The following is a 57,671-nucleotide window of genomic DNA, read 5'->3' as shown; positions in this document are numbered from 1 at the left end:
CCTGGTCGTACGGCCGCTGCTGATCGACCGCCTGGTCGGGCTCGTCCCCGAAGGGCACCGGCTGGCCGAGAGCGGCACGGTCGACATCCGCGACCTCGCCGACGAGCCGTGGATCGCGGGCTGCCCGCGCTGCCGGCGCCAGCTGGTCGACGTCTGTGAGGAGTCCGGCTTCACCCCGCGCATCGACTTCGCCACGGACGACTACCCGGCGGTGATCGGCCTGGTCGGAGCGGGGCTCGGGGTCGCGGTGCTGCCGGAGCTGGCGATCGCCTCGGTACGCCCGAAGGGCGCCCGTACGGTCACGGTGGAGCCCGCCGTGGAGCGCGAGATCGTCGCGCTCACCCTGCCCGACCTGGCCCGGGTCCCGGCCGTCGCGGCCACCCTGGACCAGCTGGCCGGAGCCGCCGCCCGCAACTGAGCGGCAGCGGGCGGCGACGGGCCGCCGGGCGCACGCCGCCCTCTCCGGTGCCGTGCCGGCTGGCGCAGGAACGTTTCTGCGAATCCGGGCGCTTCCGGCGCTAGCCGTGGCCCCGCTCGCCCACCGCTCCCGCGCTCGCCGCCGTCACCAGCCGGTTGCGCGCCCTGCCCATCAGCTCTTCGCGCTCGTCCTCGGTGAGTCCGCCCCACACGCCGTAGGGCTCGCGCACCGCCAGGGCGTGCGCGGCGCACTGGGCGCGCACCGGGCAGCGCATGCACACCTCTTTCGCCGAGTTCTCGCGCGCACTCCTGGCCGCGCCGCGTTCGCCCTCCGGGTGGAAGAAGAGGGAGCTGTCGACCCCGCGGCATGCGGCGAGGAGCTGCCAGTCCCACAGATCGGCGTTCGGTCCGGGAAGGCGGGAGAAATCTGCCATTGCTCATATCCCCTTGAAGCCGTGCCTGAGGCGGATGGGCCGGGTACCCCGGATCGCTGGGGTGTACCGACGAACGTACATCTACGGTGTAAGTAGATGTAAATATGACTCATTGCGAATCTAGCCACAGACACCAGGAAAAGGGAAGAAAAGCCGCTAAATGGGGCATAGCTCCAAGCGAACGACGGGTGACCCGCGATGCGCGCCCGGCGCACACGGTTCCTCACGTAGAGTGCCGAAGGTGCCCGTCCGACCCGTAACTCTTTCGAGTGACCGTCGTTGAGAGTGCGGAGCGGTTGAGAGAACAAGCGCTCGGGCAGGTGTCCGAGAGCGTCAATCGCACAGGTGACGATACGTAACCAGCCTGGAGGCTCAAGGTGACGCGCATCAGCTGCGGAGGGCGGCCATGACATCCGTCCTCGTCTGCGACGACTCCCCGCTTGCCCGAGAGGCGCTCCGACGTGCGGTGGCGACCGTGCCGGGCGTCGAGCGTGTGACGACGGCGGCCAACGGCGAGGAAGTCCTCCGCCGCTGGGGCGCCGACCGCTCGGACCTCATTCTGATGGACGTACGCATGCCCGGTCTGGGTGGTGTGGAGACCGTCCGGCGGCTGCTGTCCGCCGACCCCGGCGCCCGCATCATCATGCTGACGGTCGCCGAGGACCTCGACGGGGTGGCGCTCGCCGTCGCCGCCGGCGCCCGCGGCTATCTGCACAAGGACGCCTCGCGCGCGGAGCTGCGCGCGACCGTCACCCAGGCGCTCGCCGACCCGACCTGGCGGCTGGCGCCGCGCAGACTGCGTTCGGCCGAGATGGGCGCGGCGCCCACGCTCACCGCGCGCGAGATCCAAGTGCTCGAAGGCATGAGCCACGGCCGGTCCAACGCCGAGATCGGGCGCGAGCTCTTCCTCTCGGAGGACACCGTGAAGACGCACGCCAGGCGGCTGTTCAAGAAACTCGGCGCCTCGGACCGGGCGCACGCGGTGGCACTCGGCTTCCGCTGGGGCCTGGTGCGCTGACCGGCCCGCGGAGCGGTCCGCCGGATCCCCGTCCGTCGTCGGCGGACGGGTCCGTACCCCCGCTCCGTGGAGCGGCGTGTGACGCTTCGCGCGCGATGCCGCATCCTTGAAGGTGTGGAGTTCCTCGGGGACGAGTCGGTCGAGCGGGAGGGGAGGGCGCAGGAGATGACTTCCGGCGCACCTGCTCATAACGCTTCGGTGCACAACTATGGACGCGGTGCCACGGATTCTGCGACGCCGGGGCACCATGGATCGATGCGCGACGACGAGCCAACGGTGATCGGTGCACTCGTTCACCGTGCCGTCGACGGCGACGAACAGGCCACGCACGACCTCCTGGCCCATGTTCACCCGCTCGCGCTGCGCTACTGCCGCACCCGGCTGAACCGTCTGCCGGGTGATGCTCGCCACTTCGTGGAGGACCTCGCGCAGGAGGTCTGCGTCGCCGTGCTCATGGCGCTGCCGCGCTACCGGGACACCGGCAGGCCCTTCGAGGCCTTCGTGTTCGCCATCGCCTCGCACAAGGTCGCCGACCTCCAGCGGGCCGCGATGCGCCACCCGGGTTCCACGGCGGTGCCCTCGGACGAGATGCCCGAGCGGCCCGACGACTCGCTGGGCCCCGAGGAGCGCGCACTGCTCAGCAGCGACGCCGAGTGGGCCAAGAAGCTGCTCGCCAACCTGCCGGAGAACCAGCGCGAACTGCTGGTGCTGCGCGTCGCCGTCGGCCTCACCGCCGAGGAGACCGGCCAGATGCTCGGGATGTCGCCGGGCGCGGTCCGGGTCGCCCAGCACCGGGCGCTCAGCCGTCTGCGGGCGCTCGCCGAGCAGTGACGTTGCGCACCCCGCGAGCCGTGGGGTGCGCCTCGCCGTACCTGGCTGCCCGGCAGGCGTACGGCGACCACGCGCGCGTAGTCGTACGCGTCACGTCCGTGTGAACGTACAAAGAATTCGGTTGATCTTGTTCATGGAATGAGACACCGCGCCAGCCCGTTAGCATGGACATCCGCACCGATCAAGGCCATGGGGAAGGTGTCATGACTGCAAACGTCGACGGAGTGCCCGACAAATTCGCGATGCTCGGGCTGACATACGACGACGTGCTGCTGCTGCCGGGCGCGTCCGACATGGCGCCCGACCAGATCGACACTTCCTCGTACCTCTCGAAGAACGTGAAGGTGAACGTCCCGCTGCTGTCCGCGGCGATGGACAAGGTCACCGAGGCGCGCATGGCCATCGCGATGGCCCGCCAGGGCGGCGCCGGCGTCCTCCACCGCAACCTCTCGATCGAGGACCAGGCCAACCAGGTCGACCTGGTGAAGCGCTCCGAGTCCGGCATGGTGACCGACCCGATCACGGTCCACCCGGACGCGACGCTGCGCGAGGCCGACGAGCTGTGCGCCAAGTTCCGCATCAGCGGCGTCCCGGTCACCGACCCGGCGGGCAAGCTGCTCGGCATCGTCACCAACCGCGACATGGCCTTCGAGTCCGACCGCTCGCGCCAGGTGCGCGAGGTCATGACCCCGATGCCGCTGGTCACCGGCAAGGTCGGCATCTCCGGTGTGGACGCGATGGAGCTGCTGCGCCGCCACAAGATCGAGAAGCTGCCGCTCGTCGACGAGGCCGGCATCCTCAAGGGCCTCATCACGGTCAAGGACTTCGTCAAGGCCGAGCAGTACCCGAACGCGGCCAAGGACAAGGAAGGCCGGCTCGTCGTCGGCGCCGCCGTCGGTGTCGCGGGCGACGCCTACGAGCGCGCCCAGGCGCTGATCGAGGCGGGCGTCGACTTCATCGTCGTCGACACCGCCCACGGCCACTCCCGGCTGGTCGGCGACATGGTCGCCAAGATCAAGTCGAACTCGGCGGGCGTCGACGTCATCGGCGGCAACATCGCCACCCGCGACGGCGCCCAGGCGCTGATCGACGCGGGCGTCGACGGCATCAAGGTCGGCGTCGGCCCCGGCTCCATCTGTACGACCCGTGTCGTCGCCGGCATCGGCGTCCCGCAGGTCACCGCCATCTACGAGGCCTCGCTCGCCGCCAAGGCCGCGGGCGTCCCGGTCATCGGCGACGGCGGCCTGCAGTACTCGGGCGACATCGCCAAGGCCCTGGTCGCGGGCGCCGACACGGTGATGCTCGGCTCGCTCCTGGCGGGCTGCGAGGAGTCCCCGGGCGAGCTGCTCTTCATCAACGGCAAGCAGTTCAAGTCCTACCGGGGCATGGGCTCGCTCGGCGCGATGCAGTCCCGCGGCGACCGCAAGTCCTTCTCCAAGGACCGCTACTTCCAGGAGGGCGTCGCCTCCGACGAGAAGCTGGTCCCCGAGGGCATCGAGGGCCAGGTGCCCTACCGCGGCCCGCTCTCCGCGGTCGTCCACCAGCTGGTCGGCGGCCTGCGCCAGTCGATGTTCTACGTCGGCGGCCGCACGGTCCCGGAGCTTCAGGCGAACGGCCGGTTCGTCCGGATCACCTCGGCGGGCCTCAAGGAGAGCCACCCGCACGACATCCAGATGACGGTCGAGGCGCCGAACTACACCAGGCGCTGACCACGCCCACGCGCGCGTGGACCGAGTGAGGGGCGGCCCCGGTTTCCCGGGGCCGCCCCTCGCCCGTATGTCGGGGACACACATGTCGGGGATACTGGGACCGCAGACGTAGAGGGAAAGGCCCACACAACGTGACTGAGATCGAGATCGGGCGCGGCAAGCGCGGCCGCAGGGCGTACGCGTTCGACGACATCGCCATCGTCCCGAGCCGGCGCACCCGGGACCCGAAGGAGGTCTCGATCGCCTGGCAGATCGACGCCTACCGGTTCGAGCTGCCGTTCCTGGCCGCCCCGATGGACTCCGTCGTGTCGCCGCAGACCGCGATCCGCATCGGTGAGCTCGGCGGTCTGGGCGTGCTGAACCTCGAAGGCCTGTGGACCCGGTACGAGGACCCGCAGCCGCTGCTCGACGAGATCGACCAGCTGGACGAGGCCGCCGCGACCCGCCGCCTCCAGGAGATCTACGCGGCCCCGATCAAGGAAGAGCTGATCGGGCAGCGCATCAAGGAGGTGCGCGACTCCGGTGTGGTCACCGCGGCCGCCCTCTCGCCGCAGCGCACGGCCCAGTTCTCCAAGGCCGTCGTGGACGCGGGCGTCGACATCTTCGTCATCCGCGGCACCACCGTCTCGGCGGAGCACGTCTCCGGCGCGGCCGAGCCGCTCAACCTCAAGCAGTTCATCTACGAGCTGGACGTCCCGGTGATCGTCGGCGGCTGCGCCACGTACACCGCGGCCCTGCACCTGATGCGCACCGGCGCGGCCGGCGTCCTGGTGGGCTTCGGCGGCGGCGCCGCGCACACCACGCGCAACGTGCTCGGCATCCAGGTCCCGATGGCCACCGCCGTCGCCGACGTGGCCGCGGCCCGCCGCGACTACATGGACGAGTCCGGCGGCCGGTACGTGCACGTGATCGCGGACGGCGGCGTCGGCTGGTCCGGCGACCTGCCCAAGGCGATCGCCTGCGGCGCCGACGCCGTGATGATGGGCTCCCCGCTGGCCCGCGCCACGGACGCGCCCGGCAAGGGCCACCACTGGGGCATGGAGGCCGTCCACGAGGACGTGCCGCGCGGCAAGCTGGTCGACCTGGGCATCGTGGGCACCACCGAGGAGATCCTCACCGGCCCGTCGCACATCCCGGACGGCTCGATGAACTTCTTCGGCGCCCTGCGCCGCTCGATGGCCACCACCGGCTACAGCGAGCTCAAGGAGTTCCAGCGCGTCGAGGTGACGGTGGCGGACGCGCAGCACAAGCGCTGACGCCCCCTACGTACTACGTACGTGAAAGGGCCCGGACCGTTTCGACGGTCCGGGCCCTTTCCCGTGTACGGCGGTTACGCGGCGGCCTTCTTGGCGCCGGAGAACGCGGCGGCCGCGGCGATCGCGAAGAACAGGAACGTCATCGGGTCGGCGTCGGACTTCCAGGCCTCGTTCACGACGTCGAGGTGCTGGAACAGCAGTTCCGAGAGGCTGACGGGGAAGTGCTTGGAGATGAGGATGGCCTCGCCGACCAGCTGGCCCGCGTAGACGGAGCCGAGGGCGAGGACCGCGCCGAGCACCGGCAGCGCGGGGTTGCGCCCGCCGACCTTGCCCGAGGCCCAGCCGATCAGGAAGCCGACACCGACGGCCGCGTAGCCGATCTCGTGCTTGGTGGCGCCGACGATCGCGCCGTAGACGCCCGCGCAGACGACGGCGGCCGCGATCGCGGTGAGCAGCCCGCCGGCGAAGTTGTCGCGGACCGGGGCGGGCGGCGGGACCGGGGCGTAGCCCGGGAACTGCGGCTGGGGCTGCTGCGGTGGCGGAAAGGACTGGCTCATCTTCGGATCCCCCCGAGGTAAGTGGACGTACGAGCCCGTGAATGCGCACGGCTGTGCGAGTGGGCGACCCGAAGAGTAGCAACCGGTGAGCGTGCCGGTGACCGGATTTCAGAGTCGGTGGGCGGCGCCCCCGGGCGTGACCCCCCGGGTGTCGAGCAGCAGCTGGGCCTTGACCGAGAGCCCCTGGAGGTCGTACGTGCGGTGGGGCTGGAGCAGCACCGTGAGGTCGGCGTGGGCGGCGGCCTCGTAGAGCGAGTCCGCGCGCGGTACGGGCTGGTCGCGCACGCGCCAGTCCGGGATGTGCGGGTCGTGGTAGCTCACCGCCGCGCCGAGGTCGATGAGCCGCCCCGCGATCTCGGCGGCCGGGGAGCCCTCCAGATCGGCGAGGTCGGGCTTGTAGGTGACGCCGAGCAGCAGTACGCGCGCGCCCCGGGCGGACTTGCCGTGCTCGTTCAGGAGCGTGGTGGAGCGCTGGATGACGTACTGCGGCATGTGCGCGTTGATCTCCCGGGCCAGCCCCACCATCCGCAGGCCCGTGTACGGCAGCGGGGTCGGGTCGAGCGGGACGCCGTGGCCGCCGACGCCCGGGCCCGGGCGGAACGGCTGGAAGCCGAACGGCTTGGTCTCGGCGCACCGGATCACGTCCCACAGGTCCACGCCCATGTCGTGGCAGAGCACGGCCATCTCGTTGACCAGCGCGATGTTGACCTGGCGGTAGTTGGTCTCCAGGAGCTTGGCCATCTCGGCCTCGCGGGTGCCGCGGGCGCGGACCACCTTGTCGGTGATCCGGCCGTAGAACGCGGCGGCGGACTCGGTGCAGGCGGGGGTGAGACCGCCGATGACCTTGGGGGTGGTGGCGAAGCCGTGCGTGCGGTTGCCGGGGTCGAGGCGGCTGGCGGAGTAGGCGAGGTGGAAGTCGCGCCCGGCCCGCAGCCCCGAGCCCGTTTCGAGCAGCGGACGCAGGAAGTCCTCGGTGGTGCCGGGGTACGCGGCGGACTCCAGGATCACGGTGGTGTGCGGGCGCAGCCTGGCCGCGAGCGTCCGGGCCGCGTCGGCGACGGCGGTCAGGTCCAGGGTGCGGTCCGCGCCGAGCGGGGTGGGGGCGCAGATCACGGCGGTGCGGACCCGGCCGAGCTCGGCCGGGTCGGTGGCGGCGCTGAAGCCCCCCGAGAGCATCCGGCGCAGCTCGGCGGCGGTCAGGGAGCCGTCGACCGGCGGGCGGCCGGCGCGGAGTTCGGCCAGGACGCGGGGGTCGGTGTCATGGCCGACGGTCTCGATGCCCGCGGCGGCGGCGGCCTGGGCGAGGGGCAGGCCGAAGTGGCCGAGTCCGATGACGGCGAGGTCTGCGGGCATGCGGGGGACCGTCCTTCCCATAACCGGAGGGGACATGGCGCGCAAGCCCTGTGGACAGAATGAGCACGCGCGATATCACACTAAGAGTAAATATGACCCTTATGTCGCATTGCAGGCCCGGGGTTGTCCGAGTGTTGTCCACAGGCGGTGGCCGATGTCGGTGGTCGCGTCCAGAATCGAGTGTGTGAGCCAGACCACCCCGATCAACGGGAGGCACCCGTGAGGACAGCGACACTGGGACCGGTGCAGCGCGCCGAGGCGCTCGCCGCGATGGCCGAGCGCGAGCTCGACGTGCTGGTCGTCGGCGGCGGGGTGGTCGGCGCGGGCACCGCGCTGGACGCCGTGACCCGAGGGCTCTCGACCGGCCTCGTCGAGGCGCGGGACTGGGCCTCGGGCACGTCCAGCCGGTCGAGCAAGCTGATCCACGGCGGGCTGCGCTATCTGGAGATGCTGGACTTCGCGCTGGTCCGTGAGGCGCTGAAGGAGCGCGGGCTGCTCCTGGGGCGCCTCGCCCCGCACCTGGTGAAACCGGTGCCGTTCCTCTACCCGCTCCAGCACAAGGGCTGGGAGCGGTGGTACGCGGGCTCGGGCGTGGCGCTGTACGACGCGATGTCGGTCTCATCCGGCCACGGCCGGGGCCTGCCGGTCCACCGCCACCTCTCCCGCCGCAGCGCCCTGCGGGTCGCGCCCTGCCTCAAGAAGGAAGCGCTGGTCGGGGCGCTGCAGTACTACGACGCGCAGATGGACGACGCCCGCTTCGTGGCCACGCTGGTGCGGACGGCCGCGAGTTACGGGGCGCACGCCGCCAACCGGGCCCGGGTGACCGGGTTCCTGCGCGAGGGCGAGCGGGTGGTCGGGGCGCGGGTGCGCGACGTGGAGGGCGGCGGGGAGTACGAGATCCGCGCCAAACAGATCGTCAACGCGACGGGGGTGTGGACGGACGACACCCAGGCGATGGTCGGCGAGCGCGGCCAGTTCCACGTCCGGGCCTCCAAGGGCATCCATCTGGTGGTGCCCAAGGACCGGATCCACTCCACGACCGGGCTCATCCTGCGGACCGAGAAGTCGGTGCTCTTCGTGATCCCCTGGGGGCGCCACTGGATCGTGGGCACCACCGACACGGACTGGGACCTGGACAAGGCCCACCCCGCGGCCTCCAGCGCGGACATCGACTACCTCCTCGAACACGTCAACTCGGTGCTCGCGGTGCCCCTGACCCGGGACGACGTCCAGGGGGTGTACGCGGGCCTGCGCCCGCTGCTCGCCGGGGAGTCGGACGCCACCAGCAAGCTCTCCCGCGAGCACACGGTGGCGCACCCCGTGCCGGGGCTCGTGGTCATCGCCGGCGGCAAGTACACGACGTACCGCGTGATGGCGAAGGACGCGGTGGACGAGGCGGTGCACGGCCTGGACCAGCGGGTCGCGGCCTGCGTCACCGAGGACGTGCCCCTGCTCGGCGCGGAGGGCTACCGGGCGCTGTGGAACGCGCGCGCGAGGATCGCCGCGCGCACGGGGATCCATGTGGTCCGCGTGGAGCACCTGTTGAACCGGTACGGATCGATGACCGAGGACCTCATCGAGCTGATCGTGGCCGACCCGTCGCTGGGGGAGCCGCTCGGCGCGGCGGAGGACTATCTGCGGGCCGAGATCGTCTACGCCGCCTCGCACGAGGGCGCCCGCCACCTGGACGACGTCTTGACCCGGCGGACCCGGATCTCCATCGAGACCTTCGACCGGGGCACCCTGTCGGCCCGGGAGTGCGCGGAGCTGATGGCGCCGGTCCTCGGCTGGGACGCGAAGCAGATCGAGAAGGAGGTGGAGCACTACGAGAAGAGGGTGGAGGCGGAGCGCGAGTCGCAGCGCCAGCCGGACGACCTGACGGCGGACGCGGCGCGGCTGGGGGCGCCGGACATCGTGCCGATCTAGGGAGAAGTCGGGGCTAGGGGGTGGCCGGGCAGAACTCGGCGTCGAGCAGCGAGAGTTCGAGGGAGGGGCTGAGGGCGATGTCCGTGTTGATACGGAAAACGGCGGTGTGGCGGCCGTCGGCGGTGGCCGCCGCGCGGACCAGGCTGCCGGATATATGCCCGTTGTGGCCCCAGACGGTGAGGCCGCAGGAGAGCCGCTGCGGATAGACGCCCAGGCCGTAGACACCGTGGGTGGCGACGGTGTCGAGCAGTTCGCGCTGCTGGGGCGCGGGCAGCAGGGCGCCGCCGAGCAGGGCCGCGTAGAAGCGGCTCAGATCGGTGAGCGTCGATATGAGCTCACCGGCGGCCCCGGCCCCGCGCGGGTCGAGGTCGGTGACGTCGTGGCCGTCGGGGGAGTACGCGCGGCTGTGCGGGGTGGGGAGCGTGGTGCGGGCACCCGGGAAGGAGGTGCCGGTGAGACGGAGGGGGGTGATGATGCGGCGTTCGGCCTCGGCGGCATAGGGATGACCGGTGACCTGCTGAACGACCATGCCGAGGACGACGTAGTTGGTGTTGGAGTAGGCGTAGGTGCCGAGCGGGCCGGGGGAGTGGGCGAGCGCGGTGCGGACGGCTTGCGAGGGGGTGAGGGGAACCGGGACGGTGCTGTCGGCCGTGTAGGGGAACAGACCGCTGGTGTGGGAGAGCAAGGAGCGCAGGGTGAGGTGGCGGCCGTCGTTTCCATGGCCGCGTATCAGGCCCGGCAGATGTTGTTCCACCGTGTCGTCGAGGCGCAGCCTGCCCTCGGCGGCGAGCTGGAGCACCACCGTCGCGACGAAGGACTTGGTGACGCTGCCCGCCCGGAAACGGTCGTCGCGGCCGAGCCCGGATCCGGCCGTGCCGAAGCGGGAGCGGTGGCCATCGTCGGTGAGCAGGGCGGCGGCCGGGGCGCCCGCGTCGGTGACCAGCCGTGCCAGCGCTGTGGCCTGCGGGTCTTTCAGACCGGTGCGGTCCGGGCGGCCCGGATCGCCCGGCAGGACGGGTGTGCCCAGGCCGCAGAGCACCACGGCCAGGGGCACGGTGAGCAGCGCCCGGAGTGTCGGCATGGTGGTGGTCCCCCTTCCGGAGCCATCTTGGCGGACGGCGGACCCGGGACAATCATTGGTCCCGACGTGAGAGACAATGGACGCTCTGCCAGGGCGGGTGCCGCTCCCCCGGGGGCCAACCCCCGGACCCCCGGCAGGAGAAGCAGGTCGGAGCGGTGAACCGGGCCGCCTCACGAGGCAAGTTGCGGGAGCCGTCGGCCGGAACGCGGTCGGTGGGGGCGCGGATCAGGGATCGCAGAGGGGACGCATGTCGGAGGCGGAGCAGTCGCGGGAGCCCCAGCGGGACGAGCGGAAGGAGTCCGGCGGGAAAGCCGAGGGACGACTCCTGGCCGAGCGGTACCGGCTCGGGGATGTGCTCGGCCGTGGCGGCATGGGTACGGTCTGGCGTGCCGTCGACGAGACGCTGGGCCGCACCGTCGCCGTCAAGGAGCTGCGCTTTCCCAGCAGCATCGACGACGAGGAGAAGCGCCGGCTGATCACGCGCACCCTGCGCGAGGCCAAGGCGATCGCCCGGATCCGCAACACCAGCGCGGTCACGGTCTACGACGTCGTGGACGAGGACGACCGGCCGTGGATCGTCATGGAGCTCGTCGAGGGCAAGTCGCTCGCCGAAGCGGTGCGCGAGGACGGGGTGCTGACGCCGCGCCGGGCCGCCGAGGTCGGGCTCGCCATCCTCGACGTACTGCGCTCCGCCCACCGCGAGGGCATCCTGCACCGCGATGTGAAGCCGTCCAACGTGCTGATCGCCGAGGACGGCCGGGTCGTGCTCACCGACTTCGGCATCGCCCAGGTCGAGGGCGACCCCTCCATCACCTCGACGGGCATGCTCGTCGGCGCGCCCTCGTACATCTCGCCGGAGCGCGCCCGCGGCCACAAGCCCGGCCCGGCCGCCGACCTGTGGTCGCTCGGCGGCTTGCTCTACGCGTGCGTGGAGGGCGTCCCGCCGTACGACAAGGGCTCCGCGATCGCGACGCTGACCGCGGTGATGACCGAGCCGGTGGACCCGCCGACGAACGCGGGACCGTTCCTGGAGAAGGTCATCTACGGCCTGCTCGCCAAGGACCCCGAGCAGCGGCTCGACAACGAGGCGGCGCGGGCGCTGCTCACCGAGGTGCTCCACGCCCCGGAGCAGCCCGTGCGGGCGCCGGAGCCGGTGTCGTCCGAGGTGACCCGGGTCGTCGCGCTGCCCCCCGTGCCCGGCGAGGCCAAGGGCGACGCGGGCGCCAAGGCGAAGGAGGTGGCCGACGCGGCCGCCGACCGGATGCGCGGCGCGTTCAAGTCCGTGCGGAACGCGGCAGCGGCCGCGCAGACCACGGCCAAGGAGAAGGCGAAGGACAAGGCGGCGGGCAGGACGGCCGCCAAGCCGCTCGCCACCGCCGGGTCGGCGCCCGTCGCGCCGTCGGCGCCGTCCGGGCCGCCCGCGCCGGTGCGGGCCCCGCTCACCGATGTCGTCCCGCGCCGGACGCTGGTGATCATCGCGGTCGTCGCGGCGCTGGCCGTGCTCGGGACGGTGCTCGCGGTCGCGCTCAGCGGCGGCGATGACGACAAGGGCAAGGGCGGCAAGAGCGACAACAAGGCGTCCAGCGGCGCCACCGCGGGCGGCGACGGCAGCGGCAAGGGCAAGACCGGCGGCACCCAGGGCAACGGCCAGCAGCAGGGCCAGGGGCAGACCCAGACCCAGGGCCAGAGCGGCGGCAAGACCTCCACGTCCCCCCAGACCCCCGGGCCGGGGTCCGCGTCGGGGGGCAACGGAGCGGGCGCCGGGCTGCCCAGCGGGTACTCGATGCTCACCGACGCCGACTTCCACTTCTCCATGGCCATGCCCGCCGGGTTCCACCGCACCGGCATAGCCGGGCGCAACTCCGGCGGCATATACAGCGCCAACGGCGGCTTCCCGAGCGTCCAGGTCGACTTCAACTCGAAGCCGACCGACGACGCCCGGCGGGCCTGGCTGGAGCTGGCCGGCGCGGTCGCCGGGAGCAGCAGCAACTACCACCTGCTCGGCATCCAGAAGGTCGACTACAAGGGATACCCGACGGTCGCCGACTGGCAGTTCGAGCGGGACCAGAGCGGCGAGCGGGTACGCATACAGAACCGTGGCTTCAAGGTCGACGGTTCGCACGGCTACGCGATCATGGTCACCTGCAAGACGGCCGAGTGGGACACCGACGCGTGCGTGACGCTGCGCAAGACGGCGTTCGACACGTTCAGCCCCAAGGACTGAGCAGGCCACGTATCGTGAGAGCTCGCGGACCGTACGCAGCCACAATGGGCCGGTAATCGACCGGAATTGACGGGTTCGGGGGAACAGCGCGCTGTGGGGAGGCGTCGTGGACGACTACGCGGGTCGGGTGCTCGCCGACCGCTATCGGCTGCCGCTGCCTTCCTCCGACGAGTACGAGCCCGTCGAGACCCGGGCCTTCGACACCTACAGCGGACAGGAAGTCCTGGTGCGGCAGGTGCCGTTGCCGGAGGTCGTGGACGCGGAGGTGCAGGGCGCGGACGGGCGGTACGGGGACGGGTACGGCGCGGGAGCCGCGCGGCGGCCCGCCGACCCCGCCCTGCGGCGCGCGATCGAGGCGGCCCAGGCGGCCGCGCAGATCCCCGACCACCCCCGGCTCGACCAGGTCTTCGACGTCTTCGCCGAGGACGGCTCGCTCTGGATCGTCAGCGAGCTCGTCATGGCCCGGCCGCTGGCCGCGCTCCTCGCCGAGCAGCCGATGGCGCCGTACCGGGCGGCGGAGGTCGCCTCCGACGTACTGACCGCGCTGCGCGTGCTGCACGCGCACGGCTGGACGCACCGCAACATCACCGAGCGCACGGTGTTGATATGCGACGACGGCCGCGTGATGCTGACCGGCCTGGCGGTCGGCGCGGCGGAGGAGGCGCTGTGCGGCTATGTGGTGGTGCCGCCACCGCCTGGTGAGGAGAGCGACGACTTCGGCGTGCCCGGGGCGGCGGGTGCGGCTGACACCGCCGAGGCCGCGTGGCCGGACTCCCCGGGCTACCCGGACGCCCCGGATTCGCCGTATGCCCCGGACGCCCTGGGTCCCCCGGACTCCCCGGGCTTCGGCGGCCCGGACACGCCCGGCGCCCCCTACAGCGGCCCCGAACGTCCCGACCGCCTCGACCGCCCCGCCGGTGCCCGCCCCGACCCGCACCTCGGCCCGGCCGCCCAGGTGGCCCCCGCGCCGCACCCCGCCCCCCTGCCCTCGACCAGGGCGCCGGCCCTGCCCGCGGGGTGGTCTCCGGCGGGGCCGAGCGGTGATGAGCAGGGTGGTGGCACCTCGGGAGGCACGCGGGCCGGGGCCATCGCGGCGTACCGGGCCGGGGCGCGGGCCGCCGCGCGCGTGGGCGACGACGGGGCCGTGCTGCCGGTGCCGCGGTCCGAGCTCGCCCAGGCCGAGTTGGAGGGGGTCTGGCGCGACGCCGCCGACCACGGCATGTACGACCCGGTGAGCGGGACCCGGGTGCCGCGTTCGCCTGCGGTGACCTCGGCCGCGAGCCCGTACGCCGTGGAGGAGGGCCCGGACTCGGGGCGCACGAGGCGTGCGTACGACCCGGTGACCGGGCGCTGGGTCCCGCGCCCCGCGCAGCCCCGCCCGACGGACCCGCACACCGAAACCTCCGGCCGCCCGACGCCCCAACTCGGCCCCGCCCACCCGACGGACCCGCACGAGGAGGGCCCACCCGCCCAGGCCTCGTACGCCGAGGTCCAGCCTGCCCAGGCCGGGCACGCCCACGGCCCCGGCGCGCAGATCCCCCACGCCCAGGGCCCCTACGCCCAGGCCCCGCACGCCCAGCACCCCCACGCCCAACTCCCGCGCCTCGAAGTCCCGCACGCGCAGCCCACGCACCCCGACGCGTCCCGGACCGATCGGCACTCCCAGCCCCCGGCCACCACCGGGCCGCCGCCCTCCGCCGAGCCGCGGCCCGCGCTTCCGCACGCCGTCGGGGCCGGGGCCGAGGCGTTGCGGGCCGATGCCCAGCGGCAGACGCACGTCAGTGCGCCCGCGCCCGCCCGGCAGGTCGGCTGGGAGGCGGCCGTCCCGCAGCGGCCCGGGGGCGGGTACCGGGGCCCCGCCACGCGGCTCGCCGCCGAGCGGGCGCGGCAGACGCGGATCGCCGTCGTCGGGGCCGTCACCGAGCGGTGGGCGCCCGAGCAGGCCGGGCCCGTGCACGAGAACTGGCGTCTGGCGCCGCCGATCGGGCCCGCCACCGATCTGTGGGCGCTGGGCGCGCTGCTCTTCCGGGCCGTACAGGGGCACGCACCGTACCCGGAGGAGAGCGCCGTAGAGCTGGTGCAGATGGTGTGCGGCGAGCCGCCCGCGTTCGCCGAGGAGTGCGGCCCGCTGCGGCCGGTCGTCGAGTCGCTGCTGCGCCAGGACCCCACCGAGCGCCCGGACTTCGAGGAGCTGCGCGGCTGGCTGCGCTCGATCGTGCGGTCCGCGCCCGAGCCGGACGCGGGCACCGAGGTCGTCCCGCTGCCCGCGCCCGACGCGACCCGGCTGCCGATCGTGCGGCGCCGGGGCGAGCTCGTCCGGCGCCGCCGCGCGGCCTCCGGCGAGCACGGCCGCCACCGCCAGCAGCGCCGTGCGCAGCCCCGCAGGCCCGACCGGCGGCCCGCCCCGGACCCGGCCGACTACGGCACGCTCAAGTCCACGCCCAGGTCCGCGCCCAAGTCCCGCCAGTCCGCGAAGCGTCCACGTACGCGCGCGCCCCGCTCGCTCGGCCGCACCCTCGTCCTGCTCGTCCTGCTGCTCCTCGCCGCCGCGCTCGCGTACGCCGTGTTCTTCATGCCCAAGGCCGGGACGAAGGACGAGGGCGAGGCCGACAACGGGGGCGCCCCGTCCGCCCGTCCGAGCACGAGCGCGCCGCCGGGCACGCCGGAGCCCAGCGCCTCCGCCCGCACCGGCACGCCGTCGACGCCGCAGACGCAGACCACCGCGCCCGGCGGACAGCCGCCCGCCAAGGGCTATGTGCTGCGCACCGACCCCGAGGGGTTCCGGACCGCGGTCGATCCGTCCTTCCAGCGGCGGCCCATCAACGACGCCGGACAAGTCCGTTATGTCGGCGGTGACTTCACTCTGCTCGTGGTGCCCGGCCGGGACGCGGTCAAGGACGTCGGCGACGACCCGCTCGCGTACCAGCGGGACAAGGAGCGCGAACTCCAACCGTTCCGGGACTCGGCCTGGGCCACCGCGGCGGGGCTGCGGCGGGTCGACATCGGCCGGAAGGTCACCGCCGAGGGGCAGTTCACCTGGCGCGACAGCACCGGACGTACGGTTTACGTCCGCAATCAAGTCATGATCATAAATGGCCGGTATCACCTCGTCGTCGTCATCGGTCCGGAGCCGCAGCGGGACAAGGTGACGGAGATCTATACGCAGGCCACGGCCGCCTACAGCGCCACTCGTTGAGGCTTCACAGGTTGCCTCAGACACATACCCCTTGGTAGGTGCGTCACAAGGTGCCCCCGAGGTTCCCTGGCCGGAATCCGCTCCGTAACCTTGCCCCTTAAGAACCGGCCGGGCGGGGGACGTGGAACAGAACCAGAGCAAGAGCGGCAAGGGCGCGGAAGCGGTGGCGACAGGGCTGCTGCTGGCCGGGCGCTACCGGCTCGGCGACACCATCGGCCGCGGCGGCATGGGCAAGGTCTGGCGCGCCCACGACGAGGTCCTGCACCGCACGGTGGCCGTCAAGGAGCTGACCGCCGCGCTGTACGTGGCGGAGGCCGACCGCGTGGTGTTGCACGCGCGTACGCAGAAAGAGGCGCGGGCCGCCGCCCGTATCACCCACCCCGGCGTGGTCACCGTCCACGACGTGCTCGACCACGACAACCGCCCCTGGATCGTGATGCAGTACGTCGACGGGCCCTCGCTCGCCGACGCCGTGAAGGCCTCCGAGACCGGGCGGATCGAGGCCCGCGAGGCCGCCCGCATCGGACTGCACGTCCTGGGCGCCCTGCGCGCCGCGCACGCCGCGGGCGTGCTGCACCGCGACGTCAAGCCCGGCAATGTGCTGCTCGCCCGCGACGCGCGCGTGCTGCTCACGGACTTCGGGATCGCCGCCATCGAGGGCGACGCCACGATCACCCGGACCGGTGAACTCGTCGGCTCCATCGACTATCTGGCGCCCGAGCGGGTACGAGGAGGACAGCCCGGTCCCGCCTCCGACCTGTGGTCCCTCGGCGCCACGCTCTACACGGCCGTCCAGGGCGAGTCGCCCTTCCGCCGCTCCTCGCCCATCTCCACCATGCAGGCGGTGGTGAACGAGGAGCCGCCGCCCGCCACGTACGCGGGCGCGCTGGCGCCGGTGATCACGGCCCTGCTGCGCAAGGAGCCCGAGGACCGCCCCTCGGCCGAAGAGGCCGAGCGGATGTTCCTGGAGGCGATGGAGGGACGCGAGCCGAAGGCGGCGCACGAGTACGTGCCGACCCGTCAGGTCTCCGAGTCCGAACTGCGTGCCGCCACCGCCCCGGCGGGCGCCTCCGGGACGGTCCGCGCCCCCGCCCCCGAAGCGGTCGCGCCCGCCCCCGCGCCCGTGCGCCCCGCCCGAAGAAGGCGCGGGCGGACCGTCGCCCTGGTGGTCGCGCTGGCAGCCGTCCTCGGCGGCGCCGCCGGTCTCGCCGCCCTGAAGTACCGCGACAGCGGCGGCGACTCGGGAACCACCACCACGACCCAGTCGCCGAGTGCCAAGCCCGGCAAGACGGCCAAGGGTGACGCGTCCGTGCCCGACGGCTGGAAGCGGGTGAAGGACCCGGCCGGGTTCAGCCTCTTCGTACCCGAGGGCTGGCGGCGCCAGATGTTCGGGAAGGAGACCGACTACACGCCGGACAACGGCCGCCACTACATACGCATCAGCATCGGCAAGCCCGACTTCGAGAACCCGTACACGCACCAGCTGGACCTGGAGAAGACGCTCAAGAAGCGGGTGCCCACGTACCAGCGGGTGATGCTGAAGCCCAACACCTTCCGGGACCAGGTGAACTCCGCGCTCTGGGAGTTCACCTTCGTGGAGAAGACGCGCTTCCCGGGCAAGCGGCACGCGATCGACCAGATGTACTTCGCCGACAACGGCACCGTCGAGTACGCGATCTACATGTCCGGGCCGGAGTCCGACTGGGCGACCACCCGAGAGCAGTTCGACACGGTGCTGCGCGGCTGGCGGCCGCCGCCGTCGAACTGACCAGCGTGCGGGCCGCGTCGCGCGCCCGCCCTGTCTCCGCGCCCGCCCCCGCTTCCCACGCCCGCCCGGTCGATCCCGTCTCGTGACCTCGCGCCCCGCTCCGGCACGGCCCCGTGCGGCATGATGGCCACAGGACCGAGCAGCTAGGGGAAGCGGTGCCCGCACCAACCAGTGATCCGCGTGGTGGCGCGGCCGAGGACCGTCTCATTGCCGGGCGTTACCGGCCGACGGCCCGGCTCGGCCGTGGCGGCATGGGCACCGTCTGGCGCGCCACCGACCAGCTCCTGGGCCGCCAGGTCGCCGTCAAGGAACTGCACCCCGACGGCGGCGCCCCCGCCACCGCCGCGCTGCGCGAGGCCCGTGCCGTGGCGCAGTTCAAGCACCCGCACGTCATCGTCGTCCACGACGTCGTCGAGCAGGACGGGCGCTCGTACATCGTGATGGAGCTGGTCGAGGGCGGTTCGCTCGCCGACCGGCTGCGCGGCAGCGGCCCGGTCGGCGCCCCCGAGGCGGCCCGGATCGGCATCGCGCTGCTGGGCGCGCTGAGCACCGCGCACCGCCAGGGCGTGCTCCACCGCGACCTCAAGCCCGCCAACGTCCTCCTGGAGGAGGGCACCGGCCGGGTCGTGCTCACCGACTTCGGCATCGCGCAGCTGCCGGGGTCCACCACGATCAGCGAGGACGGGGCGTTCGTCGGCTCGCCCGAGTACACCTCGCCGGAGCGCATGCAGGGCGCCGCCGCCGGGCCCGAGTCGGATCTGTGGTCGCTCGGCGCGCTGCTGTGCGCCGCCCTGAGCGGCGAATCCCCCTTCCACCGCGACTCGTTGGGCGGTGTGCTGCACGCCGTGGTCACCGACGAGATCCGCCCGCCCGAGGCCGCCGCCCCGCTGCTGCCCGTCGTGCGCGGCCTCCTGGAGCGCGACCCCGGGCGCAGGCTCGCCGCCGACGAGGCGCGGGAGTTGCTGCGCGCGTACGTGGCGACCGGCTCCACCCCCGTCGCGCCCAGGCACTACACACCGACCGAGCGGGTCGCCGTGGCGAAGCCGGCGGGCGGGTCCCGGACCCGGACCGCGCTGATCGCGGCGGCCCTGGTCGTCCTCCTCGGCGGCGCGGGCGCGACCGCCGCGGTGCTGCTGAGCGGCGACGACGAGGGCGGCCGGGTGCAGACCGCGGCGGGCGGCGGCGGGACGACGGCGACGGTCACCGCGTCGGTGTCCGCATCCGCCTCGGTGAAGCCCGGGCCGCCCGGCCCCACCGTGACGGTCACCCGCTCCGACGAGCCCACCCCGGTGGGCACGGCGCCCGCCGGGTACCGCCACGTCCGCGACCCCGACGGCTTCAGCCTCACGGTCCCGGCGGGCTTCGTCCGTACCACCGACGACAGACGCGTCTTCTACGTGTCGCCGGACGGGGCCTTCCGCCTCGGCATCCGGCTGCAGAACTCCGTCTCCGGCGGCCCGCTGGGCGTGATGCGCAACGCCCACGCCAACGGGCCCGACACCAACCCCGGTTACCGGGGCGGCAAGGTCGTCGCCACCACCCACCAGGGCCATGACGCGGCGCTGTGGGAGTTCAGCTGGAACGGCTTCAGCACGGCCGAGGGCCCCCGGCACACCTACGACGAGTGCTGGGACGAGAACGGGAAGATGTACGACGTGTGGGTCTCGGCGCCGGTCGGGCGGCTCGACGAGGCCAAGCGGCACTTCGACACCGCGCTCGACTCCTTCACACCGTCGGCCTGATCAGTCCGCTTTCCGCCGTGGCCGTGTCACGGCTCTGCATCCCCTGATGCGCCCCGGTTGGTGTCTGCACGAGCCGTTCGACAGGATGTGTGCATGACGAACGATGGGGGACGGGCGGACGAGCCCACCAGTTACGGCCTCCGGCCGCCGCAGCCCGTACCGCAGCAGCCGCCGGTGCCCGGGCAGTCGGCCGTACGGCAGCAGTACGAGCCGACGCAGGAGGTCAGCGGCGGGGACGCGAAGGCCGAGTCCGGCGCGGGCCGGGTGCTCGGCGGCCGCTACCGGCTCGTCGACCGCCTCGGCCACGGCGGGATGGGCACGGTCTGGCGGGCCCACGACGAGGTGGTGGACCGCGACGTGGCCGTCAAGGAGCCCCGCGTTCCCGACCACTTGGGCGAGCGCGAGCGGGCCACGGTCCATCTGCGGATGCAGCGCGAGGCGCGGGCCGCCGCCCGGATCGACCACCCCTCCGTGGTCACCATGCACGACGTGGTCGTCGAGGACGACAAGCCGTGGATCGTCATGGAGCTGGTGCGCGGCCACTCGCTCGCCGACCGGCTCCAGGAGGGCACCCTCGACGTCCGCGAGGCCGCCCGGATCGGGCTCGCGGTGCTCGGCGCGCTCTCCGCCGCGCACGAGGCGGGCGTCCTGCACCGCGATGTGAAGCCCGCCAACGTCCTGCTGGGGCGCGGCGAGAGGGTCGTGCTCACCGACTTCGGCATCGCCCAGGTCGAGGGCGAGCAGGGTCTCACCGAGACCGGCGCGTTCGTCGGCTCGCCCGAATACATAGCCCCGGAGCGGGTGCTCGGCCAGCGGCCGGGCCCGGAGTCGGACCTCTGGTCGCTCGGCGTGGTGCTGTACGCGGCGGTCGAGGGCGTGTCCCCGTACCGGCGCAGCAACACCCCCGCCACCCTCCAGGCGGTCCTCTCCGCCGAGCCGCAGATGCCGGCGAGGGGCTCGGGCGCCTTCGGCACGCTGGTGATGCAGCTGCTGCGCAAGGACCCGGCGGCGCGGCCGGGACCGGCCGAGATCCGCCAGACCCTGGAGTCGGCCGCCCACCCGGCGCCCGCCTCGCTCGCCGCGACCCGGCTGCTCGCCGACGCGGGCGCGGGCGCGGCCGAGGGGCTGCGCGCCTGGGTCCCGCCGGTCCTGGCCCGCAGCCGGCGCGCCCGGTACGGCCTCGGCGGCGGGGCGCTCGCGGTGGCGGCGGCCCTGGTACTGGCCCTCGTCCAGCCGTTCAGCAGCGAGGGGTTGCCGTCGGGCTGGCAGGTGCGGCCGGAGAACGAGGTGCTCAACGCGGACGTGGCGGTGCCGGGCGAATACAGGCGGGTGCAGTCCGACAAGATCGCCGCACTCTGGTACTACGACCCCAGCGGGATCTTCGAGATCGACTTCTGGCGCACCGACACCGCCACCGAGAAGGACGCGGTCGGGGCCTCGGCCGGCGCCTGGGAGGCGCACTACAACGAGGGCGGTGACCAGAAGACGGAGATGAGGAACGCCCGGGTGACCTCCAAGAGGACCAAGTTCCAGGGCAAGGACGCCGCCGAGGTCGTCACCGACTTCGTCCCGTACAGCACGTCGACGAGCGAGACCGACCCGTACCGCTTCAAGTACTACGAGCTGCTCGTCCCCGGGAAGGGTTCGGTCTACTGGCGGATGCGGGTGCGGATGCCCGCCGAGGGGCAGGCCGCGAAGGACGGCGAAAAGCTGTTCGCACAGGTGCGTGACGGGCTCAAGATCCGTGGCCTGTAAGAGGCCCATTGCAGGCACAACGCGCTGATCAGCGCTTATGTCGCCAGTGGTCGCTGGCGCGGTGGTGAGGGTTCCGAAAAGTGTTACCGGCGGGTACCCAAACCGCCGTGCCCGGCATACGCTCGCCCCATGACGGACTCGCAGGCCACGCCCTCCAGCACCCGTACGAACCCGGTCGCCGCCGCCCCGGCGGGTGCCCGCACCGCCGCCGATGTGGTCACCCCGGAGGTGGTCGCCAAGCTCACCCGGGGAGTGGCCGGCTCCGGCCGTACGGCCAACCACACGCCGTTCACCGGCGAGAAGCTGGCGGACCTGCCCGAGTCCACGCTCGACGACGTCGCCGGGGCCTTCGCGCGCGCCCGCGCCGCCCAGCCCGCCTGGGCCGCGACCCCGGTCCGGCAGCGCGCCGCCGTGCTGCTGCGCTTCCACGACCTGGTCCTCGCCCGCCAGGCCGAGGTCCTCGACCTCATCCAGCTGGAGACCGGCAAGGCCCGCCTCCACGCGCACGAGGAGGTCCAGGCCGTCGCCGTGGCCGCGCGCCACTACGGCCGCAAGGCGCCCGCGTATCTGCGGCCCAAGCGGCACACCGGTGTGGTGCCGACCCTCACCAAGGTCACCGAACTGCGCCAGCCGCGCGGGGTGGTGGGGCAGATCGCGCCCTGGAACTATCCGTTCGAGCTGTCCGTCGGCGACGCGCTGCCCGCGTTCGTCTCCGGCAACGCCGTGGTGATGAAGCCCGACACCGAGACCGCGCTCACCGCGCTGTGGGCCCGTGACCTGCTCATCGAGGCGGGCCTTCCCGCCGAGGTGTTCCAGGTGGTGCTCGGCGAGGGCCCGGTCGTCGGCCCCGAGGTCGTCAAGCACGCCGACTACGTCTCCTTCACCGGCTCCACCCGCACCGGCCGCGAGGTCGCCCAGGGCGCGGCGGCCCGACTGGTCGGCGTCTCCCTTGAGTTGGGCGGCAAGAACGCGATGCTGGTGCTGCGCGACGCCGACGTAGAGAAGGCGGCGGCGGGCGCCGTCCGCGCCTGCTTCTCCTCGGCGGGCCAGCTCTGCATCTCGATCGAGCGGCTGTACGTCCACGAGTCGATCGCGGACGCCTTCGTCGAGCGGTTCGCCGCCCGCACCAAGGCGATGCGGCTCGGCAACTCCCTCGCGTACGGCGCCGACATGGGCTCGCTGGTCGGCGAGAGCCAGCTGGAGACCGTCACCCGGCACGTCGAGGAGGCCGTCGCCAAGGGCGCCCGCCTGGTCGCGGGCGGCGTCGCCCGCCCCGACATCGGCCCGCTCTTCTACGAGCCGACGATCCTGGACGGCGTGGAGGCCCCGATGGCCGTCTGCACCGAGGAGACCTTCGGCCCGGTCGTCTCCCTCTACCGGTTCACCGACGAGGACGAGGTGATCGAGGCCGCCAACGCGACCCCGTACGGTCTCAACTCCTCGGTCTGGACGACAAACTCGAAGCGCGGCCACGAGGTCGCCGCCCGGCTGCGCACCGGCACGGTCAACATCAACGAGGGGTACGCCCCGGCGTACGGCAGCGTCCAGTCCCCGATGGGCGGCATGAAGGACTCCGGCCTCGGCCGCCGCCACGGCTCCGAGGGCATCCTCAAGTACACCGAGGCCCAGACCGTCGCCCAGCAGCGGATCCTGCCGCTCGCGCCGTCCTTCGGGATGGACGACGAGAAGTACGCCGCGTTCATGAGCCGCAGCCTCAAGGCGATGAAGGCCCTGCGCCTGCGCTGACCCCCCGTCCGTTCCCCGTTCCGCCCCGCCCTTTCTGTTTCGTACGAGGAGAGCCGATGCCCCAGGAGACGCGCGCCCGGAACCAGGGACTCCAGGAAGACGACGAGGCCTACGACTACGACGTGCTGGTCGTCGGCTCCGGATTCGGCGGCTCGGTGACGGCCCTGCGCCTGACCGAGAAGGGCTACCGGGTGGGGGTCCTGGAGGCGGGCCGCCGCTTCACGCCCGCCACGCTGCCCAAGAACTCCTGGGACATCAAGAACTACCTCTGGGCGCCCAAGCTGGGGATGTACGGGATCCAGCGCATCCATCTGCTCGGCAACGTGATGGTGCTCGCGGGCGCGGGCGTCGGCGGCGGGTCGCTGAACTACGCCAACACCCTCTACGTACCGCCGAAGCAGTTCTTCGACGACCCGCAGTGGAAGGACATCACCGACTGGCAGGAGGAGCTGACCCCGTACTACGAGCAGGCCAAGCGGATGCTCGGGGTCCGGCTCAACCCGACCATGACCCCTTCCGACGTGCATCTGAAGGCGGCCGCGCAGCGGATGGGCGTGGGCGACACCTTCCACATGGCGCCGGTGGGCGTGTTCTTCGGCGACGGGGAGGACGCGGACGGGACGGTGAAGGCGAAGCCGGGGGAGACGGTCGCCGACCCGTACTTCGGCGGGGCGGGCCCGGCCCGCAAGGCGTGCACCGAGTGCGGCGAGTGCATGACGGGCTGCCGCCACGGCGCGAAGAACACCCTCAACGAGAACTACCTGCACCTCGCCGAGAAGGCGGGCGCGGTGGTGCACCCGATGACGACGGTCGTCTCGGTCACCGACGACTCGCAGGGCGGGTACGCGGTCGCCACGCTGCCCACCGACAACCGCAAGAAGGACGCCGGCCGCCTCTTCAAGGCGCGGCGCGTGGTCATCGCGGCCGGGACCTACGGCACCCAGACCCTGCTGCACCGCATGCGTTCGAGCGGTCGGCTGCCGTACCTCTCCAAGCGGCTCGGCGAGCTGACCCGCACCAACTCCGAGGCGCTGGTGGGGGCGCAGACCAACAACCGCCGCTACCGCAAGGCGCACGGCGCGGCCAAGGCCGACTTCACCCGCGGCGTCGCCATCACGTCCTCGGTCCACCCCGACGAGAACACCCACATCGAGCCGGTCCGCTACGGCCGGGGCTCGAACGCGATGGGCGGTATGTCGATCCTCCAGGTGCCGTACGCGGAGGGATCCTCGCTGGCCCTTGGCTGGCTGGCGAACGCGGTCAAGCACCCGACGCTGCTGGCCCGTTCGCTCAGCAACCACCGCTGGTCGGAGCGGACCATCATCGGCCTGGTGATGCAGTCGCTCGACAACTCACTGACCACGTATCTGAAGCCGGACGGCGTTGGCAAGGGCCTGCTCACGGCCCGCCAGGGCCACGGCGCGCCCAACCCGAAGCAGATCCGGGCGGCCTCCGAGGCGGCGACCGCGATCGCCGCCGAGATCAACGGCTTCGCCGGTTCGAACGTCGGCGAGCTGATGGGCACCCCGCTGACCGCGCACTTCCTGGGCGGCTGCCCGATCGGGGCGTCGGCGCGGGAGGGCGTGATCGACCCGTACCACCGCCTCTACGGGCACCCGGGGATCTCGGTGGTCGACGGCTCGGCCGTCTCGGCGAACCTGGGCGTCAACCCGTCGCTGACGATCACGGCGCAGGCCGAGCGGGCGATGTCGCTGTGGCCGAACAAGGGCGAGGCCGACCCGCGCCCGGCCCAGGGCGAGCCGTACGTACGGGTCGAGGCCGTGGCGCCGAAGGCTCCGGCGGTCCCGGCGGACGCGTTCGGCGCGCTGCGGCTGCCGTTCCTGGGGATGCCGGCGGTGCCGCCCAAGAACGCCGAGTAGGTCGACAGAACACCGAGTAGGCCAACTGCCGAGTAGTCCGACTTCGGCCAAACGGAGAGACGAGGAGCGCTGCACCCCCCTCCGAGTGCAGCGCTCCCCGCTCGTCCGTGGGCCGCTCGCCAAGCAGGCGGGGCCGTTGGTTCCGCATGAATGACCTGCCAATCCTGTCAATGGTTGTCCCAGGACTCACAGGATTTTTATGTGCTCCCTGTCACACCGGTGGCGCGGGGCCGTTCGAATCACGCCAAAAGCGGAGGACAGGGCAACCGGTCGGCAGCGGCCGCGTCCGGAATGCGCGAAGGGCCCCGCATCGGGCCATCCGTCCTGGGGATGGCCCGCGGGGCCCTTGGCCGTCAGCACCGACGTCAGGGCAGCGTCGGTGCTGCGGGGGGCGGCGCCGGGGGGTAGCGCCGCTGTGGCTGAGCGCCGGGTGGCCGACCCGGCGCGCGGGGGGCGCGCGGGTGGTATCGACCACTGGCAGTCGCTCTGCGCAGTGATGGGGGGACTTGTCTCTGCATCGTGAGGGATGGGCTGCGGACCGCGCAACCGTTTGGACCGGATGCGGCCGGCCCCGGGCGTCCCCGGAGCCGACCGCTTTTAAGGGTGACCGGGCTGCTGTCCCCTGCCGACCGGTCACGCGCGCTGGGGCGAGGTCCCACGACGTGCCGTCAGCACGTCACACGCCCCAGCGGAGCCACGCGTGGTTTTTTCGGGCCCGCCCCTGGCTGGCACGGACACCCTGACCAACGAAGTGGGGCACCGGCCGGTCACGGCGCCGGACGGGTGAGGCTGTACCGAATCGGATACGTACTGAACTCGGATACGTGCCGACCTCAGATCCGGCCCCGGCACAGCTCCAGCATCGTCATGGCGAGCGCGGTGCCGGGCTTGCCCAGCGCGTCGCGGTAGTGAGCGAGGACCTCCATCTCGCGGTTCAGGTTCACCCGCCGCCCGCCGGAGGCGATCCGGGACTCCTGGATGACGGCCGAGACGGCCATCCGTTCCTGGATCAGACCGATGATGCGGTCGTCGAGCGCGTCGATGCGCTCCCGGGCGCCGGTGATCAGGGTGGCGGCCTCGTCGGTGCGGGCGCCGGTCTTCTCGGTCCGGGTCACGGACATGTGGGGCTCCTTGGGGGTTCGGCGCCCCGGAGCGGCAAGGCCCGGAAATGACAGAGCGCCCCGGGCCTTGTCGGCCCGGGGCGCCTGGGAAGTCGCTTGTCAGTTGCTCAAGCAGCACGACCATGGCAGCCGGACGGGCCGGTGCCATAGGTAAAGACGAAGGTCTGGTGCTTGCGCATGGCGACAGTATGGACCGGCGCCGTCCGGCGGGGCCAATCCCGGTTCGGATGGTGAGACGAAAGCTTCCGGCCCGCGCCCCGGTAGAATCGACAAATACCGACCCCCTCCCTTCGCCGGAAGGCCGCCAGTGTCATCAGCGTCCCCAGCTGCCGCGCCCGCATCCAACCCGGACGTAGTCCTCGTTGTCGACTTCGGCGCCCAGTACGCCCAGCTCATCGCCCGCCGCGTCCGTGAGGCCCGGGTCTACAGCGAGATCGTGCCGAGCACGATGCCCGTGGCCGAGATGCTGGCCAAGAACCCGAAGGCGATCATCCTGTCGGGAGGCCCGTCGTCCGTGTACGCGGAGGGCGCCCCCGTCCTGGAGCGCGAGATCTTCGAGGCCGGGGTCCCGGTCTTCGGCATGTGCTACGGCTTCCAGCTGATGGCGACGACGCTCGGCGGCACGGTCGACGACAACGGCGCGCGCGAGTACGGGCGTACCCCGCTGCACGTCAGCAAGGTCGGCTCCACGCTCTTCGAGGGCACGCCCGCCGAGCAGTCGGTGTGGATGTCGCACGGCGACGCCTGCTCGGCCGCGCCCGAGGGCTTCACGGTCACCGCGTCCACGGACGTCGTACCGGTCGCCGCCTTCGAGAACGACGAGAAGAAGCTGTACGGCGTGCAGTACCACCCCGAGGTGCTGCACTCCACGCACGGCCAGCAGATCCTGGAGCACTTCCTCTACCGGGGCGCGGGCATCGAGCCGAGCTGGACGACGCACAACGTCGTCGAGGAGCAGATCGCCCTCATCCGCGAGCAGGTCGGCACCAAGCGCGCCATCTGCGGCCTGTCCGGCGGCGTGGACTCCGCGGTCGCCGCGGCCCTCGTCCAGAAGGCCATCGGTTCCCAGCTGACCTGCGTGTACGTCGACCACGGCCTGATGCGCAAGGGCGAGACCGAGCAGGTCGAGAAGGACTTCGTGGCCGCCACCGGCGTCCAGCTGAAGGTCGTCGACGCGCAGGAGCGATTCCTCACCGCGCTGGCCGGGGTCTCCGACCCGGAGACCAAGCGGAAGATCATCGGCCGCGAGTTCATCCGCGTCTTCGAGCAGGCGCAGCTGGAGATCCTCCAGGAGGACGGCCCCGAGGTCGCCTTCCTCGTCCAGGGCACGCTGTACCCGGACGTCGTGGAGTCCGGCGGCGGCACCGGCACCGCGAACATCAAGTCGCACCACAACGTGGGCGGCCTGCCCGACGACATCGAGTTCGAGCTCGTCGAGCCGCTGCGCAAGCTGTTCAAGGACGAGGTCCGGATGGTCGGCCAGGAGCTCGGCCTGCCGGAGGAGATCGTCCAGCGCCAGCCGTTCCCCGGCCCCGGCCTGGGCATCCGGATCGTCGGCGAGGTCACCAAGGACCGCCTCGACCTGCTCCGCGAGGCCGACGCCATCGCCCGCGAGGAGCTGACGGCGGCCGGTCTGGACCGCGAGATCTGGCAGTGCCCGGTCGTGCTGCTCGCGGACGTCCGCAGCGTCGGCGTCCAGGGCGACGGCCGCACCTACGGCCACCCGATCGTGCTGCGCCCGGTCTCCTCCGAGGACGCCATGACGGCGGACTGGACGCGCATGCCGTACGACGTGCTGGCGAAGATCTCGACGCGCATCACCAACGAGGTCCCCGACGTCAACCGAGTCGTCCTCGACGTGACGAGCAAGCCGCCGGGCACGATCGAGTGGGAGTAGGACTCCCCAGCGACTGATCGGCGCCGCCCCGGGAATCCGGGGCGGCGCCGCCGCATCTAAGGGGCGCGGGGAACTGCGCGACCAGCCCACGACGGCCCGCAGTCGAAGAACGACAGCACCACCCGATTGCGCGACCCTGTTCACTTTTCAAGCCGCACGGTAACTTCCGGCCATGACCGAGTTCCCGCAGCTGCCCGCCCCCGCGCCGATACCCGTCGACCGGCTCCACTTCGCCCTGCCGCAAGGCCACCCCACCCTGGCCGAGGAGCGGCAGCACCGCAAGGAGCGGCTGGCCGGGGCGCTGCGGCTGTTCGCGCGGTTCGGCTGCGAGGAGGGGGTCTCCGGGCACATCAGCGCGCGCGACCCGGAGTTCGAGGACTGCTATTGGGTGAACCCCTTCGGCGTGCCGTTCGCGCGGGTCACCGCGGGCGAGCTGGTCATGGTCAACGGGGACGGCCAGGTCGTCGAGGGCCGCTACCACGTCAACCAGGCGGCCTTCGCGGTCCACGCCCAGGTGCACCGGGCCCGCCCCGAGGTGGTCGCGGTGGCGCACACCCACTCGGTGCACGGGCGGGCGCTGGCGGCGCTCGGTGATCTGATCGAGCCGTACACCCAGGAGGCGTGCGCCTTCTTCGAGGACCACGCGCTGTTCGACGCCTATACGGGAGTGGTCGTCGACGCCGAGGAGGGGCGCCGGATCGCGGCCGCGCTCGGCCCGTACAAGGCGGTGATCCTGCGCAACCACGGGCTGCTGACCGTGGGGGACTCGGTGGACGCGGCGGCCTGGTGGTTCCTTTCGATGGAGCGGTGCAGCGAGGTGCAGCTGGCCGCGCGGGCGGCCGGGAAGCCGGTGCTGATCGAGCGCCGGGACGCGGTCGCCACCCGCGACCAGCTGGGCAGCGACCTGGTCGCGTGGATCAACTACCAGCCGCTGTGGCGCCAGATCAGTGAGTCGGAGCCCGAACTGCTGTCGTAGTACGTCAATTTGATGGTGCGTCAATCACTCGCGCCGCGTGCCCCTGCCGACCGGGGGGCGGTTTTCGTACGGCACAATTCCCTGACAGTCGACGTGACTTGAGGGAAGGGCGAGATTTCCGTGGCGGTGCAGGAGGCTCGGCAATGCGGTGGTGACTGCGGTCCCGGGGCGCGGGACGGCCACCGGCGCGCGGTGGCGGAGTTCCTGGCCAAGCGCGACGGGCTGGCCGCCGGAGAAGGGCTGCCCGCCGCCGTCGCGCACTCCGCCGGGGCGTCCCGCCAGTGGGTGTCGGACGAGCTCACCCAGTCCGCCCGGGCGCTCGCCGAACGCGGCCGGGAGGCGGGGCACGCCTGGCCGGGCGCGGTCTGGCGGGCCACCCTCGTGGCCGTGTGGGGGAGCCTCGCGGTGCTGGCGCTCGCCGAGGCCTTCACCGCGATCGGCGCCGGCTGGACCCACGCCAGGACCGCCGGGCTGCTCGCCGCGTTGGTCGTGGCGGTCGCGCTGACCGTGGCGGCGTGGCTGCACCGGGCGCGCGGCGGACTGCTCGCGCCGGTCGTCGGCGAGGACAACCGGCTCTCCACCTCGCGCGCGGTGGCCGCCGCCTGGGTGCTGCTTGTGGCCTTCGCGGTGCTCCTGCTCGCCGTGCGGCTGGCCGGGGCGTCCGGGGCGAAGGAGCGCGACGCGCTGATCGAGGGCCTCGGACTCTCCCGTGGCGCGGGCCTGCTGGCGGTGGTCGCGCTGGTCAGCGCGGTGACCGTGGTGGTCCGCCGGGTCGTTGCCGTACGCATCGCGGGGCAGCGGCTGCAGAAGGTGCGCGCGGAGCGGCCGCGCGCCGCCGACCTGCTCACGGACGACGCCGGGCGCGGCAGCTTCGCGGACGTCCAGTACGTCCTGGTCTCCACGGTCGCCGTGCTGTTCGCCGCCGTGCGCCTGGCCCGGCGGCCCGACCGGCTGCCCGATCTGCCGTGGGCGCTGGCCTTCCTGGTGGCCGTGTCCGCGCTGACGTACTTCGCCGGGAAGTACGCCGAAGGCGGTCGTCCCGTCGTGCTCTCGGTGGTCCGGGCGCGCGAGGCGGGCGATCTGGACGCGCCGATCCGTACCGGTGACGACATCGAGATCCGCGGCGCCGGATTCGTGCCGCCCGGAGCGGGCACCCCCGACCGGCTCGCCCGGATGGTCGTGCGGATCGGCGCGGTCCATGTCCATGTGCCGCTGATCCCGGTCACCGGCGGCTTCGCCAACCCCAGCGACACCGTGCTGACCGTGCCGGTCCCGGTGGACGTCGAGCCGGGCCGGGTGGAGGTACGGGTGGTCACGGCCGCGGGCGTCGAGACGAACCGGGTCGCGATCGACGTCACCGGCGACTGAACCGGCGTTCCCCACCGAACCGACGTCACCGATCGAACCGGCGCCGCCACCCAGGGAAACCAGTTGATGGGTGAACCGGTTGAGCCGCCCGCCGCTTCCGTACGTATGGTCAGGTGACAGGGGTTACGGAAGGCGGGAACGGCGATGGCACACGGAAATCTCACCCGGACGCGCGGCGGGGCCGCCACCGGCGGGGGCCTGCGGGGCCTGAAGGAGACGGCCGGCAGGTACGCGCTGCTGCCGCTGCGCGTCTTCCTCGGCGTCACCTTCGTCTACGCCGGGTTCGACAAGCTCACCGGCGGCACCACCACCCTCAAGGCGAGCGGCCCCGGCTCGCTCGGGGAGCTGATGCACTCGGTGCGCGACAGCTCGGCGATCCCCGCCCTCGTCGACCTCGCCCTCAAGAGCCCGGTCGGCTTCGGGTACGCCATCGCCCTCGGCGAGATCGCCGTCGGACTCGGCATCCTGGTCGGCCTGTTCGGACGGCTCGCGGCGACCGGCGGCGCGCTGATCTCGCTGAGCCTGTGGCTGACCGTGAGCTGGGCGACCACGCCGTACTACTACGGCAACGACCTGGCCTACTTGATGGCGTGGCTGCCGCTGGTGCTCGCCGGGACGCCGCTGCTGTCCGCCGACGCCTGGCTGGCGTCGCGGCGCCGCTTGCGCACCCCGTAGGCGACCCAGCTGGCGAGCCCGGCGAGGCCGAGGCCGCCGCAGACCAGCGGGATCACCGCGTACCAGGGCGTCTGCCACTCGTCGGCCGCGTCGCCCGCGAACAGGACGGCGGTCGCCAGCATCACCGTTCCGGTGATCAGCCGGCCGGGGCGGAACTCATGACGCGGCACGGTCCACCTCCGCCTGGCCGATGGAGACGTGCAGATCGAGCTCCAGGGTCCCGGCCGGTTTCGCCCCGGCGGGCGGCGGCAGGGTCACGGTCTTCTTCTGGTTGGGCTGGATGTCGACGTCCTCCGGCTTCTCGGTGGGCAGTTGGACGTCACCGACGCCCACCACGATGTGCGCCTTCACGGTCGCGCCTATCGGCACGACGACCCTGAGCCGCCCGGCGCCGACCTCCGCGCGCGTCTTCACGCTCTGCCCCACGGGCACCACGACCTTGCTCAGATCGAGGGTGCCCTCGCCCGACCCCAGGGCGTACGACGGCCGTACGTCCGCCGCGGCGGCCGGGGTCCAGTCGGTCCTGGTCCACTGGGTCGTGATGGTCTTGGGCATCGCCGAGGCCCCGGCGAGCAGGGCGGCCGTGAGCACCGCCATGAACAGCGTGCCGAACCCGGTGCGCCCCACGAACGCGCTGATCACCAGGCCGAGGCCGAACACCACGAGGGCCGCGGTGAGGCCGATCTGGAGCGCGGTGCCCAGCGGCTGGTGCCCCCAGGCGCCCGCTGTGCCGACGCCGCCCGCGAGCAGTGCGAGCAGGAAGACGAACCCGCCGATGGAACGCGGGCCCCGGGTGGCCCGGTCGGCCGCTTTCTTGTCGCGGTCCTTCCCGGCGCGCGCCCCGGCCCCGAACGAGGGCACCGCGTCGGCGCCCTCGGCGCCCCACAGATAGCCGGTGCCGACCGGGCCCGTGGTGCCGTCCTTGACGATCGGGTCGCGCCACCAGGAGGGCGAGACGGGCGTGGGCGGCGCCTTGGTCTCGGGCGGGGCCGCCCCGGGGCCGAAGGCCGGGGCCCCGGCCGAGGTCTGGGCGACCGCCGTGTCCGGCGGGGCGTCCGGGTGGGTGACCGAGCGGCGCTGGGACCAGACGCCGATGCCCGCGACGGTCAGCGTCAGCAGCGACGCGAAGCTCATCACCGAGCCGTTGCTCAGCATGGACAGGAAGATCCCGCAGCCCGCCAGCGCCATCAGCACGGCGACAAGCGCCGGGCCCTCCACCCGCCCGGACAGCAGCCGCCGGGCCTCGTTCTCGTCCTCGTCGTCCAGCGGGAGCAGCAGCCAGGCGAACCCGTAGAAGACCAGGCCGAGGCCGCTGATGACGGTGAGCACGCCGAACGCGATCCGGAAGATCACCGGGTCGATGTCGCAGTACCGCCCGAGCCCGCCGCAGACGCCGCCGATCACCTTGTTGCGACCGCTGCGGCGCAGCGGCAGCGCGGCGGGCGCCGGGTCCGGATCCGGGTCCGGCGGCGCGACGGGGGTCTCGGTCGGCTGAGTCATGACTCCATGGTGACGGGCGGTGCGCGGGTCCGGCACCCGCCCCGACCCTGGCCTCTCCCTGAGATTGCCCCTGATGCGGAGGTGGGGCCTCCCCCGGGCGGGGGATCCCGGCTCCCCCGTGCGGGGATCGCGGATCAGGGGCGTCCTGGGGGATTGCCCTGATGCCCGCACCCGCACGGACGTGTGACGATCGGTGCATGCCAGTCGCCGCTTCCCGAACCGCGCCTCCCGAGGCCGACGAACCCCCCGTGCGCAAGCTCTACCGCTCGGCCGAGGGGCGGATGCTCGGTGGCGTGGCGCGCGGCCTCGCCGGACACCTCGGGCTGCCGGTCGTCTGGGTGCGGATCGTCTTCCTCGGCCTGTTCATGATCGACGGCCTGGGGGCGCTGCTGTACGCGGTGTTCTGGTTCGTGGTGCCGCTGGGCCTGGGCGGTACGGCCGCCGAGCCGCGCTCGGCGTTCGAGGTCAGCCCCGACGGCCGCAGACGGCTGCGCAAACCCGACAAGGGCCAGGTCGTCGCCCTGATCGCGCTCTGCGTCGGCGCGGCGATCTTCGCGGGCAATGTGAACGTGGGCGGCTGGGCCAGTCCGTACATCTGGCCGACGCTGCTGGTCGGCGCCGGTGTGATCCTGGTGTGGCGCCAGGCGGACAACGCCCGGCGGGCCCGCTGGACCGAGGGCGCCCGGCGCAGCCGGCTGCTGCCGGTGGCCCGGGGGCTGGCCGGGGTGGCGCTGGTCGGCGCGGGCTTCACCGGGTTCGTGGTGGTGCGCGGCTCGGCCGCCCAGCTCGGCAACGTCCTGACGGCCGCGCTCGCGGTCATCGCGGGCATAGCCCTGCTGGCGGGCCCCTATCTCGTCCGCATGACCCAGGACCTCTCCGAGGAGCGCCTGATGCGCATCCGCGCCCAGGAGCGCGCCGAAGTCGCCGCCCATGTGCACGACTCGGTGCTCCACACCCTCACGCTGATCCAGCGCAACGCGGAGAACGTGGGGGAGGTGCGCCGCCTCGCCCGTGCCCAGGAGCGCGAGTTGCGGGCCTGGCTCTACAAGCCGGAGGGCACCGGCAAGGACGAGTCGGAGGAGCCGGAGACCCTGGCCGAGGCGGTGCGGAAGGCCGCGGCCGAGGTCGAGGACAAGCACGGAGTGCCGCTGGAGGTCGTGGTCGTCGGCGACTGCCCGCTCGACGAGCGGCTGTCCGCACAGATGCAGGCCGCACGCGAGGCGATGGTGAACGCCGCCAAGTACGGTGGCGAGGGCGGCGCCGTCCAGGTCTTCGCGGAGGTCGAGGGCCGTACGGTCTTCGTGTCCGTACGGGACCGGGGCCCCGGCTTCGATCTGGACGCGGTGCCGGACGACCGCATGGGCGTACGAGAATCGATCATCGGCCGGATGCAGCGCAACGGCGGAACGGCGCGGCTGCGTTCGGTGCCCGGCGGGGGCACCGAGGTCGAGCTGGAGATGGAGAGGGCGGACGGATGACGACGGAGCAGACCCAGGGAGCCCAGGGCGGAGCCGAGCGGCGGGTGCGGGTCGTCCTGGTCGACGACCACCGCATGTTCCGCACGGGAGTCCAGGCGGAGATCGGCCGTACCGAGGAGACGGGCGTGGAGGTCGTCGGGGAGGCGGCCGACGTGGACCAGGCGATCACCGTCATCACGGCGACCCGGCCGGAGGTCGTCCTCCTGGACGTCCACCTTCCGGGCGGCGGCGGCGTGGAAGTGCTGCGCCGTTCGGCCCCGTTGATGGCGGACGCGGAGAATCCGGTGCGCTTCCTCGCGCTGTCCGTCTCGGACGCGGCGGAGGACGTGATCGGGGTGATCCGGGGCGGTGCGCGCGGCTACGTCACCAAGACGATCACGGGTACGGACCTGGTCGACTCGATCTTCCGGGTCCAGGAGGGGGACGCGGTGTTCTCGCCGCGGCTCGCCGGCTTCGTCCTGGACGCCTTCGCGTCGACGGACGCGCCGCCGGTCGACGAGGACCTGGACCGCCTCACCCAGCGCGAGCGGGAGGTGCTGCGCTTGATCGCGCGCGGCTATGCGTACAAGGAGATCGCCAAGCAGCTGTTCATCTCGGTGAAGACGGTCGAGTCGCACGTCTCGGCGGTGCTGCGCAAGCTCCAGCTGTCCAACCGCCATGAGCTGACGCGCTGGGCCACGGCTCGACGGCTGGTCTGAGGGGAGCCCTGGGGTACTCAAGGGGGGCGGGGCGGAACCGGGATTGTCAGGACGGCGTCAAAACTCAACGTGCGCTCCTTGCACGGTAGTTACGATGCGGGATGATCGTCGGACACGGGGGAGGGGTCGTCCATGGGCTTTGACGAAGAGTGGGCGTCGAGCAAGGCGGCAGCGGCGCGGCAGCCGGTGGGCATGCGGCTCGACGGGGCGTACGACGGGCCGTTCCCGCCGTCGGGGCCGGGCGGTGACAAGGACCTGAACTCCAGCGCCTCGCGGAAGAACACCGCCGCCAACGACATCGAGACCGACTTCGAGCCGAACACGAAGAAGGCCGGTGCCTGGGCGGACGAGGCCAACGGGACGGCGGCCAAGGCGTTCGCCGGGTGGGCGACCGGGGCCGGGCTGACGAAGGCCCAGGAGACCTGGGGCAAGTCGGTCACCGCGTTGCTCGGCCGGCTGGCCGGGGAGAAGTCCGCGCTGCGCGGCACGACGGGCTTCTTCCAGAAGAACGACATAGGAGTCGGCAACGACTTCGGGCCGCTCCTCAGACCGTCCTCGCTCAGCCAGTTCTCGCCGCCGCCGCACGCGTAGGAGCCCCGTAATGCTGACCTACGAACTGATCATGAAGACGGACCTCTCGCAGCTCACCACGGCCGCCACCAAGTGGGACGACATGGCCGGCGAGCTCAAGAAGCTGGAGGAGCGCTACAGGACCCAGGTCCAGAACGTGAGCCTGGACGGCACCTGGACCGGCCAGGCCTCGCTCTACTCCCGGCCGAACTTCGCGGCGACGCACACGCAGTACGTCGCCGCGCAGACCGAGGCCAAGGCCGTCGCCTCGCTGCTGCGCGACGCCCACGCCCAGTTCGTGGACCTGAAGAAGCGGGTGGAGTCCGCGCGGGACGACGCCGTCAAGGCCGGGATGAAGGTCTCCGAGACGGGCGCCGCGACCTTCGACTACAGCAAGGTCAGCGCGGCGGAGGCCAACACGGTCCGCCACGACCCGGACCTGCGCACCACCGAGAGCTCGTGGTCGCAGCACATCGCCCAGGCCGTGTCCGCCATGAACGACGCCGACCAGGGCGTGAAGATCGCCCTGGAGGCGGTCGGCGCCGACAGTGACCTGTTCGACGACACGAGGAACGGCTTCAACGCCAAGGCCAGCGGCGACGTGGAGCACTACGAGGCCCAGGCCATGATCCAGCTGGCCGACAAGGTCAACGACGGCAAGAAGCTGTCCCCCGAGGAGCTGGCCGAGGCCGAGTCGCTCTTCCGGGACAACTCCCACGACAAGGTCTTCACCCAGACCCTGCTGCAGGGCCTGGGCCCGGACGGCGCGATCAAGTTCACCCAGCACGTGAACGACTGGTCCCTCTCCGACAAGTCCCACAAGGACGACTACGCGGCCCTGGAACGCGGCTTCGCCACGTCCCTGGCCACCGCGACGACGGTCCCGGGCAAGGTCACGGACATGCCGCCGGGCTCGGCCAAGTACAACGAGTGGCTGAACAGCCCCGACGGGAAGTTCTACAAGGGGTGGATGGAGGGGGTGGAGAAGGCGGGGGCCCACAACTACGGGGACAACCTGCGGCCGCTCAGCGGCTATCACGTGCTGGCCAGCCTCATGGGGCATGCGGACGCCACGTACGACGACCAGTTCCTGTACGCGCTCGGCGACAAGATGATCGACGCCGAGAAGAAGGACCACAACCTCTTCAAGGTGTGGGGCGCCGACTACAAGGGCATCGAGCCGGACCCGATCGACACGCTGCTCGGCGTGATGGGCAAGAACCCCGACGCCGCCACGGCGTTCTTCGACCCGTCAGGCAACGGCGCGGGCACCGACCACGTCGGCAACGACCACCTCAAGTACCTGGCGGGCCACGGGGACGGGACCCGCCAGTGGCCGAACCACTCGTACTCCGGGGGCGTCGGCGTGGCGACCTACGACAACCCGACGAGCCGAGCCGGGCTGGGCGCGGCGCTGGAGGCAGCCACAACGGGGCATCCGCCGCTGCATGAGGGCGAGCGGGGCGGTGAGCCCGGCCCGCACACCCCGGCGCAGGCGCGGGTCATGCAGAACATGCTGACGACGCTCGACGCGGGTCTCAGTGGCGAGAAGCTGGACCCCGACATGCAGAAGAACATCGGCCACGCCCTGGCGGACTACGTCCAGGACACCCACCACATCCTGGCCGAGAGCGGTTCGAAGTACGGGAGCCCGGACGGCCTGGACCACATCTGGAGCCAGGGCGACGACGCGGGGATCACGGTCAGCAAGGGCACCCTGATGCGTGTGATGCGTGGTGCCTCGTCGGACTCGCAGACCTTCTCGCTGCTGTACGACACCCAACAGCAGTACGCGATCGACCAGTTGTCCAACGCCCCGCATGCCGGCGGTGAGGGTTACGAGCGCTGGAAGAACCCGGCGAGCGAGATGGGCTCGGTCATGGGCGCGATGAACTCCATCGGATCCGATGTGATCTTCGACGAGCGCAGTGGCAAGATCCAGGCCGCCAACGACATGGCGAAGTACGCCTACCATTTCGCGGGCGCCCCGGTGACCGGCCTGCCGGTGCTGGGCGACACGGCGCAGCGCCTGATCGACGCGGGCACCTACGAGTGGTCGAAGGACGTCATCGCGACCGCACAGTCCAAGGCGCAGGAGATGAACTCCCATCAGTACTCGTCGGGCGTCACCGGCACGTACAACTACATCGACCAGTGGGCCACCGCCCACGGCGTGGACATCAACGACGAGACGAACAGCAAGGGCAACCCGAACTGGGACGCGTGGCAGTCGATGAGGCGCGAGGCCAAGCAGTCGTACACATCGTCCCGGGGTGACGCCGCCGCGTACCTCGGTTGGGAGTAGCGCGTGGCCGTCCGGCTGTTCTCCGGCTCCACGGGGAGGAAATGGGTGCTCGGCGCGGTGTCGGCCGTGTTGGTGGCGGGCGGGCTCTACACGGGGTTCGACACCAATGCGTTCGGGCCGGACAGCCTGTGCGGGGGATGGCTGAAGTCGTCGGACGTGGAGCGGGTGCTCGACGGCCCCGGACGGCTGTCGGGCTCCGGCACGAACACGGTGTGCACGGTGAAGAAGTCAGGCCTCTTGGTCGGCGGCGACGCCTCCGTCACGGTCCGGATCGCCGCCGAGTCGGGCAAGTTCCCGTTTGCGACGGGGAGTTGGACTGCGTCGGCGGCTCAGCGGCTGTTCACGGGACAGGCCGGTGGCGGCGCCGACGGGTACGGCGGCTGGGCGCTGCTGCCTGCCTCGTGCCGGATTCCGGCCGGTGTCCCGAGTGACAAGTCGGATGCCGAGGTGGCGGTTGTGGCGTCTCTGGCGGGCGGTTCGACGGAGGAAGGGGCGCTGGTGCGCCTGCTCTCCGCCGCCGCCGAGTCCGCCGCGGCCCGTTCCGGCTGCGCCGCCGAGGGCCGCCCGGCCGAGCTCGCCTCCGCCCGGACCTCCCCGGCCGACTTCGCCCGGGTCTGTGCGCTGCCGGGCTTCACGATCCCGGCAGTGACCGGCGACAAGGGCCGTGCCGGCCGCGCGCAGGTCACCGGGGACCTCGGCAAGGCCTGGATATGCGACCTGTCCTTCGCCGATGACAAGCGGGGTCCCTATGCCCGTTTCGCGGCGGTGCGGGATCCGCTGCTGGCCCGGGGCCTGTCCACCAGTGGGGCGACCAGGCTGGACTGCCCGGGTGGGCCCGTCTATGCCACCGTCGACAACAACACGTATCCCTGGGACCCGGCCGAGCGGAAGGCGGCGGGCCTGCTGCCGGAGAAGGACCTGCGTGACCGGTTCGCCACGGCGGTCGCAGGCGCGCTGCACTGCCCGGTGGCGCGATGAACGTAAAAACCCGGCAAACCAGTCAACCCGGGCGCTCCCGTCACCCCTCTCCCCCCATGTGACCCCCCTGACCCACCTGACCGGCACCCCCGTCCTCGCAGCCGCCTTCATCGCCACCGCCCTCGCCGTCCTCGTGCCGCTGGCCGTATGGGGACGGGTGCGGGGGCCGCGCGTCGTGCGGGCGGGGGTGCGGCTCGGGATGGTCGTCGTGGCGCAGGTCAGCGCCGTCCTCGCGGTGTTCGTCGCCGTCAACGACCAGTACGGGCTCTACGACAGCTGGGGCGATCTGCTCGGCACCGAGAGCCACGTCGCGGCCGCGCCCGACCTCGGGGCGGACGGGACCGGGGGACGGGACATCTCCGCCGCTCCCCGCGTCCGGCAGGCCTTCACGCCCGTCACCGGGGACCCCGACGTCGGCCCGGGGCTGCGGCTCACCCACCTCAAGGGGGCGCTGTCCGGCGCCGAGGGCGAGGTGTACGTGTGGCTGCCGCCGCAGTACGGCGAACCGGCGTACAGGAACAAGGACTTCCCCGTCGTCGAGCTGCTCGCCGGGTACCCGGGCTCCGCCCGCGACTGGTGGGGCAACCTCGACGTACAGACGCAGCTGGAGCCGATGATGGAGCGCGGCGAGGTCGCGCCGTACATCCTCGTCTCGCCGCGCACCACGCTGCTGCCCGGCAAGGACACCGGCTGCGTCAACGTGCCGGGCACCGTCAACGCCGACACCTGGCTCAGTGTGGACGTACGGAAGACGGTCACCGACAATTTCCGGGCGCGGAAGGACGCCGACGGCTGGGCGGTCGCCGGGTTCTCGGCCGGGGCCCACTGCGCGGCCGGGCTCGCGATCGAGCACCCCGACCGCTACCGCGCGGCCGTCGGTTTCTCCGGCTACAACGACCCCGCCGCCGAGCCCGACTCCATCGCCGCCCACGACCCCCGGCTGCGGCGCACGGCGAACCCCCTGTGGGTACTCACCCACGCCCGCCGCCCGCCCCGCACCTCGCTCTACCTCACCGGCGAGCCCAAGGACGGGTACGACGACGGACTTGCGATCCAGCGGGCCGCGAAGCCGCCCACCCGCGTCACCGTCCTCCCCTCCACCGGCGGGCACCGGATGACCGTCTGGAAGCCGCTGGTGCCGGGGGCCTTCCGCTGGCTCAGCGGGGTCGTCGGGGGCCCGGTGGGCGCGGAATCAAGCACCGGGAAAGTAAAGGCCTCGCAAAGCGGGGCAACTCCGGTTCACCCAACCGGCTCTTCCCGTGCGTGATGAGCCTGACCGGTACCCCCTTCCTGCTGACCGCCGTCGTCGTGGCGGTGGCGGCCCTGCTGCTGCCCCTGTTCCTGTGGAGCAGGATCGGCGGACCGGCCGTGGTGCGCGGGGCCTCACGGCTGCTCATGCTGCTGTTCGCGCAGTTCACCGCCATCCTCGTCGTCTTCGTGATGGTCAACAACGCCAACGGGCTCTACGACACCTGGGACGACCTGCTGGGCACCGGCAACCACGTCAACGCCGCCCCCGACCTCGGCCCGGACGGCACCGGCGGCAAGAAGGCCGCCTCCGCGCCCAAGGTCAAGCAGAACTTCAAGGAGTACAAGGGCAAGGTCGGCAACGGCGTCATGAAGACCACGCTCAAGGGCGCGATCTCCGGCGTCGAGGGCGACGTCGCGGTCTGGCTGCCGCCGCAGTACAACGACCCCGCGTACAAGGACAAGACGTTCCCCGTGGTCGAGCTGCTGCCCGGCTACCCGGGCTCGATCGGCGCCTGGTTCGGCTCGCTGCACACCCAGCGGCAGCTCACGCCGATGATGCAGCGCGGGGAGGTCGCGCCGTTCATCCTCGTCTCGCCGCGCACCACGCTCCTGGACGGCCGCGACACCGGCTGCGCCAACGTGCCGGGCACCGTCAACGCCGACACCTGGATCAGCGTGGACGTACGCAAGATGATCACCGACAACTTCCGGGCCGCCACCGGGCCCGAGGGCTGGGCCATCGCCGGGTACTCGGCGGGCGGCCACTGCGCCGCCAAGCTCGCGATAGCGCACCCCGACCGCTACCGCGCCGGCGTCGACCTCTCCGGCTACAACGACCCGGCCGCCGAGGGCGCCTCGATCACCGCTCACGACCCGAAGCTGCGCCGCGAGTCCAACCCGCTGTGGATCCTCAAGACCGCCAAGACCCCGCCGCACACCTCGCTGTTCGTCTCCGGCGACATGGGCGACGGCTACAACGACGGCCTGGCGCTGAAGAAGGCCGCCAAGGCGCCGACCACCGTCCACGTCGTGAGGCTGAACGGCGGCGGCCACCGCAGCAGCGTCTGGGAGCACCAGGTGCCCGACGTCTTCCGCTGGCTCACCAAGGAGCTCGGTCAGGCGGGCCGGGTCGCGCCCGCGAACGGCATCTGATCGATCGGCGCGATCCGCACCGGCGCCCCCGGGTGCGGCGCGTGGATCATCTGGCCGCCGCCGATGTAGAGCCCGACGTGGCTGATGCCCGAGTAGAAGAAGACCAGATCGCCGGGGGCGAGCGCGGAACGGGCCACGCGGGTGCCGGAGTTGATCTGGGTGTACGTGGTCCGGGGCAGCGCGACGCCCGCCGCGCCCCAGGCCGCCTGGGTCAGCCCCGAGCAGTCGAACGAGGACGGCCCGATCGCGCCCCACACGTACGGCTTGCCGAGCGCGGTGTACGCGTACGCCACGGCGGCCGCCGCGCGGCCGCTGGGGGCCGGGAGCAGCCCGGTGGGCGCGGTGGGCGCACCGGGCGCGGAGGAGCGGCTGGCGCGGCCCGTGGCGCTCGCGTCGGCACGTGCGCCGTCCTCGCCCTCGTACGCGGCCCGCTCCTCGGCGGTCAGCCGCGCGAGCAGCGCCTGCGCCGAGTCGATCTTCGACTGGATGGTCTCCTTCTGGCGCCTGAGCTCGGCCTGCCGCTCGCGCAGCTCGCCGAGCCTGCCGTCGGCGGCGGTGTGCAGCCGCTTCAGCTCGGCGAGCTGCTTGCGGACCCCGGCCACCGCGTTCGCCGTCCGGTCCCCGGCCCGCTCCTCGAAGGCCGCGTCGTCCAGGTACCGCTGCGGGTCGGACGACAGCATCAGCTGGAGCGCGGGGGCGACCCCGCCGGTGCGGTACTGGGCGGTGGCGATCGAGCCCAGCGCGTTGCGCGCGCTGTTCAGCCGGTCGGTCTTGCGCGCGGCCTCGTCCTGGAGCGCGGCGACGGACTTCCGGGCGTCGTCCGCCTTCTCCTTGGTGCCGTTGTACGCCTCGGTGGCGACCTCCGCGTCGTGGTAGAGCGAGTCCACCTTGGCCTTGACCTGGGCCGGGGTCAGGCGGGGCTCGGCGTGGCCGGAGCCCTCGAAGGCGGTGGCGGTGGCGGCTCCGGCCAGTGCGAGGGTCGCCGCGGTGCGGGCGGCAGGGCCGGTGAGCGGGTGCTGCCTGGGCTTTCGGTGTGCAGCCACTAGGGCCTTCACGTCCTTCCGTGCACATCCGGCGACGGACCGCACAGGGGGGACGGCCCGCCGCCGGATCTCTCGGCTTGGCGACCGATGACCGCCCTTGAGGGGGCGGCGATGGGGAGTCGGTCACCTGGGGGAGGACGCTAAACCTGGGTGACACGGGGGAGTGAAGCAAAGCAGCGAAGTGTTCTCTTCCGGCGCTCGTGCGACCGCATGCGACCGGTTCATCATCGAGCGGGCCCGCTTCCCGATGCCCCTCTGACCGAAGAGCCGGACGCGCACCTGCCCGCTGCGCCCCGAAACGAGGTGGCTAGGCTCCCGAACCATGGACGTACTCATCAATGTCTTCGTCGCCCTGCACATCATCGGCATCGCCTCGCTGCTCGGAGGCTTCCTGACCCAGATGAAGGCGATGGGTGCCGGGACCGCGAGGTTCGTGCCCGCGATGCTGCACGGCGCGCTGACGATGCTGGTCACGGGCGTGGCCCTGGTCGGCCTCAACCAGGCCGACGACAACTCCGTGAACACCGCCAAGATCGGCCTGAAGCTGGCCGTCCTGGTGGTGATCCTCGGCCTGGTCTATGTGAAGCGGGACGACGAGAAGGTGGAGAAGGCGCTGTTCGGCGCGGTGGGCGGCCTCACCGTGGCGAACATCTTCATCGCGACGCTGTGGACGTGACCCGCGCCGACGGCTAGGCGGGCCTGACCGACCCGTAGATCGGCATGTAGTAGATCGACTCCTCGCGGACGTACGCACCCGGCTTCGGCGCGTGGATCATCATCCCGTTGCCGATGTACATGCCGACGTGGCTGATGTCGTCGTAGAAGAAGACCAGGTCACCGGGGCGCAGCTCGGCCGTGGCGACCCGGGTGCCGACCTTCACCTGGTCCCAGGTGGTGCGCGGCAGATCGACCCCGGCGGCCTTCCAGGCGGCCTGGGTGAGCCCGGAGCAGTCGTACGAGGACGGCCCGGTCGCGCCCCACACGTACGGCTTGCCGATCTGCGCGCGGGCGAACGCGAGCGCCTTGGCGGCCTTGGTGGAGGCGGACGGGGTGCCGGTGCCGGTACCCGGCACCGTCGGGGGCTTCTTCGCGGCTTCGGCCGCCTTGGCCGCCTCGGCGGCCTTGCGGGCCGCCTCCTGCCGCGCGGCCAGCTCCGCCGCCTTCCTCCGCGCCTCCTCCTGCTTCTTCTCCTCCAGCGCCGCCAGCCGCGCCTTCTCCTGCGCGGTGAGCGTGCCGAGGAGCGTGCGCGCGGCCGCCAGCTTCGTCTGTACGTCCTTCTTGCCCGCCCGCAGCGCCTCCTGCGAGGCGGTCAGCCGCTCCAGGCCCCGGGTCGCGTCCGCGCGCTTCTTCGCGATGCCCGCCCGCTCGGTCTCGAAGTCCCGCAGCGCCTGCTCCTCGCGGCCGGTCAGCTGCTTCATGAGGTGGTTGCGGTCGAAGAACGCCTGCGGGTCGTCCGCGAGCATCAGGGTCACGGTCGAGGCCATGCCGCCGGTGCGGTACTGCTCGGCGGCGTAGTTGCCGAGGACCCGGCGGGTGTCGTTCAGCCGGGCGGTGCCCCGGGCGACCTCGTCGAGCAGGCCGTCGACCTTCTCGCGCTGGTCGTCGGTGGCCTCCTTGGCCCGGTTGTACGACTCGGTGGCCGTGCCCGCCTGCCGGTAGAGGTCGTCCACCTTGCGCTGGACCTCCTCGACCGTCGGCTTCGGCCTGCCCGGGGCCGCGCCCGCGCTCTGGGCCAGCAGGCTCACCGAGGCGAGCGCGGCCGTGGTGATGCCGACGGCGGGAGCGGCCGTACGTATGCGGGTGCGCGGCTTGCGGTGGGAGGGCAAGGCCGACACCTCCTTCCGGATCGTGCCGGACGGGGGCGGTCCCCGGACGGGTGCGTTCCCCGGTTGAGGCGGCACGCTAGCCAACTCGTGTGGCCGCTGGGAAGGTTGATGTCCGACAGGCCCGATACATTCCCGTGACCTTTACGCTCCGTAGTCGTTGGTTCGTCTCTCCGAAGGCGGCAGCGGGTTGTCAGAGCGGGGTCCTAGACTCGGGAGACGATGAGCAGCCTCTTTGACGACAGCTTCCTGGCGGACCTCCAGCCCTCCGAGGAGGAGCACCCGCCGCCGCCCGAGGACGGTCCGGTCCGGGAGGAGGTGCCGGACGACCTGTTCCAGGGCCGTTTCGACGCACTCCCGAGCCACGACGCGTACTACCGGGACGGCGCCCCGCGCCCGGTGGTCGACCCGGCGACCCTCCTTGAGGGGCTGAACGAGAACCAGCGCGCGGCCGTGGTCCACGCGGGCTCGCCGCTGCTCATCGTGGCCGGCGCGGGCTCCGGCAAGACCCGGGTGCTCACGCACCGCATCGCCCATCTGCTGGCCACCCGCGGCGTCCACCCCGGCCAGATCCTCGCGATCACCTTCACCAACAAGGCCGCGGGCGAGATGAAGGAGCGCGTCGAGCAGCTGGTCGGCCCGCGCGCGCACGCGATGTGGGTGATGACCTTCCACAGCGCCTGTGTGCGGATCCTGCGCCGCGAGTCCAAGAAGCTCGGCTTCACCTCGTCGTTCTCGATCTACGACGCGGCCGACTCCAAGCGCCTGATGGCGCTGGTCTGCCGCGACCTCGACCTCGATCCCAAGAAGTTCCCGCCGAAGTCCTTCAGCGCCAAGATCTCGAACCTGAAGAACGAGCTGATCGACGAGGAGACCTTCGCCGGCCAGGCCGTCGACGGCTTCGAGAAGACCCTGGCGCAGGCGTACGCGATGTACCAGGCGCGGCTGCGCGAGGCCAACGCGCTGGACTTCGACGACATCATCATGACGACGGTCCACCTGCTCCAGGCGTTCCCGGACGTCGCCGAGCACTACCGCCGCCGCTTCCGCCACGTGATGGTCGACGAGTACCAGGACACCAACCACGCCCAGTACACGCTGGTACGGGAGCTCGTCGGCCCCGCCGGGCAGGACGAGGCGCCGGGCGAGCTGTGCGTGGTCGGTGACGCCGACCAGTCGATCTACGCCTTCCGGGGCGCCACGATCCGCAACATCCTCCAGTTCGAGGAGGACTATCCGGACGCGACGACGATCATGCTGGAGCAGAACTACCGCTCGACGCAGACGATCCTGTCCGCCGCCAACGCGGTCATCGAGCGCAACGAGAGCCGCCGCCCCAAGAACCTGTGGACGGACGCGGGCGCGGGCGCGCAGATCACCGGCTATGTGGCCGACACCGAGCACGACGAGGCGCAGTTCGTCGCCGACGAGATCGACCGGCTCACCGACGCGGGCGACGCCAAGGCGGGCGACGTCGCGATCTTCTACCGGACCAACGCCCAGTCCCGTGTCTTCGAAGAGATCTTCATCCGGGTCGGCCTGCCGTACAAGGTCGTCGGCGGCGTGCGCTTCTACGAGCGCAAGGAGGTCCGCGACGTCCTCGCCTATCTGCGCGTCCTCGCCAACCCGGAGGACGCGGTCCCGCTGCGCCGGATCCTCAACGTGCCCAAGCGCGGCATCGGCGACCGCGCCGAGGCGATGATCGACGCGCTCTCGCTGCGCGAGAAGATCACCTTCCCGCAGGCGCTGCGCCGCGTCGACGAGGCGTACGGAATGGCGGCCCGCTCGGCCAACGCCGTCAAGCGCTTCAACCAGCTCATGGACGACCTGCGCACCATCGTCGACTCGGGCGCGGGCCCCGCCGTGGTCCTGGAGGCGGTCCTGGAGCAGACCGGCTATCTGGCCGAGCTCCAGGCCTCCACCGACCCGCAGGACGAGACCCGGATCGAGAACCTCCAGGAACTCGCCGCCGTGGCCCTGGAGTTCGAGCAGGCGCGCGGCGAGGCGGAGGGTGCCGACGGCGCCGCCACGCCCACCCTCGCCGAGTTCCTGGAGCAGGTGGCGCTCGTCGCCGACTCCGACCAGATCCCCGACGAGGACGAGGAGGGCTCCGGCGTCATCACCCTGATGACCCTCCACACCGCCAAGGGCCTGGAGTTCCCGGTGGTGTTCCTGACCGGCCTGGAGGACGGCGTCTTCCCGCACATGCGCGCGCTCGGCCAGGTCAAGGAGCTGGAGGAGGAGCGCCGCCTCGCGTACGTGGGCATCACGCGCGCCCGCGAGCGGCTGTATCTGACGCGCTCCTCGATGCGCAGCGCCTGGGGCCAGCCCTCGTACAACCCGCCGTCCCGGTTCCTGGAGGAGATCCCGGCCCAGCACCTGGACTGGAAGCGGACGGGCCCGATGGCCGCCCCGGCCGGCCCGGTCTCGGGCAAGGGCCTGGGCGGGGGACTGTCCTCCTCGCGGGCGCGCTCGGGCCCCTCGGGCTTCGCGACCCGGCGCACCAGCGACAAGCCGGTGATCGCCCTGACGGTCGGGGACCGCGTCACCCACGACCAGTTCGGTCTGGGCACGGTGGTGTCGGTGACCGGTTCGGGCTCGGACGCGCAGGCGACGATCGACTTCGGCGACGAGCGCCCCAAGAAGCTGCTGCTTCGCTATGCGCCGGTAGAAAAGCTGTAATCGTTTCTGTGGAAGGCCTGCGGGCTCGGCCTAGGTCGGGTCGAGCCCGTGGCTGCGCAGCCACGGCAGCGGGTCTATCGGCGACCCGCCGCCGGGGCGCACCTCGAAGTGCAGGTGCGGGCCGGTGGAGTTGCCCGAGTTGCCCGAGTACGCGATGACGTCACCGGCCTTGACCGGGCCGGACCGCAGCTTGGTGCTGGAGAGGTGGCAGTACCAGGTCTCGGTGCCGTCGGCGGCGGTCACTATGGCCATGTTGCCGTAGGCGCTGTTCCACTGCGTACGGATGGTGCCGTCGATCGCCGACATCACCGGAGTGCCGTACGAGACCGGGAAGTCGATGCCGGTGTGCACCGACATCCAGTTGACGCCCGCCTGGCCGAAGTACGCGCTCAGGCCCCGCTGCTTGACCGGCAGCAGGAACTTGGGGCGCGCGGCCTCCTTGCGCGCGGCCGCCTCGGCCTTGGCCTGCTTCGCGGCGTCCTGGCGGGCCTTGAGGTCGAGACGTTCCTGCGTACGGCTGGCGCGGTCGGCGAAGTTGCCCGCCTCCGCACTGAGGTTGGCGAGCTGGGTGTCCAGCTTGCTGTTGGCGGCGACCGGCTTGACCGAGGACGGGTCGGAGGCGGTGACCGCCGTGCCGTCGTCCTTGCCCTCGCCGCCGAGCCCGCTGACGGACGCGGCCGCGACCCCGGCGACGCCCATCACGCACACGGACGGCACGGCGACGGTGAGCAGCGCGGACCGCTTGGCCGGACTGCGCCGACGGCTGCGGCTGCCTCCGGCGGGACGGCGGGGAAGGGGGACGGCCACGACCTCCGGGGCCGTACCGGGCTCGAACCCGGCCTCGGGCTGCGGGATTTCGCCACTGTCTGAACTGTCCGAACTGTCCGACGCGTCGAAGCCGTCGGCCGCGTCGATGTCGAGCGCGGGGAACTGGGCGGTGCTCTCCGCCCGGGCCTCGACGTGCTCGTTCTCGTACGCGGGCTCGTAACGCTGCTGCTCGTATGCCTCGACGCCGACGTTCCAGGCGGCCGTGTTGTACGTCCCGGTCTCGTCGTACGAACCGGCCGCGTACCCCGCACCGGGCACGGTCCACTGCCCGGTCGTGTCGTAGGCGGCGTCGTACGCGAACGCGGTGGTCTCGAACTGCCCGGTCTGCTGTGCCTGGTTCCAGGCGCTGGCGTCCCACTGCCCGGTGACGTCGGGCCCGGCCGACTGGGCCGGGATGGTCCACTGCCCGGTGGTGTCGTACGAGGTCTGCTGGTGCCGGTACTGCTGCGCGCCGTAGGCGTTCCACTGGCCCGTGTCGTACGCACCGGTGTGATCCGTGTCGTAACCGCCGGGCAGAGCACCGAAGAGCGGGTCGGTGTTGAGGGCGCCGGTGGCGTCCGCCGTGGAATGCCCGTCGTATCCGGCATATCCGGCGTGGGCGTGCTGGTCAGTCACCAACTTCTCTCTCGCCTCGGCAACAGGACCTGGGTCCGGGGGCCCTGGGGAGGGGCTCCCGTGGGGGAAGCAGTGGCGTGACTGTACCCGGCGGTACGCGACAGCGACAATCTTCCGCAGGTTTTATTGGATGAGGAAACGGGCAATCAGCGTCTTTCGGCGGACTGCGGGCAGAGGCTTGGTCTTGCGTTCGAGAATTGTTCGAGAAAACGGCTGCTGAGCGGCCTGTCCGGACGCCTCGGGCAACGGACGCCTCAAGCATCTGACTTCTCAAGCATCTGACTTCTCAAGCAACCGAGAACGCACCGCGCGGGTCGGCCCCTTCCTCGCCCTCCACCGCCTCCACGGTCAACGCCTGACGTATGCCGGTCGCGACGGCCGGGTGGACCGGCAGCGCCAGATGCCCGATCCCCGACACCCGTACGTTCTGAACGGTCAGATCCGGGTGGTCGATACGGGCGGTCTCCACCGGGACCATCAGCGTGTCGAGGTCGCTCCAGAAGCTCACGAACCGCGTCCGGCAGCCCGGGGCGGGCCGGCGCAGCTCCTCGACGACGTCGGAGCCCGGGCACATCTGGCGGACGATCGGGTGCGCGCTGATGAGCTGCGCCGAGCGGGTGCCCGCGTGCGGGGTGCCGAGCGTGACGAGCGTACGGACGCGCGCGTCGCCGCCGAGGCACTGGACGTAGTAGCGGGCGATCAGACCGCCGAGGCTGTGCCCGACCATGTCCACCTCGGTGTGCCCGGTGCGCGCGCAGATCTCCTCGACATGGCGGCCGAGCAGCTCGGCGGCCGTGCGGATGTCGCAGGTCAGCGGCGAGTAGTTGAGCGATTCGAGGTGGCGCCAGCCGTGCCGGGACAGCGCGCGGCGCAGCAGCACGAAGACCGACCGGTTGTCGATGAAGCCGTGCAGCAGCACGACGGGCGGCCGGGCGCGCCCGGCCGTGGGCAGCTGTGGTGCCCCTTCGGGGGCGGGGTCTTTGCGCTCGGCCGCCATGCCCGATGGATAGAGGACGAGATGGCCGGCCAGGACGGCGAGGTCGAGTGCGGTGGCGCGCAGCATCGCGGCGGAGATCCAGGCGCGGCGCAGACACAGCGGAAGGAGCGGAAAGAACTGCACGGACGACCTCCCGAACGGCACGCCGGAAGGACGACTCTGTCCCCCGTGTGCCCTCATGGGGCGCCCCCGCGAAAACGCGCTCGTCCAGAACGCCGTGGGCCGGACCTCCGTGCCGTGCGGCTGACGGCACGGTGGTCCGGCGCCTTACGGTGGTCCGGCGCCTTCAGAGCGGCTCCCCTTGCAGCCGACCCGACGGTCCGGCCGACGGGCGGCGGACAATCGGGTACGGCGACGCAAAACGAAACATGTCCCACTGTGTGATTTCCCCCTCCCCGGTCACCGCGAAACGGCGGCGTGCGCGATGCTGTAGATAACGTTCGTTCACTTCAGTTCGTCCACTTCAGTTTGTTCACCTCGTGTGGAGGCAGTGATGGGTGTAACCGGTCCGATCCGCGTGGTGGTGGCCAAGCCGGGGCTCGACGGGCACGACCGGGGCGCCAAGGTCATCGCACGGGCGCTGCGCGACGCGGGCATGGAGGTCATCTACACCGGCCTGCACCAGACGCCCGAGCAGATCGTCGACACGGCCATCCAGGAGGACGCCGACGCGATCGGCCTCTCCATCCTCTCCGGCGCCCACAACACGCTGTTCGCCAAGGTCCTGGAACTCCTGAAGGACCGCGACGCGGAGGACATCAAGGTCTTCGGCGGCGGCATCATCCCCGAGGCCGACATCCCCCCGCTGAAGTCCCTCGGCGTGGCCGAAATCTTCACCCCCGGGGCGACGACGACGTCGATCGTGGAGTGGGTGAACGCGAATGTGAGGGAGGGGGCGGGGGCGTAGCGGTTCGTCTGCGGGTGGGTGGGGGCTGGCCGCGCAGTTCCCCGCGCCCCTGGAAGCGCCCCTCCGGGGCGCCCAGGGGATGCCGCGCAGCGGCATTCAAGGGGCGCGGGGAACTGCGCGAGCAACCCAGCACGGTCCGCAGACGAACGGGGGTCCGGGGGCGTAGCCCCCGGGAGAGCCACCTCCACCCCCACCCACCCCCGGAGGGTTCAGGGAAGGGGCGGGGTGGGGGATCAACCGCCGAGTTCGGCCAGCATCGCCCCCCGCAACCGCAACGTCCCCACCAGCCGCTGAAACGCCTCCGCCCAGTAACCCCCCGCCCCCGGCGATGCCCCTTCCTCCTCCACCGGCACAGCCGTCAGCGCATCGAGCCGCCCCGCCTCCCCCGGAGACAGGCACCGCTCCGCCAGCCCCATCACCCCGCTGAAGCTCCACGGGTAGCTCCCGGCGTCCCGCGCGATCTCCAGCGCGTCGACGACGGCCCGCCCCAGCCCCGCCGACCACGGCACCAGACACACCCCCAGCAGCTGGAACGCCTCCGACAACCCGTGCGCGGCTATGAACGCGGCGACCCACTCCGCCCGTTCCCCCTCCGACAGCGTCGACAGCAGCTTGGCCCGCTCGGCCAGCGACACCGTCCCGGCGTTCCCGCCCGGCGGGGCGGACGGGGTGCCGAGGAGCGCACGCGCCCACTCCGCGTCCCCCTGCCGCACCGCCGCCCGGCACCACGCCGCGTGCAGCTCGTCCCCCCAGTCGTCGGCGACCGGCAACGCCACGATCTCCCGCGCCGAACGCCCCCCGAGCCGCCCCGCCCAGCCCCCCAGCGGCGCCGCCTCCACCAACTGGCCGAGCCACCACGACCGTTCGCCCCGCCCGGTCGGCGGCTTGGGCGCCACCCCGTCGCGCTGCATCCCGGCATCGCACTCGTGCGGCGCCTCCACCGTGATCCGCGCCCCGTCCCCGTCCCCCGACCGGTCGAGCGCGACGCACGACGCCGCCCGCGCCGCCATCCGCCCGGCCAGCGCGGACGCGGGCAGCGCCGAAAGGAGTTCGGCGGCCGTGGCACGGACGTTACGGCTGCGGTCGGCGAGCGCCCGCTCCAGGAACGGCTCGTCCTCCCCGCCGAGCCCGGCCCGCAGCGAGTCGAGGAACATCAGCCGGTCCTCGGCCCGCTCGGCCGCCCACGTCGTGGCGAGCAACTCCCGCGCGGCCCCCGGCTCGTACGCCCGTACCGTCGAGAGCAGCGCCACCCGCTCGGCGAACAGCCCCTCCTCCCACAGCCGCCGCACCGCCTCGGTGTCCGAGGCGTCGGGCAGGACCGCAGTGCCCGACCCGCCGCGCAGCGCGAACCGCCACTCCGGGTTCAGCCCGGCCAGCCACGTCCCGCGCGGCCCGGCGAACGCCAGCGCCTGCGGCCGCAGATCCGTACGCGCCCGGGCCGCATCCAGCAGGGCGGGCAGCAGGGCGGGCGGCGCCCGGAAGCCCCGCTCGGCCGCCGCGCTCAGCCACTGCGGCAGCAGCTCCGCCAGATCCGGCGCGGCTCCCCGCCGCCCCCCGGAGTGCGCCGCCGCCGAACGGTCCGCGAGCAGTTGCCCCAGCCGGCGCCGCGCGGCCTCCGGCAGCTCCGGCCGCCCGTCGTCCGGCGCCTTCTCGGGCCGTACGGGCGCGGGTGCGGGCAGCAGCCCCGCCCGGCGGCGGACGGTGTGCCGCGCGGCCTCGTCGAGGAGCGCGGCGGGCCCACCGGCGGCGGGCCGCCGCTCGGTGCCGAGCAACGCCGTGGTGACGAGCTCCTCCCAGGAACCGCCTCTGCTCCCGGTCCTGGTCGCGTCCCCGGTCCTGGTCGCGGCAGCGGACATAGTGGCCTCCCCTCCATGCATATGCGCAACCTCCTTCACAGCAGTCCCCGCAGTCCCCGCAGTCCTCGAAACGGCAGCCCTCACAGCAGCCGCACCGCCTCCGCCTCGCCCTGCGCCCACCCCGCCAGCGGCGCGAACCCCCGGTGTCCGCACTCGCCGAACACCGTCACCGGGCCACCGCCCGACAGCGCGACGAGCTTCCACAGGCCCGCCCGGTCGGCCGCGCCCGAGGCAATGGGAAGCGCCAACTCGCCGTTATCATCTGCGAGTTGCCATCCAGCCCCGCCGCCCTCGCCCGGCGGCACCGGTATCACCCCGCTCACCGTCACCGGCCACGCGTCCAGCCACGGGTCGTCCCGCAGCGCCCGTCCGTACCGCTCCAGCGCCTCGGCCGTCGTGCCGCCGGGCGGCGGGCCCCCGGCCGCCAGCGGCGCCCCGAACCGTTCGCCCAGCGCGGCACGCAGCTGCCCGCCGCCGGGGTACGGCGTGAGCTCGGCGTCGATCGCCAGGCCGACCGGCAGGGCGAGCTCGGGCGCCCGGCCCGCCGCACCGAAGTCGAGCAGCATCGCCGCGCGGCCCGACTCCCGTCCATACAGCCAGATCCGGCGCGTGGTCAGCTTGGCGTCGGCCGTGTCGTACTGGGCGAGGACCTGCCATATGTCCCGCACCGGCGGTCCCTGCGGCGGCGCGGGCACACCGACCCGCGCCCGGACCGTGGCGGCCAGCGGCTCCGGCAGCCCCTCTCGGCCCAGCCAGGCCCGGTCGAGCAGATGCAGCAGCGCGCACTCCTCCAGGAGCCGCACCGGCCAGCCGGGCCCGGAGCCCGCTATCGAGCCCAACTCCCTTACCCTGCCTGCCAGTCCCGGCGCCTGGGCGTCGACCATGCGGGCGGCCGTCTCCTCCCACAGCCCGTACCCGGGCCGCTCGGCCGCCGCGAGACCGCCGCGCAGCAGGTCCTCAAGTCGCTGCTCCAGCTCGCTCGCCCCGGCCGTGACCCGCTCGGCGCGCTTCTCCGCGCGGCGCCGGGCCGCCTCCGGATCGGCCGTCCTCGCCTCGGCGGGGCCCGCCGCCTCGCTCCCCTTCTTCTCCGCCCGCTCCCGACGCCCGCGCAGCCACTGCTCGGCCCAGCCGGGCACCTCCCCGTCCGCGACGGCCGGCACCGCCCGCTCGTCCGCCGCCCAGAGCAGCAGCAGCCCCAGCGCGTGCTTGCACGGGAACTTGCGGCTCGGGCAACTGCACTTGTATCCGAGCCCGCCCGTGTCGACCACTGTCTGGTACGGCTTGCTGCCGCTGCCCTTGCACAGGCCCCACACGCTCGTGTTGTCGCAGCCGCTTTCCGACCACGGCCCGGCCGTGCCGAGCTTGGCTCCCGCCTTGCGTGACGCGGCGTCAGGAGCCAGGGCCAGCACCTGTTCCGCAGTCCAGCGCACCCCCTGCTGATTCATGGTTCCGAAGGTAGATGCCCCCACTGACAATCGCCCTGACCTGCGCTTTCCCCCTCGCCGGGGCCGATTGTCAGTGGCGTGGTGCACGGTGGAGTCACATCGGGTCGACTGATCTGGAGGGGGATCCATGACCGTGTCCGAAATCAACTCCGCGGCCGCCGGAAGCGGTGTCGAGGCGGCCGCCGCCGAGGCCCTGCGCCCGCACGCCGAGCACGCGTTCGCGCACGAACTCAAGGCGCTGGCGGCCGCCGACGACCGGCCCAGACCCGCCCGTTGGCAGCTCTCGCCGTGGGCCGTCGCCACGTATCTGCTCGGCGGCACCCTGCCCGACGGCACGGTGATCACGCCGAAGTACGTGGGCCCGCGCCGCATCGTCGAGGTCGCCGTCACCACGCTCGCCACCGACCGGGCGCTGCTGCTGCTCGGCGTCCCCGGCACCGCCAAGACCTGGGTGTCCGAGCACCTCGCCGCCGCCGTCAGCGGCGACTCCACGCTGCTGGTCCAGGGCACGGCCGGCACCCCGGAGGAGGCGATCCGGTACGGGTGGAACTACGCGCAACTGCTGGCGCACGGCCCCAGCCGCGACGCCCTGGTGCCCAGCCCGGTCATGCGGGCCATGGCCGAGGGGATGACGGCCCGGGTCGAGGAGCTGACCCGTATCCCCGCCGACGTGCAGGACACGCTGATCACGATCCTGTCGGAAAAGACGCTGCCCATCCCCGAGTTGGGCCAGGAGACGCAGGCGGTGCGCGGCTTCAACCTCATCGCCACGGCCAACGACCGCGACCGGGGGGTCAACGAGCTGTCGAGCGCGCTGCGCCGCCGCTTCAACACGGTGGTGCTGCCGCTCCCGGCGACCGCCGACGAGGAGGTCGACATCGTCTCGCGCCGGGTCGACCAGCTCGGGCGCTCGCTCGACCTGCCCGCGGCGCCCGAGGGCATGGACGAGATCCGCCGGGTCGTCACCGTCTTCCGCGAGCTGCGGGACGGGGTGACCGGCGACGGCCGCACCAAGCTCAAGTCCCCTTCGGGGACGCTCTCCACGGCCGAGGCGATCTCGGTGGTGACGGGCGGTCTGGCGCTCGCCGCGCACTTCGGCGACGGCGTGCTGCGCTCCGGCGACGTGGCGGCGGGCATCCTCGGCGCGGTCGTCCGCGACCCGGCGGCGGACCGCGTCATCTGGCAGGAGTACCTGGAAACGGTGGTGCGCGAGCGCGACGGCTGGAAGGACTTCTACCGCGCGTGCCGCGAGGTGTCGGCGTGACCGCCCCGTCCCCGGTCGTGTCGGACGCGGCCGCGCCGGATGCGTCCGTGCCGGAGGTGGGCGGGCCCGGTGCCACGGCCCCGGCGGCCGCCGTGCCCCCCGGCCCCTGGCTGCTCGGCGTGCGGCACCACGGGCCCGGGTCGGCGCGGGCCGTGCGGGCGGCGCTGGAGGCGGCGCGGCCCCGGGCCGTGCTGATCGAGGGCCCGCCCGAGGCCGACGGGCTGCTCGCGCTCGCCGCCGACCCGGACATGCGGCCGCCGGTCGCGCTGCTCGCCCATGTGGTGGACGATCCGCGCCGGGCCGCGTTCTGGCCGATGGCCGAGTTCTCGCCGGAGTGGGTGGCGCTGCGCTGGGCCCTGGACGCGGGCGCGGAGGTCCGCTTCATCGACCTCCCGGCGGCCCATTCCCTGGCGGCGGGCGACGAACGGCCTGAGAACGAACCGGAGGACGGGAGCGGTCCACAGGACGAGCAGGACGAGCGGGACGAGCAGCCCGCGCTGCGGATCGACCCCATCGGCGTGCTCGCCGAAACCGCCGGATACGACGACCCGGAAGCCTGGTGGGAGGACGTCGTGGAGCACCGCGACGGCACGCCGGGAGCCGATCCGTACGGCCCGTTCGCCGTCCTGGGCGAAGCCATGACGGCGCTGCGCGAGGCGTACGGGGACGGCGGCCACGCGCGCGACCTGATCCGCGAGGCGTATATGCGCCGGCAACTGCGCGCAGCCCGGCGCGAGTTCGGGGACGAGGTCGCGGTCGTGTGCGGCGCCTGGCACGTGCCCGCGCTCGCCGAGAGGACCACGGTCGCGGCCGACCGCGCGCTGCTCAAGGGCCTCCCCAAGGTGAAGGCCGAGCTGACCTGGGTGCCCTGGACCCACCGCCGCCTCGCCCGGCACAGCGGCTACGGCGCGGGCATCGACTCGCCCGGCTGGTACGGGCACTTGTTCGGCGCCCCCGACCGGCCCGTCGAGCGCTGGATGACCAAGGTCGCCGGGCTGCTGCGCGAGGAGGACCGGCAGGTCTCGTCCGCCCACGTCATCGAGGCGGTGCGGCTCGCCGGGACCCTCGCCGCGATGCGCGGCCGCCCGCTGCCGGGCCTGACCGAGACGACCGACGCGGTGCGGGCGGTGATGTGCGAGGGCTCCGACGTGCCGCTCGCCCTCGTCCAGGACCGCCTCGTCGTCGGCGATGTGCTCGGCGAGGTCCCGGACGCCGCCCCGGCCGTCCCGCTCCAGCGCGACCTCACCCGCGCCCAGCGCTCCCTGCGGCTCAAACCGGAGGCGATGGAGCGGGAGTTGGAGCTCGATCTGCGCAAGGAGACCGACGCCGCGCGCAGCCGGCTGCTGCACCGGCTGAGCCTGCTCGGCATCGGCTGGGGCGAGCAGTCGGCGTCCCGGGGCAGCACCGGCACGTTCCGGGAGAGCTGGCGGCTGCGCTGGGAGCCCGAGCTGTCGGTGCGGGTGGCCGAGGCCGGGGTGTGGGGCACCACGGTCCTGGCCGCCGCCACCGCGCGGGCCGAGTCCGAGGCCGCCGGGGCGACGGTCCTGGGCGAGATCACCGCGCTGGCCGAGCGGTGTCTGCTCGCCGAGCTCTCCGACGCGCTCCCGGTGGTGATGCGCGCGCTCGCCGACCGGGCCGCGCTCGACACGGACGTCGCCCACCTCGCCCAGGCGCTGCCCGCCCTGGCCCGCACGCTGCGGTACGGAGACGTGCGCGGCACGGAGACGGCCGGGCTCGGGGAGGTCGCGACCGGGCTCGCCGAGCGGATCTGCGTCGGCCTGCCGCCTGCCTGCACGGGCCTGGACGCGGACGGCGCCACCGAGATGCGCCGCCGCATCGACGACGTCCACACGGCCATGGCCCTGCTGCCGCAGGCGCCCGAGGGCACGACGACCCTGCGGGACCGCTGGGCGTCGGTCCTGGTCAGGCTGGCCGGGCGGGACTCGGTGGCGGGGGAGATCCGGGGCCGCGCCGTCCGCCTGCTCCTGGACGACGGACGGCTCGACGACACCGCGGCGGAGCGCCACATGGGCCTGGCGCTCTCGGTGGGGACACCGCCCGGCGACGCGGCCGCCTGGATCGAGGGGTTCGTCGGGGGCGCGTCGGGCGGCGGCATGCTCCTCGTCCACGACGAGCGGCTGCTCGCCCTGGTCGACACCTGGCTGACCGGCGTCCCGGCCGACGCCTTCACGGACGTACTGCCGCTGCTGCGCCGCACCTTCTCGGCGTACGAACCGGGCGTGCGCCGCACCCTCGGCGAGCTCGTCCGGCGCGGCCCCGGCACCACCGGTCCGGCCCCGGCCGACGCGGGCGCCTCCGGCTTCGGGGCCGGGCTCGACGAGGAGCGCGCTGCCGCCGTGGAGCCGCTGCTGCGACTGCTGCTCGGCGCGAGCACCCACGGCTCCGACGCACCACCGGAGCCGTCCGACCACCTGGCGTCCGACCACCTGGCAGGAGTGGGGAAGTGAGCACAGAACAACTCGATGCGGCCGCCGGTGAGCGGCTGCGCCGCTGGCGGATGGTGCTCGGCGGGGAGCAGGGCGCCGACGGCACGGGCCGCACACTCGCCGGGCGCGACGCCGCGATGGACGGCGCCCTGTCCGCGCTCTACGGAGGCTCCGCCGGGCGGGGTTCGACGAAGGACCGGGGTGCCGGGCTCGGTGCCTCCGCCCCGAGCGTCGCCCGCTGGCTGGGTGACATCCGTACGTACTTCCCCAGCTCGGTCGTCCAGGTGATGCAGCGCGACGCCATCGACCGGCTCGGGCTCTCCGCGCTGCTCCTGGAACCGGAGATGCTGGAGGCCGTCGAGGCGGACGTGCACCTGGTGGGCACGCTGCTCTCGCTGAACAAGGCGATGCCGGAGACCACCAAGGAGACGGCCCGCGCGGTCGTCCGCAAGGTCGTCGAGGACCTGGAGAAGCGGCTCGCCACCCGGACGAAGGCGACGCTGACGGGCGCCCTGGACCGTTCGGCGCGGATCAGCCGCCCCCGCCACCGCGACATCGACTGGGACCGCACCATCCGGGCGAACCTGAAGAACTACCTGCCGGAGTACGACACGGTCGTCCCCGACCGGCTGATCGGATACGGGCGGGCCGCCCAGTCCGTCAAGAAGGACGTGGTCCTCTGCATCGACCAGTCCGGCTCGATGGCCGCCTCGGTCGTCTACGCCTCGGTCTTCGGCGCGGTCCTCGCCTCGATGCGCTCGATCGCCACCCGGCTCGTCGTGTTCGACACGGCCGTCGTCGACCTCACCGACCAGCTCGACGACCCGGTGGACGTGCTGTTCGGCACCCAGCTGGGCGGCGGCACCGACATCAACCGCGCCCTCGCCTACTGCCAGTCGCAG

At 72.5% G+C, this 57,671-nt stretch carries 43 protein-coding genes (2 of these 43 cut by a window edge); 30 read left to right on the top strand and 13 right to left on the bottom strand.

Features of this window, described 5'->3' with window-relative positions; all coding sequences use genetic code 11:
* Window positions 1-418, top strand: partial view of a LysR family transcriptional regulator gene (locus QIY60_RS09520; protein ID WP_190092252.1) — the 3' portion only. Its footprint begins 479 nt before the window's first position; 418 of the gene's 897 nt are visible here — the last part of the coding sequence; the start codon falls outside the window, past its left edge; its stop codon occupies window positions 416-418.
* A 100-nt stretch (window positions 419-518) separates the two neighbouring features.
* Here the strand turns inward: QIY60_RS09520 and QIY60_RS09515 are convergent, their stop codons facing one another.
* Window positions 519-851, bottom strand: coding sequence for a WhiB family transcriptional regulator (locus QIY60_RS09515; RefSeq protein WP_283142026.1), 333 nt, complete (start codon window positions 849-851; stop codon window positions 519-521).
* 406 nt (window positions 852-1,257) lie between these two features.
* Between QIY60_RS09515 and QIY60_RS09510 the strand changes: the two genes are divergently transcribed.
* From QIY60_RS09510 to QIY60_RS09495, 4 genes are all read left to right on the top strand, one after another.
* The gene (locus QIY60_RS09510) at window positions 1,258-1,869 is read left to right on the top strand and encodes a response regulator transcription factor (RefSeq protein WP_003948568.1); all 612 of its coding nucleotides are present in this window, start codon (window positions 1,258-1,260) and stop codon (window positions 1,867-1,869) included.
* 255 nt (window positions 1,870-2,124) lie between these two features.
* Complete coding sequence (locus QIY60_RS09505; RefSeq protein WP_067163238.1) at window positions 2,125-2,700, top strand: sigma-70 family RNA polymerase sigma factor; 576 nt, start codon at window positions 2,125-2,127, stop codon at window positions 2,698-2,700.
* A 203-nt stretch (window positions 2,701-2,903) separates the two neighbouring features.
* The gene (gene guaB, locus QIY60_RS09500) at window positions 2,904-4,409 is read left to right on the top strand and encodes an IMP dehydrogenase (protein ID WP_283142025.1); all 1,506 of its coding nucleotides are present in this window, start codon (window positions 2,904-2,906) and stop codon (window positions 4,407-4,409) included.
* 131 nt (window positions 4,410-4,540) lie between these two features.
* The gene (locus tag QIY60_RS09495; RefSeq protein WP_067163242.1) at window positions 4,541-5,665 is read left to right on the top strand and encodes a GuaB3 family IMP dehydrogenase-related protein; all 1,125 of its coding nucleotides are present in this window, start codon (window positions 4,541-4,543) and stop codon (window positions 5,663-5,665) included.
* Window positions 5,666-5,739: 74 nt separating this feature from the next.
* On the opposite strand, the gene QIY60_RS09490 is transcribed toward QIY60_RS09495, so the two are convergent.
* A complete protein-coding gene (locus tag QIY60_RS09490; protein ID WP_283142024.1) occupies window positions 5,740-6,222 on the bottom strand; it encodes a hypothetical protein in 483 nt (160 codons plus the stop codon).
* A gap of 108 nt (window positions 6,223-6,330) precedes the next feature.
* Complete coding sequence (locus tag QIY60_RS09485) at window positions 6,331-7,575, bottom strand: nucleotide sugar dehydrogenase (protein WP_283142023.1); 1,245 nt, start codon at window positions 7,573-7,575, stop codon at window positions 6,331-6,333.
* 219 nt (window positions 7,576-7,794) lie between these two features.
* Between QIY60_RS09485 and QIY60_RS09480 the strand changes: the two genes are divergently transcribed.
* Window positions 7,795-9,501 (top strand): glycerol-3-phosphate dehydrogenase/oxidase, encoded by a 1,707-nt coding sequence (locus QIY60_RS09480; RefSeq protein ID WP_283142022.1) that lies wholly within the window; start codon window positions 7,795-7,797, stop codon window positions 9,499-9,501.
* A 13-nt stretch (window positions 9,502-9,514) separates the two neighbouring features.
* On the opposite strand, the gene QIY60_RS09475 is transcribed toward QIY60_RS09480, so the two are convergent.
* Entirely contained in the window at window positions 9,515-10,582 is a 1,068-nt protein-coding gene (locus tag QIY60_RS09475; protein ID WP_283142021.1) for a serine hydrolase domain-containing protein, read from the bottom strand.
* 247 nt (window positions 10,583-10,829) lie between these two features.
* Here QIY60_RS09475 and QIY60_RS09470 point away from each other — a divergent pair, with 247 nt between their 5' ends.
* The 7 genes from QIY60_RS09470 to QIY60_RS09440 all read left to right on the top strand — a co-directional run bounded on the left by QIY60_RS09470 (window position 10,830) and on the right by QIY60_RS09440 (window position 24,893).
* Window positions 10,830-12,806, top strand: coding sequence for a serine/threonine-protein kinase (locus QIY60_RS09470; protein ID WP_283142020.1), 1,977 nt, complete (start codon window positions 10,830-10,832; stop codon window positions 12,804-12,806).
* 106 nt (window positions 12,807-12,912) lie between these two features.
* A complete protein-coding gene (locus QIY60_RS09465) occupies window positions 12,913-16,002 on the top strand; it encodes a protein kinase (protein ID WP_283142019.1) in 3,090 nt (1,029 codons plus the stop codon).
* 226 nt (window positions 16,003-16,228) lie between these two features.
* On the top strand, window positions 16,229-17,770 hold the full coding sequence (locus QIY60_RS09460) for a serine/threonine-protein kinase (RefSeq protein ID WP_283145877.1): 1,542 nt from the start codon (window positions 16,229-16,231) through the stop codon (window positions 17,768-17,770).
* Window positions 17,771-18,021: 251 nt separating this feature from the next.
* A complete protein-coding gene (locus QIY60_RS09455) occupies window positions 18,022-19,512 on the top strand; it encodes a serine/threonine-protein kinase (protein WP_283145876.1) in 1,491 nt (496 codons plus the stop codon).
* A gap of 93 nt (window positions 19,513-19,605) precedes the next feature.
* Entirely contained in the window at window positions 19,606-21,267 is a 1,662-nt protein-coding gene (locus QIY60_RS09450; RefSeq protein WP_283142018.1) for a serine/threonine-protein kinase, read from the top strand.
* Between the two features lie 129 nt (window positions 21,268-21,396).
* Window positions 21,397-23,013 (top strand): succinic semialdehyde dehydrogenase, encoded by a 1,617-nt coding sequence (locus tag QIY60_RS09445; protein ID WP_283142017.1) that lies wholly within the window; start codon window positions 21,397-21,399, stop codon window positions 23,011-23,013.
* Window positions 23,014-23,069: 56 nt separating this feature from the next.
* Window positions 23,070-24,893: a GMC family oxidoreductase gene (locus QIY60_RS09440; protein ID WP_283142016.1), complete on the top strand. Its 1,824-nt coding sequence runs from the start codon at window positions 23,070-23,072 to the stop codon at window positions 24,891-24,893.
* 833 nt (window positions 24,894-25,726) lie between these two features.
* Here the strand turns inward: QIY60_RS09440 and QIY60_RS09435 are convergent.
* A complete protein-coding gene (locus QIY60_RS09435) occupies window positions 25,727-26,068 on the bottom strand; it encodes a chorismate mutase (protein ID WP_283145875.1) in 342 nt (113 codons plus the stop codon).
* A gap of 253 nt (window positions 26,069-26,321) precedes the next feature.
* Here QIY60_RS09435 and guaA point away from each other — a divergent pair, with 253 nt between their 5' ends.
* From guaA to QIY60_RS09415, 4 genes are all read left to right on the top strand, one after another.
* Entirely contained in the window at window positions 26,322-27,911 is a 1,590-nt protein-coding gene (guaA, locus tag QIY60_RS09430; protein ID WP_283142015.1) for a glutamine-hydrolyzing GMP synthase, read from the top strand.
* A 172-nt stretch (window positions 27,912-28,083) separates the two neighbouring features.
* The gene (locus tag QIY60_RS09425; protein ID WP_283142014.1) at window positions 28,084-28,887 is read left to right on the top strand and encodes a class II aldolase/adducin family protein; all 804 of its coding nucleotides are present in this window, start codon (window positions 28,084-28,086) and stop codon (window positions 28,885-28,887) included.
* 120 nt (window positions 28,888-29,007) lie between these two features.
* A complete protein-coding gene (locus tag QIY60_RS09420) occupies window positions 29,008-30,255 on the top strand; it encodes a hypothetical protein (RefSeq protein ID WP_283142013.1) in 1,248 nt (415 codons plus the stop codon).
* Between the two features lie 144 nt (window positions 30,256-30,399).
* Window positions 30,400-30,930 carry a DoxX family protein gene (locus QIY60_RS09415; protein ID WP_283142012.1) on the top strand — a complete coding sequence of 177 codons (531 nt, stop codon included), beginning with the start codon at window positions 30,400-30,402 and terminating at the stop codon, window positions 30,928-30,930.
* Here QIY60_RS09415 and QIY60_RS09410 read toward each other — a convergent pair.
* Together QIY60_RS09410 and QIY60_RS09405 are read right to left on the bottom strand one after the other, a co-directional pair.
* On the bottom strand, window positions 30,834-31,100 hold the full coding sequence (locus tag QIY60_RS09410) for a hypothetical protein (protein WP_283142011.1): 267 nt from the start codon (window positions 31,098-31,100) through the stop codon (window positions 30,834-30,836). The two genes, QIY60_RS09415 and QIY60_RS09410, sit on opposite strands and share 97 nt — an antisense overlap.
* Window positions 31,087-32,430: a PspC domain-containing protein gene (locus QIY60_RS09405; protein ID WP_283142010.1), complete on the bottom strand. Its 1,344-nt coding sequence runs from the start codon at window positions 32,428-32,430 to the stop codon at window positions 31,087-31,089. Before QIY60_RS09405 ends, QIY60_RS09410 begins: the two co-directional genes overlap by 14 nt.
* 197 nt (window positions 32,431-32,627) lie before the next feature.
* Between QIY60_RS09405 and QIY60_RS09400 the strand changes: the two genes are divergently transcribed.
* The 7 genes from QIY60_RS09400 to QIY60_RS09370 all read left to right on the top strand — a co-directional run bounded on the left by QIY60_RS09400 (window position 32,628) and on the right by QIY60_RS09370 (window position 40,862).
* The gene (locus QIY60_RS09400) at window positions 32,628-33,908 is read left to right on the top strand and encodes an ATP-binding protein (RefSeq protein ID WP_283142009.1); all 1,281 of its coding nucleotides are present in this window, start codon (window positions 32,628-32,630) and stop codon (window positions 33,906-33,908) included.
* Window positions 33,905-34,606 (top strand): response regulator transcription factor, encoded by a 702-nt coding sequence (locus QIY60_RS09395; protein WP_283142008.1) that lies wholly within the window; start codon window positions 33,905-33,907, stop codon window positions 34,604-34,606. Before QIY60_RS09400 ends, QIY60_RS09395 begins: the two co-directional genes overlap by 4 nt.
* Window positions 34,607-34,738: 132 nt before the next feature.
* On the top strand, window positions 34,739-35,197 hold the full coding sequence (locus QIY60_RS09390) for a hypothetical protein (RefSeq protein ID WP_283142007.1): 459 nt from the start codon (window positions 34,739-34,741) through the stop codon (window positions 35,195-35,197).
* 10 nt (window positions 35,198-35,207) lie between these two features.
* Window positions 35,208-37,481: a hypothetical protein gene (locus tag QIY60_RS09385; protein WP_283142006.1), complete on the top strand. Its 2,274-nt coding sequence runs from the start codon at window positions 35,208-35,210 to the stop codon at window positions 37,479-37,481.
* 3 nt (window positions 37,482-37,484) lie between these two features.
* On the top strand, window positions 37,485-38,459 hold the full coding sequence (locus QIY60_RS09380; RefSeq protein WP_283142005.1) for a hypothetical protein: 975 nt from the start codon (window positions 37,485-37,487) through the stop codon (window positions 38,457-38,459).
* Window positions 38,460-38,517: 58 nt separating this feature from the next.
* Window positions 38,518-39,726: an alpha/beta hydrolase-fold protein gene (locus QIY60_RS09375; protein ID WP_283142004.1), complete on the top strand. Its 1,209-nt coding sequence runs from the start codon at window positions 38,518-38,520 to the stop codon at window positions 39,724-39,726.
* Window positions 39,726-40,862: an alpha/beta fold hydrolase gene (locus QIY60_RS09370; RefSeq protein ID WP_283142003.1), complete on the top strand. Its 1,137-nt coding sequence runs from the start codon at window positions 39,726-39,728 to the stop codon at window positions 40,860-40,862. The genes QIY60_RS09375 and QIY60_RS09370 overlap by 1 nt, the downstream gene beginning before the upstream one ends.
* Here QIY60_RS09370 and QIY60_RS09365 read toward each other — a convergent pair.
* Window positions 40,826-41,905 (bottom strand): NlpC/P60 family protein, encoded by a 1,080-nt coding sequence (locus tag QIY60_RS09365; RefSeq protein ID WP_283142002.1) that lies wholly within the window; start codon window positions 41,903-41,905, stop codon window positions 40,826-40,828. The genes QIY60_RS09370 and QIY60_RS09365 overlap by 37 nt on opposite strands.
* A gap of 322 nt (window positions 41,906-42,227) precedes the next feature.
* Between QIY60_RS09365 and QIY60_RS09360 the strand changes: the two genes are divergently transcribed.
* Window positions 42,228-42,581, top strand: coding sequence for a hypothetical protein (locus tag QIY60_RS09360; RefSeq protein WP_067163281.1), 354 nt, complete (start codon window positions 42,228-42,230; stop codon window positions 42,579-42,581).
* 13 nt (window positions 42,582-42,594) lie between these two features.
* On the opposite strand, the gene QIY60_RS09355 is transcribed toward QIY60_RS09360, so the two are convergent.
* Window positions 42,595-43,731 (bottom strand): C40 family peptidase, encoded by a 1,137-nt coding sequence (locus tag QIY60_RS09355; RefSeq protein ID WP_283142001.1) that lies wholly within the window; start codon window positions 43,729-43,731, stop codon window positions 42,595-42,597.
* A 219-nt stretch (window positions 43,732-43,950) separates the two neighbouring features.
* Between QIY60_RS09355 and pcrA the strand changes: the two genes are divergently transcribed.
* Window positions 43,951-46,410, top strand: a complete 2,460-nt coding sequence (pcrA, locus tag QIY60_RS09350; protein WP_283142000.1) for a DNA helicase PcrA — start codon at window positions 43,951-43,953, stop codon at window positions 46,408-46,410.
* A gap of 30 nt (window positions 46,411-46,440) precedes the next feature.
* Here the strand turns inward: pcrA and QIY60_RS09345 are convergent, their stop codons facing one another.
* Complete coding sequence (locus tag QIY60_RS09345; RefSeq protein WP_283141999.1) at window positions 46,441-47,853, bottom strand: M23 family metallopeptidase; 1,413 nt, start codon at window positions 47,851-47,853, stop codon at window positions 46,441-46,443.
* 286 nt (window positions 47,854-48,139) lie between these two features.
* Window positions 48,140-48,994 (bottom strand): alpha/beta fold hydrolase, encoded by an 855-nt coding sequence (locus QIY60_RS09340; RefSeq protein WP_283141998.1) that lies wholly within the window; start codon window positions 48,992-48,994, stop codon window positions 48,140-48,142.
* 349 nt (window positions 48,995-49,343) lie between these two features.
* Here QIY60_RS09340 and QIY60_RS09335 point away from each other — a divergent pair, with 349 nt between their 5' ends.
* Window positions 49,344-49,757, top strand: a complete 414-nt coding sequence (locus QIY60_RS09335; RefSeq protein WP_101389677.1) for a cobalamin B12-binding domain-containing protein — start codon at window positions 49,344-49,346, stop codon at window positions 49,755-49,757.
* A gap of 233 nt (window positions 49,758-49,990) precedes the next feature.
* Here the strand turns inward: QIY60_RS09335 and QIY60_RS09330 are convergent, their stop codons facing one another.
* Together QIY60_RS09330 and QIY60_RS09325 are read right to left on the bottom strand one after the other, a co-directional pair.
* Window positions 49,991-51,613 carry a DUF5691 domain-containing protein gene (locus QIY60_RS09330; RefSeq protein WP_283141997.1) on the bottom strand — a complete coding sequence of 541 codons (1,623 nt, stop codon included), beginning with the start codon at window positions 51,611-51,613 and terminating at the stop codon, window positions 49,991-49,993.
* An 80-nt stretch (window positions 51,614-51,693) separates the two neighbouring features.
* Entirely contained in the window at window positions 51,694-53,058 is a 1,365-nt protein-coding gene (locus QIY60_RS09325; RefSeq protein WP_283141996.1) for an SWIM zinc finger family protein, read from the bottom strand.
* A gap of 127 nt (window positions 53,059-53,185) precedes the next feature.
* Between QIY60_RS09325 and QIY60_RS09320 the strand changes: the two genes are divergently transcribed.
* The 3 genes in view from QIY60_RS09320 to QIY60_RS09310 are tightly spaced (at most 56 nt apart) and all read left to right on the top strand, a layout consistent with a single transcriptional unit that may run on beyond the window.
* Window positions 53,186-54,322, top strand: coding sequence for an AAA family ATPase (locus QIY60_RS09320; protein WP_283141995.1), 1,137 nt, complete (start codon window positions 53,186-53,188; stop codon window positions 54,320-54,322).
* A 56-nt stretch (window positions 54,323-54,378) separates the two neighbouring features.
* Window positions 54,379-56,790 (top strand): DUF5682 family protein, encoded by a 2,412-nt coding sequence (locus QIY60_RS09315; RefSeq protein WP_283145874.1) that lies wholly within the window; start codon window positions 54,379-54,381, stop codon window positions 56,788-56,790.
* Between the two features lie 50 nt (window positions 56,791-56,840).
* Window positions 56,841-57,671: the 5' portion of a VWA domain-containing protein gene (locus QIY60_RS09310; RefSeq protein ID WP_283145873.1), read on the top strand. It continues 285 nt past the right edge of the window; only the first 831 of its 1,116 coding nucleotides appear in the window; it begins with the start codon at window positions 56,841-56,843; the stop codon falls past the right edge of the window.

It is taken from the genome of Streptomyces sp. BPTC-684 (genome assembly GCF_030028635.1).
Classification (GTDB): Bacteria; Actinomycetota; Actinomycetes; order Streptomycetales; family Streptomycetaceae; genus Streptomyces; species Streptomyces noboritoensis.
Note: the sequence above shows the minus strand (reverse complement) of the source record. Positions and strands in the feature narration are given on the sequence as shown.

Excerpts from the sequence above, each read along its gene's own strand:
- QIY60_RS09505 (WP_067163238.1), top strand. The coding sequence starts at position 2,125 with ATGCGCGACGACGAGCCAACGGTGATCGGTGCACTCGTTCACCGTGCC.
- QIY60_RS09360 (WP_067163281.1), top strand. The coding sequence starts at position 42,228 with ATGGACGTACTCATCAATGTCTTCGTCGCCCTGCACATCATCGGCATC.
- QIY60_RS09455 (WP_283145876.1), top strand. The coding sequence starts at position 18,022 with ATGGGCACCGTCTGGCGCGCCACCGACCAGCTCCTGGGCCGCCAGGTC.
- QIY60_RS09400 (WP_283142009.1), top strand. The coding sequence starts at position 32,628 with ATGCCAGTCGCCGCTTCCCGAACCGCGCCTCCCGAGGCCGACGAACCC.
- QIY60_RS09450 (WP_283142018.1), top strand. The coding sequence starts at position 19,606 with ATGACGAACGATGGGGGACGGGCGGACGAGCCCACCAGTTACGGCCTC.
- QIY60_RS09440 (WP_283142016.1), top strand. The coding sequence starts at position 23,070 with ATGCCCCAGGAGACGCGCGCCCGGAACCAGGGACTCCAGGAAGACGAC.
- QIY60_RS09385 (WP_283142006.1), top strand. The coding sequence starts at position 35,208 with ATGCTGACCTACGAACTGATCATGAAGACGGACCTCTCGCAGCTCACC.
- QIY60_RS09335 (WP_101389677.1), top strand. The coding sequence starts at position 49,344 with ATGGGTGTAACCGGTCCGATCCGCGTGGTGGTGGCCAAGCCGGGGCTC.
- QIY60_RS09325 (WP_283141996.1), bottom strand. The coding sequence starts at position 53,058 with ATGAATCAGCAGGGGGTGCGCTGGACTGCGGAACAGGTGCTGGCCCTG.
- QIY60_RS09490 (WP_283142024.1), bottom strand. The coding sequence starts at position 6,222 with ATGAGCCAGTCCTTTCCGCCACCGCAGCAGCCCCAGCCGCAGTTCCCG.
- QIY60_RS09425 (WP_283142014.1), top strand. The coding sequence starts at position 28,084 with ATGACCGAGTTCCCGCAGCTGCCCGCCCCCGCGCCGATACCCGTCGAC.
- QIY60_RS09405 (WP_283142010.1), bottom strand. The coding sequence starts at position 32,430 with ATGACTCAGCCGACCGAGACCCCCGTCGCGCCGCCGGACCCGGATCCG.
- QIY60_RS09390 (WP_283142007.1), top strand. The coding sequence starts at position 34,739 with ATGGGCTTTGACGAAGAGTGGGCGTCGAGCAAGGCGGCAGCGGCGCGG.
- QIY60_RS09475 (WP_283142021.1), bottom strand. The coding sequence starts at position 10,582 with ATGCCGACACTCCGGGCGCTGCTCACCGTGCCCCTGGCCGTGGTGCTC.
- QIY60_RS09370 (WP_283142003.1), top strand. The coding sequence starts at position 39,726 with ATGAGCCTGACCGGTACCCCCTTCCTGCTGACCGCCGTCGTCGTGGCG.
- guaB (WP_283142025.1), top strand. The coding sequence starts at position 2,904 with ATGACTGCAAACGTCGACGGAGTGCCCGACAAATTCGCGATGCTCGGG.
- QIY60_RS09460 (WP_283145877.1), top strand. The coding sequence starts at position 16,229 with ATGGGCAAGGTCTGGCGCGCCCACGACGAGGTCCTGCACCGCACGGTG.
- QIY60_RS09415 (WP_283142012.1), top strand. The coding sequence starts at position 30,400 with ATGGCACACGGAAATCTCACCCGGACGCGCGGCGGGGCCGCCACCGGC.
- QIY60_RS09320 (WP_283141995.1), top strand. The coding sequence starts at position 53,186 with ATGACCGTGTCCGAAATCAACTCCGCGGCCGCCGGAAGCGGTGTCGAG.
- QIY60_RS09445 (WP_283142017.1), top strand. The coding sequence starts at position 21,397 with ATGACGGACTCGCAGGCCACGCCCTCCAGCACCCGTACGAACCCGGTC.
- QIY60_RS09395 (WP_283142008.1), top strand. The coding sequence starts at position 33,905 with ATGACGACGGAGCAGACCCAGGGAGCCCAGGGCGGAGCCGAGCGGCGG.
- QIY60_RS09515 (WP_283142026.1), bottom strand. The coding sequence starts at position 851 with ATGGCAGATTTCTCCCGCCTTCCCGGACCGAACGCCGATCTGTGGGAC.
- QIY60_RS09470 (WP_283142020.1), top strand. The coding sequence starts at position 10,830 with ATGTCGGAGGCGGAGCAGTCGCGGGAGCCCCAGCGGGACGAGCGGAAG.
- QIY60_RS09510 (WP_003948568.1), top strand. The coding sequence starts at position 1,258 with ATGACATCCGTCCTCGTCTGCGACGACTCCCCGCTTGCCCGAGAGGCG.
- QIY60_RS09330 (WP_283141997.1), bottom strand. The coding sequence starts at position 51,613 with ATGTCCGCTGCCGCGACCAGGACCGGGGACGCGACCAGGACCGGGAGC.
- QIY60_RS09485 (WP_283142023.1), bottom strand. The coding sequence starts at position 7,575 with ATGCCCGCAGACCTCGCCGTCATCGGACTCGGCCACTTCGGCCTGCCC.
- pcrA (WP_283142000.1), top strand. The coding sequence starts at position 43,951 with ATGAGCAGCCTCTTTGACGACAGCTTCCTGGCGGACCTCCAGCCCTCC.